This is a genomic window from Candidatus Saganbacteria bacterium, assembly GCA_026387835.1.
Lineage (GTDB): Bacteria > Margulisbacteria > WOR-1 > JAKLHX01 > JAKLHX01 > JAPLKZ01.
Map to the genome: position 1 here is coordinate 115,207 of JAPLKZ010000013.1, position 50,667 is coordinate 165,873.

A 50,667-nucleotide genomic window follows, 5' to 3' on the forward strand; every position below is an offset into this window, starting at 1 on the left:
TAAGAACAGCGGATATCCGGCCTGCAGATAAAACGGGGACTTCGGATATTTCAAAAAAGATCTCCGGTTCCGTGGAGATCGAAGCCCGGATAATCGAAAAAACATGGATAATGGTCCTGTCAGACGGGAAAATGGTATTCAAGGATGTCGTCTTAAAAGGGCAGTCATTTTCGTGGAAAGCCAAGGATAGACTGCTGATAAAAATAGGCAATGCCGCAGGTGTTCACTTGTCGTCAAAAGGGAAAGTCGTCTTAGCGCCCGGGCCGAGGGGAAGCGTCATCACAAAAGAGTTCTCAAGATGAGTATTTCAAGCGGTTATATTTCTTCGATATTCCAGAGCATACAGGGAGAAGGCGTCTATATCGGTGAAAGGCAGGTCTTTGTAAGGTTCTTAGGATGCAATCTATCATGCGCGTATTGCGATGAACAGGAAGCCCGGATCATAAATGACAAGGACGGCCGGCCGCGGAAATGCCAGATCAAAGCGGATAAAAAAACGGAACAAGCCGATAATCCCGTAACAGCGGACGCAGCGCTGCAGTTCATTGAAAATTTTCTTTCAAAAAAAAATCTCTTCCATTCGGTATGTCTTACCGGAGGAGAACCCCTGCTGCAGGTTGATTTTCTAAAAGATCTTCTGCCTAAAATAAAGCACAAAAAATATCTTGAGACGAACGGCGTCCTTTTTGAGAACCTCAGAGAGATGATCGGTCTTACGGACATTATAGCGATGGATTTCAAGCTGCCTTCCGCAACCAGGGCGGGGTCATATTTCGAGGACCACAGGCGGTTCATCAGAGTAGCCAGGGCAAAGGAACTGTTCATCAAGGCGGTTTTTTCAAAAGAGACCACGGCCAAGGAGATCGACGATATCTCGCGCGTGATCTCAGAAGAAGGCAGTGATATTCCTCTCGTGCTGCAGCCTGTAACACCGAGCAGGGATTACAGGTCCCCGGCCTCAGCTGAACAGTGCCTGGCGTTCCAGGCCATAGCAAAAAGGAATTTGGACAAAGTACTCGTCATCCCGCAGACGCACAAGATCCTTGGACTTGATTAGCGGGCAGTCCTTCTGCTCAGAGACGCGGTTATCGCCGAAAGGTGCTGAATGTCACGGTTCCTGTTGGGATCAAAGCTGATCTTCTGGAGAGATCTCAGCAGTTCAAGCTTGTATATCGCGGTATCAAGAGCCAGTTTCTCAAGCCCCGTCTCGATCCATTTTATCCCTTCTTTAGGTATATCGTAGCCCAGCGTGTTGGATTTTTTAGTTAGTCTTGATATTTCTTTTGAGGCGACATCGAATTCGCGGGACGAGGTCGTAAGGATCCTGTTAAGATGGGACTGTTTGAGCATCGATATTATCTTAAGCCAGGCTATGCGGCGCGACTGCGTCCTGATGTTGTCGATATTTTCTTTTTCCATTCCCCTGTCCTTCAGGGTGTTTTCGAGCCTCCGGACCGTTACTCTTTCAGGAACCGCTTTAAAAATGTTGTCTTCGAGGAAAAGTTTTGTATGAGAAGTGCGGAGGTCGCCGACAACTACTGAGATGTCTTTCATCTGCGGCAGGTCGAAAAGATGAAAATACATATCGGCATTTTCCAGCCGGTTGATATGCACATTATCGCCCAGGAACATTTTCATCATCGAATCGATGTCAAGATTGAGATGTTCCGCGAGCTGGGCGAGGTCCGAGATATCAAGATTGTTCAGGATGACGGCCCTTTCGCTGAGCGAGATCGACTCTTTTTCGAGCGCGTTCAGGATATCGATGATAGATCTCGGATTTTTGGCATTGATTATCCAGTCTGACATGTGCAGGGTGCCGCTTGCGGAGCTGAAAAATTTATCTTTGATCAGTTTAAGGAATCTTTCTTTGATCATATCGAGGGTCTTTTGGTCGAGGTATTCCAGGTCGATCCCGATCAATCCGCCTTTCATAAGCGCTTCTTTCACGGCTGCCAGGCGGATCGTAACATTGTCCAGCTCGTCCTTAGGCCGCTGCATTACCATCTTTGCGGTAAGCGCCACATAATCTTTAAGAAGGGTCTCCTCGATGATCTTCGCTTTTTCCGTAAAGCTGATGTATTCCGCCGCGGCGGAAAGGCCTCCCGTTTCTCCGGGTGCTTTCGTTTCGCTCTCCTCCTCTTTTTTCTCCCCTTCCTTTTTCGGCCTTTTTTTCTCGGCCTTCTTGACCACGGAATCAAGCCTGCGCTCCGAGATCTTTGCTAATTCCTGTTGGTAAAACATTTCTTCTTCATGGGGTTTTCTCTGGCGTTTTGAGTTCACCTCGGAGACGCCGTCCGAAGAGATCATCTCTATCAGCAGGTCTTTGAATTTGGCCTTCGGATCGTTGTCCGGAGGCACCGCGTTCGGTTCGGTCCTCGCTTTCCTGTCAAATCCCGTGGAAAGTATACCGCCTGTCCCCGCGGCCGCGGCCTGCTGGTTGGAAGAAGGAAGCCCCTCTATTGGCATAAAAGATCCCCGTTTCGAAAATTATACACCATCAGGTGGAAATAGGGTATAGGGCGAAGAAATGACTAATTAATGGATTATATAAGCAGCAAGCAGTCAGCCCGCCTGCAACGCTTTGCGTAGCAATGCGGGCAGGCAGAACGCGGTACGTGCCGAGAGCATGTCAAGCATCCAAACATTATACCCCCCCCTCCCCACATAATAAAATTCAGTGAAATTCCCAATATTTCCATTCGATACATATATAGATGAAAATACCGAAAGGAGAAAAGTGATGAATAATATTAGAGGGATCATGCGTGGATGGACAAACGAAGGAAGACCGGCAACATGGGCGAATGTAAGAAATGCAATAGCGAATCAGACCGCGTGTTCTGTGGTTGTATCATCAGGATTGGGGCCGATCTTATCGCTTACAAGGCGGAGGGTGGAAGAAGGCCCCGTACAAAAACTTGCGCGGACTGCAACCCCTGCTTTTGATGTGGCAAAGTTCATGGAAGCCCACAATTTTATCGATGTTCCCGAAAGACCTTTTAGAATAATGGCAGACGAGCTTTCGGTAGGGCTATTCAACCGATTTGTTAAAAGCACACAATACGAAATTATAGGCCATAATGCGGATTCTTTAAAAGGAGTTCTTGCCGGAACAGATCGACGCAGTATAGCAACATATTTAAGCTGGAATGACGGCACGGCTTATGCTAAATGGCTGAGCGCAGTAACTGGCAAAAGCATTATGCTTCCAACAGAGAAGAAATGGTTAGACGCCGTTGACAAAGTCCGAGATCAACTATCTGGGAACAATTGGGAATGGACGAAAACCCCATATTCCAGCAACGCCTTTGTTCTCCATCACCTGAACAATTCGCTCCGTTTCAACTGCATCCCTGGGAATCGTTTTAACTTCAATGCGGTCCGTCTTGTTGAGGACAAATAAATTATCCTTTGCTCTTTTATTCTTTTACTCTTTGAGTGGGATGGGGTGGCCAGGAGTTTGAGGGAAATAAATGGAAGGTCCAAAAGTTATAACCTTGGCCTATGATTTCATAAAATGGGCCATTCCTCATATTGTGAAGTTTCCAAGAAATCAAAGATACACGCTTGGGGAACGGGTTGAAAACAAACTATTCTTCCTTCTGGAACTTCTCATTGAAGCTCAGTATTCTAAAGACAAAGCTAATGTGCTTAAGAAAGCGAACATGGAAATTGAGCAGACACGATATTTATTCCGTTTATGCCATGACTTGCGGCTGATCAATTTAAAAACCTACGAATTGTCTTCAAGGCAGTTGATGGGAATTGGGGCGCAGGTCGGGGGATGGATCAAGCAGCAAAATACCAAATGAAGCGCCACGGTTATTTATTCGATAAGATCACTTCTTTTGAAAATCTCTTAAAAGCCTCACGAAAAGCTCAGAGGGGTAAACGCTTCAAGAATTCCACGGCCGAATTTAACTTAAAAATAGAGTCCGAACTGCTGGAACTGCAAAGAGAACTGCAAGAGGCAACTTATCGAATAGGCAGCTATAAACAATTCTACATTTATGACCCAAAGAAACGGTTAATCAACGCCTTGTCTTACAGAGACAGGGTTGCTCAGCATGCTTTATGCAATGTTATCGAGCCGATATTCGATAACGGATTAATTTATGATAGTTACGCCTGCAGGAAAGATAAAGGCAGCCATAGGGCTGTCAGCCGGTTTGCGATGTATTGCCGCAAGAATAAATATGCCTTGAAGTGCGACATTAAAAGCTATTTTGCCTCAATAGATCACGGCCTCTTGTTTGACATGATCATGAAAAAAATTAAAGACCCGGATGTAATACAGCTGATTAACTTGATCCTTGATTCAACCCCTTCTCCCGGAATTCCAATCGGGAATTTGGCCAGCCAAATATTCGCCAATCTTTATCTTAACGGACTTGACCATTATTTAAAGCAACCTTCGAGATTGAAATCGACCCCCGCTTAGCAGTCCGCAGCAAGCAGTCTGCAAGCTGCGGTCCAACTCCCTCAAACAAACCCAAACTTCCCCTTCGGTTTGCTTTCGTCTTTCAATATCTTGTTGATCGCGCTGAAGAGACTGATGATGTCCTGGTCGTGCCGCCCGATCTTGTGCTCTATCTCTGACAGCTTCTGGATCAACTCTTTGTTGAATGTAAGCAACTGCCTAATTTTTACGAATGCTCTCATTATGGCTATATTGACCTGGATGGCCCGTTTGCTTGTAAGTACAGAGGAAAGCATGGCTATTCCTTGTCCTGTAAATGCGTATGGAAGGTATTTGATATGTCGTCCGCGCATGGAATTTGGGTCATGCTTGTGGTCGAATTTCTTTAAGGTTGCAAAATGCAACCTTAAACAATCCAATTCTTCCCATGTGAGTTGGAACATAAAATCTTTGGGAAATCTTGAAATATTTCTATTTACTTGCTGTTTTAATCTTTTGATGCTTTCCTCATATAATGGAGCCAGGTCGGCATCCAACATGACTTTCTGGCCTCTTAAAAGGAAGATACTGGACTCTATTGATTCGGCGGAAATAATCATACTGTTGGATTTTTCAACATCTTGGTCTACGGATGCCTTTTTGTTACGCACACTTTTTGGCATAAATATCCTCTCTTTCCCGGATCAAGGCTTAAAGCCAGCAGCTTACAAATGGTCAATGAGCAATTTATCCGCCACGACAAAGGCTCTATCGCTAGGGTTCTATTAGCAGCAAGCAGTCCGCAGACTGCGGAACTTGTTTCATCATAATTATTTTTTTCACCGTGATATAATTAGTTGAAATGCCGAAAAGAAACGACATAAAAAAAATAATGCTCATCGGTTCCGGGCCGATCGTCATCGGCCAGGCGTGCGAGTTCGATTATTCGGGAACGCAGGCGTGCAAGGCCTTAAAAGAAGAAGGATACAAGATCATCCTTGTGAACAGCAACCCGGCGACAATAATGACGGACCCGGAGTTCGCTGACAGGACCTATATCGAACCGATAACACCGGAGATAGTTGAAAAAATAATAGCGATAGAAAGACCGGATGCTCTGCTTCCGACGATCGGGGGACAGACGGCCTTGAACACGACCGTGGCTTTAGGTGATTCAGGCGTCTTTAAAAAGTACGGAGTCGAACTTATAGGCGCCAGCCTCGACTCTATAAAAAAAGCGGAGGACAGGCATCTTTTCAAGGAGGCCATGAAAAACATCGGCCTTAACATGCCGAAAAGCTATTCTGTCTACAGTTCCGAAGAAGCGGTCAAGATTATCGGTGACATAGGGTTCCCGGCGATAATCAGGCCGGCTTTCACCCTGGGAGGCACGGGCGGGGGGATCGCGTACAATATCGAAGAATTGAAAGAAAAAGTAGCTCAGGGTGTATTTCTGAGCAGGATCGGACAGGTCCTGATCGAGGAATCGGTCATAGGATGGAAGGAATACGAGCTTGAGGTGATGCGCGACCTGAAGGATAATGTAGTCATAATCTGCTCGATAGAGAACTTCGATCCTATGGGCATCCACACGGGAGACAGCATCACGGTCGCGCCCGCCCAGACGCTGACCGACAAGGAGTACCAAAGATTAAGGAATTATTCCATAGCCGTGATGAGGGAGATCGGAGTTGATACCGGCGGTTCTAACATCCAGTTCGCCGTAAATCCGGAGAACGGCAGGGTAGTAATAATAGAGATGAACCCGCGCGTCTCCAGAAGTTCGGCGCTCGCTTCAAAAGCGACAGGATTCCCGATAGCAAAGATCGCCGCCAAGCTTGCCGTGGGGTACACTTTGGACGAGATCCCTAACGACATCACAAAAAAGACCCCAGCCTCGTTCGAACCGACGATAGATTATGTAGTCACCAAGATCCCGCGGTTCGCTTTCGAGAAATTTCCCGGAGCCGACCAGACGCTCAATATACAGATGAAATCAGTCGGAGAGGCAATGGCGATCGGAAGGACTTTTAAGGAATCGCTCCAGAAAGCTCTCAGATCGATCGAGACAGGCGCCTGCGGGCTTGATGATATCAAAGATGAAAAAGAAAAAAGCGTAAGCGGACACAGCGAAGATGAACAGTCGCTGCAATTATCGATCTATGACAGGCCTAAGACAGAGACCGGAGATATACCGCTTGAAAAAATAAAAGAAAAGATCAGTATCCCCAATCCGGAAAGGCTGTTCTATATCAAAAAAGCATTTCAATCCGGCATTTCACTGGAAGACGTCTGCAAATTATCAAAGATCGACAAATGGTTCCTGGACAATATTTTGCAGATCGTCTCGATGGAGGAAAAGATCAAGAACGGGAAGTCCTCTGTAAAGATGACCGGAGACAGGTACGATATTGATGCAAAATTATTACTGGAAGCGAAAAGATGCGGATTTTCTGACAAACAGATAGCAAGGATGTGGGATATGACCGAGCATGAGGTGGCAAGTGCCCGAAAGAATGCCGGCATCATTCCGGCGTATAAGACGGTCGATACTTGCGCGGCGGAGTTCGAGGCGTATACACCATATTACTATTCTACTTACGAAAAAGAGGACGAGGTCGCGCCGTGCAAAAAACCGAAGATCATGATCCTCGGGGGAGGGCCCAACCGGATCGGACAGGGCATCGAGTTCGATTATTGCTGCTGCCATGCCTCGTTCGCCCTGAAAGAGGACGGCTACGAGACTATAATGGTCAACTGCAATCCCGAAACTGTCTCGACAGATTACGATACTTCCGACAGGCTGTATTTTGAGCCTATGACTTTTGAGGACATAATGCACATAGCGGAGCGCGAAAAACCCATCGGCGCGATAGTCCAGTTCGGCGGCCAGACGCCCCTTAAACTGGCGGTCCCGCTTGAGAAAGCCGGGCTGAAGCTTCTGGGGACATCGTCCGAATCAATAGATATAGCAGAGGACAGGAAAAGGTTTGAACAGATGCTTGAAAAACTGGAAATACCCCGTCCCAACAACGGGATGGCCATGTCTTACGAAGAAGCAAATGTTGTCGCAAAAAGAATCGGTTATCCAGTGCTGGTGAGGCCGTCATATGTCCTTGGAGGAAGAGCGATGCAGATAGTATATGATGACGGGATGCTGCGCGATTATATGAAGAACGCGGTGAACGTGTCTCCCGACCATCCTGTCCTGATCGACCAGTTCCTGGAGGATGCGATCGAGATCGACGTGGATTGTGTTTCGGACGGCAGGGATGTCATCATCGCAGGGATAATGGAGCACATTGAAGAAGCGGGGATACACAGCGGTGACAGCGCATGCGTGCTTCCTCCGTTCTCCATCGGAGAAGAAATAATAAAAAAAATAAAAGAATACACCTATGCCATGGCTAAAAAGCTGAAGGTCTCGGGGCTCATGAACGTCCAGTACGCTATCAAAAGCGATAAAGTATATGTGCTTGAAGTGAACCCGCGCGCGTCGCGCACTGTCCCGTTCGTAAGCAAAGCGACCGGTGTCTCATGGGCGAAGATCGCGGCAAGGGTCATGGCAGGCAAGACTTTAAAAGAACTGAAAGTGAAGGAGGCAGTGCCTGATCATTTGTCTGTCAAAGAAGTGGTCCTCCCGTTCATAAAGTTTTCCAAACAGGATACCGTTCTTGGCCCGGAGATGAAATCCACCGGCGAGGTCATGGGGATCTCGAACAACCTCGGTGAAGCGTTCGCAAAAGCCCAGATCGGTGCCGGAGAAAATATCCCGGTCAAAGGCACCGTTTTTATTTCTGTCAGGGACAGGGACAAACGTCCGATCGTCCCGATCGCAAAGATGCTGTCCACCCTGGGCTTTGATATCATCGCGACCGAAGGGACGGCAAATGCCCTCGGCAGGTCGGGTATAGATGTGAGAAAAATAAAAAAAGTCAGCGAAGGCAGGCCGAACATAGCGGATGAGATAAAATCCGGGAAGATCGATCTTGTTATCAACACACCTCAGGGCAAAGGCCCGAGATCCGACGAATATTCGATCAGAAGAGAGGCGCTGCTCGGCAAAATACTGGTGGTAACGACCATCCCCGGCGCGCAGGCGATCACCGGGGCGATCGAATATTTGACAAAGTCACAGTTGACAGTGAAGGCGCTTCAGGAGTATTTTAGTAAATAACCTTGGTGAAGACGCCACGGAAATATTTTTTGAGGGAGGTGAAAAGATGGAAGCATACTGCGTGAAATGCAAAAGCAAGAAAGAGATGAAAGATGCAAAGGAAGTCAAGCTTAAAAACGGGAGACCGGCTACGACAGGGACCTGCGGGACCTGCGGAACTAAAATGTTCAGAATAGGAGCGTCAAAGTAAAATGTCCGGGGCCTCCGATTTTATCCACCTTCATGTCCACAGCGAATTCAGCCTTCTGGACGGAGCGTGCAGGATACGGGATATCATCAAGAAGGCCGGTAATCTGGGTATGGATGCGGTCGCGGTCACCGACCACGGTAACATGTATGCCGCGATCAGGTTCTACTTTGAAGCCAAAGCGGCCGGCATCCATCCCATAATCGGCTGCGAAGCGTATCTTGCGCCCAGGACGAGGTTTGATAAAGAGACAAAAGAAGACCGCTCGCCTTACCATATCACCTTGATAGCAAAGGATCTGATCGGTTACCACAATCTTTTGTCTCTTGTCACGCTGTCAAATACCGAAGGATTTTACTCAAAGCCCCGTATAGACAAGGACCTTTTGGCAAAATACGGCAAAGGACTTGTCGTGCTTTCGGGGTGTCTGGGGGGAGAGATACCTTCCCTTATTCTTTCGGGGAACCGGGACGAAGCGGAAAAGACCGCGTCCGATATGAAAGATATGTTCGGCGGCGATTTTTACCTCGAGGTCATGGACAACGACCTGCCGGAACAAAGACCGGTAAACAATGTTCTTTTTGAGATATCAAAAAAACTGGCCATCCCTTGTGTCGCCACCAATGACTGCCATTATATCGATAAAGACGATTCCCCCGCCCAGGACACGCTGCTGTGCATAGGCACGGGAAGATTTGTCGACGAAGAATCCCGGATGAGGTTCGGAAGCAGCGAGTTCTACATGAAATCCGGGGAGGAAATGGCGGCGTTGTTCACGGATATGCCGGAAGCCATCAGCAATACCCGAGAAATAAGAGAAAAATGCGGTTTCAAGATCGAGACAGGGAAGCTCCATTTTCCTGATTTTCCGGTACCAAAAGGAGAGACTTCTTTTTCATTCCTTCGCGATCTTGCAGGAGAAGGGATAAAAAAGAGATACGGCAGTTCTCCGCGCAAAGAGGTCACGGACAGGCTGGAGTATGAACTTTCCGTGATCGACAAGATGGGATACGCGCCATTCTTTCTGGTTGTCCAGGATTTTATCAATTACGCTAAAGATAAAGGAATTGAAGTAGGCCCCGGAAGAGGTTCGGCTGCCGGAAGCATAGTCTCCTACGCTGTCGGGATAACAGAGGTCGATCCCCTGAAATACAATCTGATCTTTGAAAGGTTCCTGAACATCGAGAGAGTCACCATGCCTGATATCGATACCGATTTCTGCTTCCAGCGGCGCCAGGAAGTCATCGATTATGTGATAAAAAAATACGGGGAGGACCATGTCGCGCAAATAATCACGTTCGGCACAATAAAAGCGCGCGCATCGATCAGGGATGTCGGCAGAGTCCAGAGAATGCCGCTTTCCGATGTGGACAGGATAGCAAAGCTTATCCCTGATTCTGTCGACGCGACCATAGATAAAGCCCTTTCATCGGTAAAGGAATTCAAGGACTTGTACGAAAGCGATACTGCGACAAAGGACCTGATAGATACCGCGAGGACGCTCGAGGGACTGACAAGGCACGCGTCGGTCCATGCGGCCGGAGTGGTTATCTCGCAGAGGCCGCTTGTGGAATATGTCCCGTTGCAGCTCATGAACGAGACTCAGATGGTGACGCAATACTCTATGAAGGACCTGGAAAAAATAGGCCTACTGAAGATGGATTTTCTCGGCCTCAGGAACCTGACGATGATTGCTGAAGCAGTAAAACTTATAGAAAAAAAGACGGGGGCCAGGCCCGACATAAAAAATATCCCGTTTGATGACCAGCAGACATTTGACCTGCTCTCCAAAGGCGAGACGATGGGGATATTTCAGCTTGAAAGCCGGGGGATGAGGGCCTTGATCAAAGAACTGAAACCTGACAGGTTCGAGGATATCATTGCGTTGAACGCCCTCTACCGGCCGGGCCCTCTTGAAAGCGGTATGGCTAAGGATTTTACGGACAGGAAAAAAGGGCTGACAAAAACAAAATATGAACTTGCCGAACTTGAGCCGATACTAAAGGAGACATACGGCGTCATACTTTATCAGGAGCAGGTAATGGAGATCGCCAGTTCGATCGCCGGATTTACGATGGGTGAAGCTGACGTTCTGCGTTATGCCATGGGCAAAAAAAATACCCGCGAAATGGCAAAACAAAGGGAAAAGTTCATCAAAGGCACATTAGAAAAAGGGTTTTCTCAGAAGAAAGCTAAAGAGCTTTTTGATCTTTGTGAGCATTTCTCGGGATATGGCTTCAATAAATCACATAGCACAGCGTACTCGATAATCTCTTACCAGACAGCATATCTCAAAGCTCATTATCCGAAAGAATTCATGGCGGCGCTGCTGACCTCGGTCATCGGGGACACCGACAAGATAACCTCCTATATCGTGGAATGCTTGAGGATGGGCATCAGCGTCCTTCCGCCGGACATAAATGAGAGCGGGAGGGATTTTTCCGTGAGCGAAAAGGGTGTCCGTTTCGCGCTTGCGGCTGTGAAGAACATAGGGTTCAATGCGATAGACGCTATCGTCGCACAAAGGGCAGAATCGGGGAGTTTCGTTTCTTTTGAGAAATTTTGCGAGAGGATGGACCAGAGAGCGGTAAATAAAAAAGTCATCGAAAGCCTGATAAAATGCGGAGCTTTTGATTCTACCGGAGAGGACAGGGGCGTGCTGTTGTCACGATATGAAAAAGTATTATCCCGGGTCAACAAAGTTTCCTCTGTGCATCACAAGCGACAGACCAACCTGTTCGGCGAGAGCGTCAACCTGTCCGCTGTCCAGGAAGAACCTGAAGCGGAAAATGCCGCGGTATTTTCAAAAGAGCAGATACTAAGGATGGAGAAAGAAATGCTAGGGGTGTATCTTTCCGGGCATCCCATGCAGGGCGTGAGCGAGCAGATGGAATTACTGTCAAATACCAAGATCTCCGACATAGCGCATGAAAAAGAGGGTGCAAATGTCAGGGTCGGAGGGGTATTCAGCGGGGTGCGAAAGGTCACCACGCGCAAAAAAGAAACGATGGCGGTAGCGCGTTTTGAAGACCTTACGGGATCGATACAGGTCGTTATTTTTCCAAGGACCTATGAAAGGTATTCTTCCATGATAGTCGAGGATGTCCCTGTTATACTGAAAGGGAGAGCTGATTTTAAGAACGATGAACTGCAGGTGATCTGCGAGGAGATAGAGATCCTTGACAGGGTGAAGACAAAAAGGGGTATGCATATAGAGATACCTCAAAGGCTTCTGCAGGAAGATATCTCAAGGCTCAAGACCGTATTTGCGGTATTCCCGGGAGCGGAGGCTACATTCCTGCATATCGGCGGCAAGGTGATATCGGCTTCAGAGAACTACAGGATATCGATCTCTCCGGCCCTCATCGACCAGGTGGAAAAGATCACGGGTAAAGGATCTACATGGATAACGTTCCACGAGACTTAATCTCTTCAAGGAGGTGTAAAGATGGAATTAAGATTTAACAAAGACGGGCTTGTCCCGGCCATCGCCCAGGATCATAAGACAGGGGATGTCCTGATGCTCGCCTACATGAACGCCGAGTCGCTTGAAAAGACCCTGAAAGACAAGAAGGCGTGGTACTGGAGCAGGAGCAGGAACAAACTATGGATGAAAGGGGAAACTTCCGGAAATGTCCAGCGGGTCAAGGAGGTCTTATATGACTGCGATGAGGACGCGATACTATTAAAGGTAGAGCAGACCGGACCTGCCTGCCATACCGGCAACCGCAGTTGTTTTTACAGGAAATTTGAATTATAATTAATATATGGACAAAGTCGAACTGGAAGTAAAATTAAGAAAAGACAAACCTAACCGCGTCAGAAACAGCGGGGCAGTGCCTGCGGTAATCTACGGTAAGGATTTTGAGACCCTTTCCGTGGAAGTGGACGCTAAAAAGATGTCGACGCTTTTCGGCGCGGGATCAAATAAAAACGTCCTGATAACACTGAAAGTCCATGACGGGAAAAAATTGTCGGACTTTCCGGTCCTGGCGCACGAAATACAAACTAATGCCTTGAACGACAATATCTCCCACATAGACTTCTTGAGAATAAACATGAAAGAAGAAATAAAGACAAAAGTATCCGTAATATCGATCGGTGAAGCCACAGGCGTGAAACTTGACGGCGGAATACTGGTACAGGCGCTCAGGCAGATAGAAGTAAAATGTCTGCCGGCAGACATACCCGGCAAGATCGAAATAGATGTAACGGCTTTGAAGATCGGCGATTCGATCCATGTCGGAGATATCACTCCTCCAAAAGGCGTGACGATCACGTCTACCAGGGACGATGTGGTCATCACGGTCACGATGCCGACCAAGGAAGAGGAAGTGGCCCCTGTTGCGGCCGCTGTCGTTGAAGGTGTGGTAACGGAGGAAGGCGCAGTGCCGGCAGAAGGTGCAGCGGCGGTTGAAGGCGCCGAACCGCAAAAAGACAAAGATAAAGACAAGGAAAAAGTTCCTGCAGAAGCAGCGGCAAAAGCAAAAGCTCCTCAAAAACCATCTAAATAAAACAGAAAAATCACCCGCAAGTTTAAGACCTTAGAAAGCGATATATTATATAGACAGCGGTGTTTTTGTCAGCCGCATTAGTTTCGTTGACTTTATTGCGGCGAGAAGGTATCATTTTGAAAAAGGAGGAGTAAGTCATGGGCGAGATGGCCACAAGCGGAGGAGGCATCCATCCGGGTGCGCCTATAATATGGCCCACATTAAAACCCACTTCTTCTTCGCAGTCTCAAAGCCAGCAAACGCAGACGACCCAGACAACGGAGCAATCTTCGACGACATCTACGGCGCAGAGCAGCAGCCAGGCTGCCGCAACATCGCAGTCATCTGCTGTCTCTCAGTCGGCGACCTCATCGGTCACAGTGACGAGCTCAGCTTCACCTCAGGTCAGGGAACTCACCGTAAATGACATAAAAACCCATCTATTGTCTTTGCAGCTCGTAGATTCCGAAACAAACGTAAAACTGGCCTCACTGATGCTCAGGTTCGGCATCGAACTAAGCAGGGAAAATTTTGTAAAAGCCCTGGGGATGCTGGAGGGGACCGATAAATCGCTGAGTACCCAGGAATCAGCCCTTGTCCTATTGTCAAAGGGCATCACTGGGTCAAAAGAGGCTTTGACGATGCTCTCATCGCACCTGGCAGAGACTCCTGCGATCAGCAGCCAGCTTTCCTCTATCAAGAGCGCGATGAACCAGCTTTCCGGAGTCCTGGCATCCAACCAGGCGCTTCTTTCACCGGTGATGGTATCCCAGCTGGCCGCCTTGCTGGCTCAATTCTCCGATGTGATCGAAGGGCTGCCAAAAAAATATAAATTCGGCAGTGAGAGCACGAATTCCATCGGAAGGGATGACCTGATAAATGATGTAAGAGCGTTAAAATCCCTGCTCGACGGTGTCCAGGAGAAAAACCTGTCGCAGGAAAACAAGACGACATCCGAAAACGAGGTTTTAAGATCAACAATGATGACGACTGCAAAAAAACTTGAAGGCCTTTTGGACAACCTTCTTTCGCAGGTCATTCTGAGCAAGAAATCCGCTGACGGTCAGCTGGGCAAGCAGGATTACCTTTATTATCAGATACCCAACAGCCTTGCGGACCCGGTAAAGACGATAGACCTTATCATCAAGCGCGATCCAAACAGCAAAAACGCGGTGAACCCGGAAGATACGCAGATGGTGATAGGTCTTGAGACAGAGAACCTGGGCAAGATGGTGATAGCTGTGACCCTGAAGGATAAATCAGTTAAGTTCCTTTTTAATACGGAGGTCGAAGCGACCAAAAAACTTGTCGATGAACAAAATATATTGATAAAAGAGACTCTCTCAGACAAAGGATATCATGTCGAGAATGTCTCTTCCCGCGTCAATACATCGATGTGCATAATCAAGCCTTACCTGATCCCGCTTCTGGGGCTTGACCATCTGTTCAGGATAGACAGTACTATTTAGATCGGAAACGGAAAATGGCCGAAAAAAAAGAAGCAGGGCCGGAACAAAAACCCGACATCGAATTGATCCCGGCGGAAAAAAAACGCACAGCCGTCGCATTGAGATATGATATCGAAAAAGACGCGGCCCCTCTTGTCCTGGCTTCGGGAAGAGGTCTCGTCGCCGATGAGATCCTCAGGATCGCTGAAGAGAACGAGATCCCCCTTTACGAAAATCCGCGGCTTGCAGATATACTTTCAAAGCTTGAGCTTGATACACAGATACCTCAGGAGATGTACATACTTGTGGCCGAGGTCCTCTACTTTGTCTATCAACTGGACAGGATGGCGGAGAAAAGACAAAATCTGGTAAAAAAGATAAAAGATGAGACAAAAAAGTAGAGGACAGACTTACTGATCAGCCGTTTTGACACCCCTCGCCCCCCCTAAAAATAACGCCCTTTAAAAACAAACAAAAAAGTTCTTGAAATTTTGCAACGCTTGTGTATAATATATAACAAATGATAGATACAGAAATGAGGGCGGAATAATTAATGCCTGACCGGATATTATCAATAGGGCAAAGTGCTCTCGAGAGCTCTGACGCAAAAGTCAAAGCGATGATGAATAATATCGTCAATGCCCAGACGCCGGGCTATAAAAAGTCAGATGTTTCTATAAAATCTTTCCCGCTGATGCTGGAGAACGAGACGCAGTCGCTTGAATCAGGCGGCCGTTCCGGAGCGATGATGCCCAAGGTGACCGGAGTATTCCGCGATCAGGCTCACGGTCCGATATTCAAGACCGGCGGAGCAACGGATGCGGCAATAGGAGGCGACGGATATTTTGTCCTCCAGGGAAACGAAGGCGAGGTCTTTACAAGGGACGGAAGGTTCACTCTTGACCAGGACGGGAAGCTTATCAGTATTTCCGGAAAATATCCGGTCCTCGGAAAGAGCGGCCCTATCGTGGTGATCCCGGGATCAAGTATCGCGATCTCACAGAACGGAAGTGTTCTTGTAGATGATGTACAGGTCGACATGCTCAGGGTCGTGGTATTTAACGACCCTAAAAAGCTCGAACCGATAAATAATTCGCTTTTTAAAGCATCTTCTATTGATGAAGCGACATACGAGGAAGATGATAACCCGCGGGTCATACAGGGCTATATCGAATCTTCGAACGTGAGCATCATGGACGAATACATGGAAATGATATTGTTAAGCAGGATGTATGATGGAAATACAAAGATCATTCAGTCTAGAGATGCAGCGTTGGCTAAGGCCATCGAGCTTGGAAAACCGGCACAATGATAAATAGCAGGATAACAAAGGGAGGATAATAAATATGTTCCAGCCATTATACGTGGCCGCGACCGGGCTTAACACTTTCGAGGATGAAATAACCGACATCACAAACAATCTCGCAAATTCCAAGACAGTCGGTTTCAAAAAGGGGCGGACTGAAAAAGAAAGCCTTTTTGTCATGGAAAAGAATTTCTCGTCGCATTTAAATGAAGCGATAAGAAGGCAGCAGGAGGAAGGGGTAGGGACAAGCGCGGTCGAGTTCGGTACCGGAGTCAGGGTCGTTTCCACCCCGAAGGACTTTACCCAGGGCACTATTGAGACGACGAACAATCCTACAGATATTGCCATATCGGGGGAAGGTTTTTTCCAGATAAGTATGCCTGACGGCAAGATAGCCTATAGCAGAGCAGGAGGCTTCCATGTTGACAGCGATGGTAACTTCGTAGACCCGAACGGCCATTTGTTGGACCCGCCGGTGATATTGCCGCAGAATACGACAAGCATTCTTATAAAGGAAAACGGCATGGTGTTTGTTTCGATAAACAACTCGATAGACCTCACGGAAGTAGGGCAGATAAATCTTGCAAAGTTCACAAGTCCCGCCGGACTGAAAAGCCTCGGACAAAACCTTTATGAAGAGACGACAGCGTCGGGGTCTCCGATGATCGGACTGCCTACTCAGGAAGGATACGGATCGTTGCAGCAGTCGGCGCTGGAACAGTCAAATGTGGACGTCATTTCGGAAATGATGAGAATGATAATGGTCCAAAGGGTTTTTGATACAGTTACAAAAGCCGTGCAAACCTATGATGCGATGCTAACATCCGTAGAAAGGATGAAGGCGTAGAAAGATGAAGGGCTAATCAACGGGATGCTTTTAAAAAAGTCATCAACGCTATTGGTTTTTGGTATACTTTTATTAGTATTGCCTTGTTTTGCTGCTATGTCCGTAGAAGAAAATATTTCGGAAGCGGTAAAAAATGAGATTGTCAGAAGAAACCAGGCGTTGGAAGACAGCAGGATCGATGTCGGGTTCAAAGATCCTGATGCGATCTTTGAGGGCCTGACAAGTAAAAAAGAAAAATTGACTTACAAAATAGGTATTCCGGAAAATAGAAGGCTTTCGGGAAATTTAGTGATACCTGTAAATGTCTATGCCGGCAGAAACTTTATTGAACAAGTAAACGTCAATTGTTCAATAAAAATATTCAAAAAGATATTGGTCAGTTCGGCGAAGATAAACAAAGGAGCAATATTGACTGGGAAAGAGATGTCTTTGATCGAGAAGGATATTTCTGTCCTGCCCTCGACAGTCATATTTGAGCAGGACAGCATACTGGGCAAAGAGGCTATGACTTTTATTCCTAAAGGGACAGTCCTTCTCGACTGGATGTTCAAGGAGGTCCCTGTCGTGAGGAAAGGCGATATCGTAGAACTTTATAAAGCGGTTTCGGGTGTCAATGTAAGCGTGAAAGCGGTCGTGCTTGAAGACAGCTATCTGGGTAAAAACGTCAGAGTGAGGAACCTGTCTTCGCAAAAGACGGTGGAGGGCATTGTCAGAAGTTCAAAAGAAGTAGAGGCATTATGATATTCAGGCAGATGTTAAAAGCAAAGATCCACCGCTTGACGGTCACGGAGTCAAGGCTTGATTATGAGGGAAGCATAACGATAGACAAAACCCTGCTGGAAACTTCAGGGATAGTCGAATCGGAAAAAGTACATGTCGTGAATGTCTCGACCGGAGACAGGTTTGAGACATATGTAATGACCGGAAAAAAGAATTCGGGGATCGTATGCCTGAACGGAGGAGCCGCAAGGATGGGAAGTCCGGGAGATCTCATCATCGTCATCTCGTATGCCGCAGTAGATGAAGATTCCCTTTTGAAGTATTGTTCCAGGAAAGTTCTGGTGGACGGTAAAAACAGGGTCAAAAGGATCATACAGGAGAAAAAATGAAAAGGATACTGTCTTTCATTTTGATCGCCGCAGTTTTTTCTCAGTTGGCCGTGCCGGCATTGTCGGATTCTTTGTGGAACGAAAACAGTTCTTCTTTATACGCGACGCAGAAACCGTTCAAACCGGGCGATATCATAATGGTTATTGTCGTGGAAAATACTTCTGCTGCCCAGAAAGCGGGCACGGATACGTCAAATCAGGACAATCTGAGTCTCAGCTTTACACACACGATCAACAAACTGACGCAGTATTTAGGTCCGCTGGGTACGCCTCAATCACTATCGGGTCAGGCGTCCTCAGCTTATAAAGGATCAGGCGACACTTCCAGGTCAAACAATGTTCTTGCCGTCGTGACCGCAACAGTCCAAAATGTTCTGCCGAACGGGAATGTTGTTATTTTTGGCACACACAAGGTGACTGTAAATGAAGAAATTCAGGAGGTATTGATCAAAGGAATCGTGAGGCCGGCGGATGTAACGAGCTGGAATACGGTATATTCATTTCAAGTTGCGGATTCGACCGTTTCAGTTAAAGGTACCGGTACTGTCGATGAAGCCTCGTCGCCGGGGGTTGTCAGGAGAGTGCTTAATTGGATATTCTAAGCAAAATGACAAGAAAAATATCTGTGGCAGTCCTTTTTACGGTGCTAGTCGTGACAGTCTCCTCATTTGCCGCGTCTCCGTCCGTAAGGATAAAAGACATCGCAACAATAGACCAGGCGCGCGAGAACCAACTTATAGGATTCGGGCTTGTAGCGGGGCTCCGGCAGTCAGGGGACAGCCAGCAGACCGAGTTTACAAAACAGGCGATAGCAAATCTTCTATCCCGCATGGGGATGTCTCCCCCGTCGCCCATAACAAGCTCAACGTCACGATCACTTACAAATCTATATAATTTTTCAACGATCCCTAAATCGCAGGAATACAGGTCAAAGAACGTCGCCGCAGTGATGGTGACTGCTACGCTCCCTCCGTTCATGAAACCGGGGCAGAAAATAGATGTAACCGTGGCAAGTATAGGGGACGCCGCTAGCCTTAAAGGCGGCAACCTTCTGGCAACGCAGCTGCTGGGGATGGACGGTCAGACATATGCGGTGGCGCAGGGGCCTGTCTCTCTGGGCGGGGTCAGCGATTCGAACTTTTTACCTTTCAGAACGGATATAGCTACAACGGGAAGAGTTCCCGGGGGAGGGCTGGTCGAAAAGGAGATCCCCGTCAGTATTGAAGAAGAGCTGGCTCAGACAGACACGGCTGAAGCCTCCAGTTCGATCACGGGGTTCAAAATACTTTTGAACGAACCTGATTTTACGACAGCTTCAAGAGTTGCATACACAATAGCGAAAGAAGGCATCGATGTCCAGGCCCTTGATGCAGCTTCGATAATGGTCAGGGTCACTCCGGGAGATGACGCGATATCACTTATCTCAAAGATCGAAACACTGAGGGTCATTCCTGACGTGAAAGCAAAAATTGTGATCAACGAAAGGACCGGCACGATAGTGATCGGCGAAAATATCAGGATCGCGCCGGTAGCCGTCACTTACGGGAATTTCACCGTGACAATAGGGCCGGCATCTCTTACGTCAGGATTGAGCGAGACAGGGGGCATTCCTTTATCTTCAACGAATGTAATGATAAAGGAAAGCAATAAAAAACTTGTCATCTTGAAGGAATCCGCGAATTTATCAGACCTTGTGAGATCGCTGAACTCGATAGGAGCCACTCCAAAAGACCTGATAGCTATCATTCAGGCTATAAAGCAATCCGGCGCATTGACCGCCGACCTGGAGATCATGTGATGGATAATTTTATCCCGCCGGTGATCTTTAATCGCAACAGCGCGTACACCGGCAGCGTCACGCAGCCCGGTCCGGTGCAGGGCGATGCCGTGACGGCGGTCTCTTCGCTGTTTTTGCAGACCATGCTGAAAGAGATCTATAAAAACCAGTTTAAAAACGAACTTTTTACGACGGAAAACAATCCATCATCCTCGGTTTTTTCCGATATGTTCGTAGAACAGATGATAAATGAGATGGCAAATGCCGATACTTTCGGACTTAACAAGATGATCTCTTCGGCGATTGAGCCGCGGGATGTAATAGAGGAAAGCAAATGCCCGTAAGACCGAAACAAGAATCGTTAAAACAGCAACAGCCTTACAGGCCTGCCATGGCCATGGAGGCGTACCTGCCGCTAGTCCATTCGATAGCGGCTATGATCTCAGGGAAAGGCCTCCCGCCGAACATAGATTATAACGATCTTGTAAGCGACGGCACTATAGGGCTGATGAAAGCGTGGGATAATTTCGATCCTAAAAGGGGGGTCAAGTTCGAGACTTATGCTTCTTACAGGGTCAGGGGCGAGATACTGGACGGGCTCAAATATTACAATCCCGTTCCTTACAGGATACAGGTGATGATAAGGGACCTTGCGAAAAAAGGATACGACACAATACTAAAACGCGGCGAAAAAGAGTCCGGCATCTCGACAAAGGATTCAAAGCTTCTCGAAAAAAAGAGCCTCAGCGAGTCGGAATTCAAAGCGGCTGTCACAAAGATCCAGAAGATAGTATCTGCTTCGGCTTTGATGTACCTTGTTTCACTGGAACAGGCTTCCGATTCTTCGGAGATCCAGGTATCCGGAGAAAGGACCCCTGTCGAGGAGCTTGAATCCAGCGATCTTAAATTAAGGCTTGATAACGAGATAAAAAGCCTTCCGAAGATGGAACGAACGGTGCTCGAACTTTTTTTCAAAAAAGGCCTTAGCCAGAAGGATATTGCAAAGGACCACAAACTGTCAAGAAGCAAGGTCAACAGGCTTATCGCGAGGGCAATAAACAGGCTGAAGGAAAAGTTGAAATAGGGCATAAATATGGAAATATTCGATCCTACGATGTCAAATATTGAAAGTGCGATGGCGAGGAGCATAAAGATCCAGGAAGTTACCGCGCACAATATCGCCAACGCGCAGACGCCCGGCTTTACGGCTAAAAAATTTGACGAGGTACTGAACAAAGCCGTCGAGCGCGAAGAAAATAAAACAGTGAATCTGGAAGAAGAAATGGCCGAAATGGCGAAGAACAACACCAGGTATTCGACATATGCAAAACTAATGTCGGCAAAGCTCGCCGTGCTGAGAAATGTGATATCGCAGGGGAGAAAATAAGACATGGGATTAAACAGCGCGTTGGATATCTCTGTTTCCGCGATAAACGCCGAACGGCTTCATATGGAGCTTATAGCAAGCAATATCGCAAATATCAATACTACGAAGACCGTTGACGGGGGCATCTACAGGAGAAAGGTGCTTTCCTATACGGAAAAACCGGTAACGTTTGAAGATGTCCTTGCCGGCGCGCAGAAAAAGGCCGAGATAAAAACAGGCGGGGGAGTAGATGTGTCCGTTACTGAAGATATGAGCGCCCCTATGCAGAAAATATTCAACCCCGGTCATCCGGATGCCGATGAGAAGGGATACGTGACGCTTCCGAACGTGTCGTTGTCTACGGAGATGACGGACCTTATATTTGCGGGAAGACTTTATGAGACGAATGTTACGGTCTTTAGCGCGACAAAAAAAATGCAAACTGAAGCTCTCCAGATACAGTAAAGGAGACCGATAAATGGCTGAAGGCATAAGCAGGATAGACCCGAATTTGCTGGCCCAGATCATGGGGCCCGAGACAACTCCTGCCGCCCCTGAAGTGGGCCAACCGTCAGCGGCATCCCCCGAGATAAAATCCTCCGGCATGACGTTCGACGATATCTTAGGTAAAGCCGTTAATGCGCTTGACGGGGTGAGCAATGTCGAGAACGATGCGAATTTAATGATGGAAAAATACATGAAAGGCCAGGTCGACGTATCGGACGTCATGATAGCCACGGCGAAGATGAACATTGCGGTCCAGCTTGCGGTGGCTACCGTCACTTCCGCCGTGAACACGTTCAAAGAAATAACTCAGATGCAGATCTGATAAAAAGGAGTGATCGATGGGAGAGGCCAGAGCCCCGGGAAGAATGTCGGACACTAACAGGAATCTTATTATTTCGACTTCTGTTGTAGTGGTCGTTTCGCTTATAGTCCTGCTGGTGTTCTTCAGGTCGTGCGGCTTGTACGACAGGAATGCAGGTTATAAAGTTATCTACTCCAATCTCGACTTGAAAGATGCCGCGAACGTCGTCACCGTCCTTAAGGTCATGAAGATACCTTACCAGATAAGGGATGACGGCCGTACTGTAGCGGTCCCGAAAGACAAGGCCGATGACGCGAAGCTGGGTCTCGCGGAAAAAAATCTGCCTACGGGCGGGTCGGTAGGATGGGAGATATTTGACCAGTCAAAGCTGGGGACCACCGATTTTGACCGAAGGGTACAGTTTGTAAGAGCGATTTCGGGAGAGCTTGCGAGGACGATAATGAGGATAGATGCGGTACTGGATGCAAGGGTGCAGATAGTCATTCCTCAAACCTCACTTTTTGAGGTGGCAAAAGCTCCTGTCACGGCTTCAGTCCTGCTGCAGCTTCGTACCGGAAGAAAGATTTCCCGCGAGCAGGTTAACGGGATAGTATACCTTGTCGCGAGCAGCGTGGAAAATCTAAGACCGGAAAACGTCATAATAGTCGATATCTACGGCAACATCTTAAGCGGCCCCGGTGTGGGTTCCGTGGAAGCCAATGTCGTCGCCTCGCCTGTCACAGAGCAGATGTATATCGCCCCGACACAAGAAGTTGCGGAAAAAGCTCCGGTAAAAGAGATCTTGATCTCAAAGACCGTGCCCACAGGAATAAAAGAGACGGCAGCCATAGCTCAGCTCGCCGCCACAAAAGAGACAGAGACCATTTCTTTGCCGCAGAAGAAACTGACCGTCGAAGAGAAAGTGGTCGTGAAGTTCAAGGCAAAGGAAGAATTCGAGAACATGCTCTCCAGCAAGGTCCAGAAAGTTGTGAATAATTTTTATCCGCCGAACAGCATCCTGGTGAAAGTAAATGTCGACCTGGCGGAATATAAAGAAAGCCCGAAAAAACACACTGCAACTGCGGTAAAAGCAAAAAAACATGTCATTTCCAGCATGGAGAACGGCAAAAAACCAGTCCCGTCAAAAATGTTGACGGAAGATAATATCAAGAAGATGACCGTCATAGTCCTTGTGGACAACAGGTTCAATCTTACAAAACAGCAAAAAAAGACTACTTATGAGATGATAGGCAACGCGATTTCATACCACCCCAGCAGGGGGGACAGGATCATTTTAAGGCAGGTCCCGTTCCATTATGCTACAGCCTTTCAGCCGGGAATGATGCAAAAAGGATCTGCATCTAAGATGGAAAGTAAGAGATCACTTCCGGAAAAAATGATCTCACTACTCGGCCAAAACACTGCGGTGTCAGTTTTGGCGGCGTTGTTTATCTTCCTTTTGGCGGTGCTGGCCGCGAGGACATTTTCGAGAAGAAGGTCTTTGGAACAGGAAGCCGAGGAGATGAGCGAACCGGATGAAAGAATGAGGACAGCTTCTTCGGCGATAGAGCAGATAAGGACAGTGGTCGCGCAGTCTCCAGACCGCGTGGCGGAGCTCATGAAAAACTGGCTGAGCGAAAAATAATGACGGAGTCAAAATGGTCTTAACTGGAAGAGAAAAAGCGACGATATTGTTATCGTTATTGGGCGCCGACCTGTCGGCGCAGATACTGAGAAGCCTGCCTCCCGATATGGCGGACCTTATTGCTTCGGGAATAAACAATCTTCCGAACCCGTCTTCGGATGTAATATCGTCCGTACTCGAAGAGTTCGCGTCTTTTATTGCTCTTCCGGATGCTTCTCAAAAGAGAGGGATCGAACAGCAGGCATCTGCCAGGAGCACTCAGGCACCGCCAAAAGCGAACAGAAGCCCGTACGACACCCTTTTTTATTCCAAACCGAAAAAAGTGGCCATGGCACTTTCAGCAGAAAGATCGTCCGTCACTGCGTTCGTAATGTCGATGCTCCCGGCCGTGCAGGCAAGGGATGTTTTGGCATTCATGCCGGACAGGAAAAATGAGATCGAAGATATCATGAGAGACCTAAGGCAGACCCCGATGTCAGAAAAGGTCAAGGAAGACGTAATCGCGATACTGGCTGAACGGATCGAAAGGATGTATTCGGAAGGTTAAATATTATGGCATTGATAAAAAGATCGCAAGTCATTGAAAGAGGTTGTATAGACCTGAAGACAGAGGTCCCTGCCATCAGGCAGCAGCCGTCGGCCGATTTTTCCGGGGAAGAAGCGCAGGCTTTTGAAGAGATAAAAGAAGAGATCGTTTCTCATACAGTGGATGAAGCTTATGAAAAAACAGGGGAGATAATCGCCCAGGCCCAGGCAGAGGCCAAAGAGCTATTAAAAAAGGCCAATCAAGAGGCGGAGACCCTGTTCTTAAGGACAAAGGAAGAAGCGGTGCAGGCGGGCAAGGCCGAAGGCGAAGCCAGCGTGAGCGAGAACATAACCGCTTCGCTTGAGACACTGAACAACGCGATAAAGGAAAGAAAAAGGATCATCAAGGATTCGGAAGGGGAGATCCTGCGGCTTTCACTGAAGATAGCGGAACAGGTGATAAGAAGCGAAGTGTCGCTGCACAAGGATGTGGTGATGAACATCGTGGCCGAGGCGGTGAACAAGGTCAGCGACAGGGAGAATGTAATAATAAAGGTCAACAGGGAAGATGCCGAGCATATAAAAAAATACAAGGACAGGCTGTCAGGGATAGTGGATGGCGTGAAAAACCTTTCTATAATAGAAGACAGCCAGGTAGAACCCGGAGGCTGTGTTATCGAGACGAATCTCGGGTTTGTCGACGCGCGCGTCAGCACAAAACTCTCGCTGATAGAGCAATCGCTTATGAAGGCGCAGGCAAGTGTCACAGAATAATTCTCTCCAGGAAAACACTTCTTTGATAGATTTTGAAAAATACCACAAAGCCGTAGAACGTTCCGAAGGAATAAGGGTCATCGGAAAGGTCATCCAGGTCGTCGGATTGATCCTTGAGGCGCAGGTGCAGGGGGTCTCAATAGGAGACCTCTGTATCATCAGGCTGAATAAGGGAAACGCCGATGACATCAGGTATGGGGAGGTCGTCGGATTCAAGGAAGGAAGGGTCCTTCTGATGCCGCTCGGCACGACCACGGGGATATCTCCGGGTTCCGAAGTCCTTGCCGCGGGACATCCTCTGATGGTAAAAGTAGGCCAAGGGCTTTTGGGCAGGGTGCTCGGAGGTCTGGGAGAGCCTATTGATGATAAAGGCCCTTTGATAACCGAAGAAGAAAGGCCTCTTGACGCCGATCCTCCGGACCCGGTGAAAAGACCGAGGGTGACGGAAATAATCAGGGCCGGGATCCGGGCGATAGACGGGCTGCTTACTTTGGGAAGAGGGCAAAGGATCGGGATCTTTGCCGGTTCAGGAGTGGGTAAATCGACGTTGATGGGCATGCTCGCGAGGAACGCGGAAGCGGATGTAAACGTCATAGCGCTCATCGGAGAGCGCGGAAGAGAAGTAAGGGATTTTATCGAGGAATCGCTGGGAGAAGAGGGCCTGAAAAAATCCGTCGTAGTGGTGGCGACATCGGACCAGCCGCCTCTGGTCAGGCTAAAAGCGTCTTTTGTGGCTACGGCTATAGCGGAATATTTCAGGGACCAGGACAAAAAGGTCATCTTCATGATGGATTCGGTGACGCGCTTTGCGTACGCGCAAAGGGACGTGGGGCTGGCGTCCGGAGAGCCTCCCACGACGAGAGGTTATACTCCGTCGGTCTTTGCGATGCTGCCGAGGCTTATGGAAAGGTCAGGCACGGCGGAGATAGGTTCCATCACCGGACTTTACACCATACTTGTCGAAGGAGATGATTTCAACGAACCTATAGCCGATCAGTCAAGGAGCATTCTTGACGGCCATATAATACTGTCCAGGGCGCTTGCGGCAAAGAACCATTATCCGGCGATAGATGTGCTTCCGAGCGTGAGCCGGTTGATGTCTAACCTTGTTTCGGATGAGCACAAAGAAGCGGCCGGAAAGCTCAGGGAGGTTCTGGCGCGCTACAGCGAAGCCGAAGACCTCATCAATATCGGTGCTTATGTAAAAGGGTCCAACCCGAAGATCGACGAGGCGATCGCAAAGATCGACGCGGTCAACGAATTCCTCAAACAGGGCACTTTTGAACAGGTAATGTTCGAGGACATGCTTGACCAGCTCCTTTCAATATTTTACTGATACAATATAATTATGGCAAAGACCAACTTTTTACTTGAGATAGGAGTGGAGGAAGTGCCGGCAAGGTTCCTTGACGGGGTGCTTCAAAGCCTCTGCGAAAACGTAAAAAAGGCGCTCGAAGAACGCCGCGTCGGCTTTGACGCGATACAAGTTTGCGGGACGATGAAAAGGCTGGTGCTTTTTGTCGAAGGCATTTTGGAAAAACAGCAGGACATGATGTCCGAAGTTAAAGGCCCGCCCAAGAAGATCGCGTTCAACCCGGACGGCACAGCCACAAAAGCCGCTTTGGGATTTGCCGCTTCGCAGGACCTAAAACCAAAAGACCTTATTGTCAGGCAGACAAATGAAGGAGAGTATGTTTATGCCGTCAGGAACGAAAAAGGCATCAGCACTAAGAAAGTGCTTACAGACGTTATCCCGAAGGCAATACTCTCCATCCACCTGCCGATATCGATGAAATGGCAGGACGGCGACATTTCTTTCATAAGGCCCATACATTATATTATGGCGTTCCTGGGCAAAGACCCGGTGAGATTTTCGGTAGGAAAAATATCCGCGTCAGACAAGACTTTGGGACACAGGTTTTTGTCGGACTCTGTGATGCACGCCTATAATGGCGGCGCCGATCTGCAAAAATTCGAAGAATTTCTTGAAAAACTCGGGGTCATGCTGGACCGGGAAAAAAGAAAAAGCCGGATAATCAAGGGCATAAAAAACCACGAGGAACGGACCAAGGAAAAAATATTCGCGGATGAAGACCTGATAAATGAAGTCTCAAATATCGTCGAATATCCGCAGGTGCTTGAAGGCAAGTTCGACAGGCAGTTCATAATGGTCCTGCCGCAGGACGTGATCTATACGGTCGTGAAGAATCAGCAAAAATGCTTCCCTGCGCAGCAGAGCGGGTCCTTTTTGATCGTTGCCGACGGCGTGAAAGAGAAAGAGATAATATCAGGTTACGAGCAGGTCGTGAACGCGAGGCTGCACGATGCCAAATTCTTTTATGACGAGGACGTGAAGATACCGCTCGACAAGAACATCGAGAAGATGAAGAAGATCGTCTACCACGAAAAGATAGGGAGCATGTGGGACAAGACACGTAGGATCGTAAAACTATCCTGCTGGCTTGCGGCTCAGCTCACCGATAACAAGGAGACGATCGCCCAGGTAGAGAGGGCCGCGGAGCTTTCAAAAGCCGACCTTGCAACGCATATGGTCGGCGAGTTCTCCAGCCTTGCCGGTGCGATGGGCAGGGAATACAGTCTTGTTGCCGGTGAGGATATTCGGATAAGCCGCGCGATATATGAACATTATCTTCCCAGGTTCGCGGGCGATGCGGTCCCTACGGAGGTCCAGGGAGCGGTAATAGGGATAGCCGACCGGATGGATTCGATCGCATCCTGTTTCGCGGCGGATATTATCCCGACCGGGTCGGTAGACCCGTACGGGTTGAGAAGGGCGGCATCAGGCATCGTCTCCATAATGATGAAAAAAAACATCGGGATACCGCTTTCAAAGCTGGCCGAAAAAAGCATGGAGATCCTGAATATATCGGATGCCGGCAAAAAAGGCAGGATCATTGATTTCATAAAACAAAGGTTAAAAGTCGTGCTTGAAGGGGAAGGTGTCAGATATGATGTCTGTGATAGTGTCCTTGCGATCTCGGACGATCTCATCCCCGCGTACTGCAAGGCGTTCGAAATAATGAAAGCACTTGAAGATGCCTGGTTAAAGGCAGTGATCCTTGCTGCGGACAGGATAAACAGGATCGTCGGGGACGCCAAGACTTCAAATATCGATACCGAAGCATTCACGCAGAGTGAGGAAAGGGAACTTTACAGGAACTATTGCCAGATAAAAGATATTGTAAAGGAACATCTTTCGGGAAAAGAATATGCCAAGGCCCTTTTTGACTATAAGGTCATGACAAGGCCGGTCGACGTGTTCTTTGAAAAAGTCCTTGTGATGCACCAGGATGATAAGGTCAGGGCTAACCGCCTGGCGCTTTTAAACGGTGTAAAAAGTCTCTATATGATGTTCGCTGATTTTTCAAAGATCGTTATTTAAATTGGGAGAACAAAAGTGAAGATGAAAAACCTGCTTATACCGACACTGCGGGAAGATCCTTCCGAAGCCGAGGTGATAAGCCACCGCCTGATGCTGAGGGCCGGTTATATCAGAAAGCTTGCGGCAGGCATCTATTCATACCTTCCCCTGATGAACAGGGTGCTAAAAAAGATAGAAAAGATCATCAGGCGCGAAATGGACGCGGCCGGAGCTCAGGAGCTGCTTTTGCCGGCGGTCCAGCCGGCGGAGCTCTGGCAGGAAACGGGAAGATGGGATATCTACGGCAAAGAACTTATGAGGATAAAGGACCGCCACGAGCGGGACTTCTGCCTGGGCCCGACGCATGAAGAAGTCATCACCGACCTTGTAAGGAACAACATCTCTTCTTACAAACAGCTTCCCGTCATGCTCTACCAGATACAGACCAAATTCCGCGACGAGATAAGGCCGAGGTTCGGGCTCATGCGAGGGAGAGAGTTCATAATGAAGGACTGCTACAGCTTTGACAGGGACCAGAAAGGGCTGGATGAGAGCTACAAAAAGATGAACAAAGCGTACTGCAACATATTTGACCGCTGCGGCCTGCGTTACCGTGTCGTTGAGGCGGATCCCGGAGCTATCGGAGGAGGATTTTCCCAGGAATTCATGGTGCTTGCAAATACCGGAGAGGACGAGATCGTTTATTGCAGCGACTGTTCTTTTGCGGTCTCCAAGGCTTTGTCAAATATCGAATCAGACAATTCCTGCCCAAGATGTTCAAAAGGCGTGCTTAAGATAGAAAGAGGCATCGAGGTCGGGCACATATTCCAGCTCGGCACAAAATATTCCGAAAAAATGCAGGCGCTCTATCTTGACGAGGACGGCCTCCGCAAGCCCTATATTATGGGATGCTACGGCATAGGCGTGGGAAGGACCGCCGCGGCAGCCATAGAACAAAACCATGACGATAACGGCATCATATGGCCGGTACAGATAGCTCCGTTCCATGTCGCTGTGATCCCGGTAAACACTTCTGACCCGAAACAGATCGAAGCAGCGGAAAAGATCTACGGCGTCCTGATAGCAATGGGCATCGAAGCTCTGCTTGATGACAGGGATGAAAGGGCGGGGGTCAAGTTTAAGGACATGGACCTGATCGGGATACCGGTCAAGGTGATCATCGGCAAGGCTCTTTCGGACGGGAATGTGGAAATAGTTCTGAGAGCAGGCGGAAAAAAAGAAATAGTCGCACTGGAGACCGCAGCGGAAGCGGTCAAAAAGGCAGTATCATGTCAGTCCTGATAGCGGGCACAGTAGCCCTTGACGACCTTAAGACCCCGTTCGGCGAAAGGAAGAACGTGCTCGGAGGCTCGGCGGTGCATGCAAGCGTTTCCGCCGGTTTTTTTTCACCGGTAAAGCTCCTCAGCATAGTAGGAAGGGATTTCCCGAAAAGACATCTGGACTTTTTAAGTTCAAGGCGCATAGACCTGAAAGGCCTTAAGATCTCGAAAGGAAAGACTTTCCACTGGGAAGGGTTCTATGAATATGACATGAACCAGGCCCATTCGGTCAGGACGGACCTTAATGTGTTGACGCTGTTCGATCACAAGCTCCCCCGGGGATATGAAAAATGCGAATATGTGTTCCTTGCCAATATCGATCCGGAAATACAGCTCAGGATAATATCACAATTAAAAAAGCCGAAGCTCATCGTCGCGGACACGATGAATTACTGGATATCGAACAAACGCAGAGCGCTTGAAAAAGTGATAAAAAAAGTAGATATCATGCTTTTAAACGATATGGAAGCAAGGCAGCTGACGGGTAGTCCCAACCTGATACGCGCCGCCTCGGACGTGCTTAAAGCCGGGGCAAAGTATGTTATAATAAAAAAAGGAGAGCACGGAGCCCTTCTTTTTTCAAAAAAATCACATTTTTCGGCACCATCATACCCGCAGGAAAAATTGACGGACCCGACAGGAGCAGGCGACAGTTTCGCGGGCGGCTTCATAGGTTATCTTGCAAAGAGCGGGGATCTGAGCGGCAGGAATATGAGGAAAGCCGTGATAGTGGGAACGGTAATGGCGTCCTTTAACGTCGAGGATTTTTCGCTCGACGCTTTAAGGAGATTAAAATACAGAGATATCATCGGAAGATTCAAAAAAATAAAGAAATATTCGCATTTTGACGGAATTTAATAGAACTGTTCTGCAAAGCATTAAACCGAAAGGAGCCTAAAAGTGTTCAAAAGATTTGAGTCCGCGGCGAAGATCCTTTTTCAGTCAGGGTTAAATGATTCTCACAGCGGCAACATCAGCTCAAAGGAAAGCGACGGCATATTCATCACATCAAGGTTCGCGATACCGGCGCTTTTAAAAGAGCAGGATATTATCCTGGTCGACAGCGAAAAAAGCGGCGATAACGATGCTTTAGCTTCGCGGGATCTTCCTATACACAGGGCGATCTATCAAAGCTCTACGGCTAAAGCGGTAATACACGCGCATCTGCCGAGCGCATTGGCGCTGTCAATAACCGAGAACAAGATACTGCCGCAGGATACGAAAGGCCAGGCACTATTTCCCCAGGGGCTTTCAATACTTAAACCAAGGCAGGGCGCGGAAAAAGAAGAGCTGATCAGGATGATAATTCCCGTTCTTGGTCCGGTCCCGGGAGCCGTGGTGATAAAAGGATACGGGGTATTTGCTTACGGCAATTCGATCGAAGAAGCTCTTGAGATAATCACAGCTCTTGAGATGTCGTCCAAAGTCTGGCTTTCCACAAAACTGATACCGCAAAAAATAAGCCAGGGCCAAAGCATGGGCCATAACCAGGGACAGCGCACGTTCGAACACCGCAAAAGGACCGCTATTCCTCCGGGCATCGGAGTTATGGACCGCAGGAGCGGGATAAGCAGCTACCGCCGAGACAAGAACAGATAAAGCCCATGCAGGACATCACGGAACTTTTAGAAAAAATAAAGTTTTACGCTCCTTCCGCTGATCTTGCGCTTGTCCAGAAAGCCGCGGATTTTTCCTCGAAAGTTCACGAGGGGCAAAAACGCCTTTCGGGAGACCCTTATATTTCGCATCCCATTGCCGTGGCAAAGATACTTGCCGAGCTGGAGCAGGACTCTACCACGATCGCAGCGGCCCTCCTTCACGATACCATTGAAGACGCTTCCGTAGACGAGAAGACCCTCACAAGAGAGTTCGGCGGCACAATCACAAAACTGGTCGCGGGAATTACAAAACTGCGGCAGCTTACGTTCGAGTCAAGGGAACAGCGGCAGGCGGAAAATTTCAGGAAGATGTTCTTCGCGATGGCAGAGGATATCCGAATAATAATCATCAAGCTTGCCGACCGGCTGCACAATATGAAGACCCTCGATTTTTTATCCGGCGACAGACAGCTCGACATTGCGGCTGAGACAAGAGAGATCTATGCTCCGCTTGCGCACAGGCTCGGCATGTGGCGCCTTAAGTGGGAGCTTGAAGACCTTTCATTTTATTATCTTGAACGGGATAAATATGACAGCATCAAGAACCTGGTCAACCAGAAGAGGGAAGAGCGGGAAAAGTTCGTGAACGAGTTCATCGCTCAGGTGACCCAGGCGGTATTAAAAGTGGAGATCAACGCTTCGATAGCGGGAAGGTCAAAACATTTTTACAGCATATACAACAAGATCGTGCAGAAGAACGTCGAGTTCGACGACATATACGATCTCATCGCGATACGCGTCATAGTAGATTCCGTTAAGGATTGTTACGCGGTGCTTGGCGTCATCCATTCTATATGGAAACCTATCCCCGGCAGGTTCCGTGATTTTATTGCGATCCCTAAATCCAACGGCTACCAGTCGCTGCACACTACGGTGATGGGTTCCTTCGGAAAACCAGTGGAGATACAGATCAGGACAAAAGAGATGCATAAAGTGGCAGAATACGGCGTTGCGGCGCACTGGCGGTATAAAGAAGGCGCGACCGACAGTGATTTTGACGCGAAACTCGCGTGGCTTAGGCAAATGCTCGAATACCAGAAAGAGGTGAAGGACGCAAAGGACTTTCTGGAGAACCTCAAAATAGACCTTTTCATTGACGAAGTCTTTGTATATTCGCCTAAAGGTGATGTGTATGACCTTCCTATAGACGCGACGCCGGTGGATTTCGCCTATCATGTCCACACCCAGGTCGGCCACAGGTGCGTAGGAGCTAAGGTGAACGGAAAGATCGTGCCGCTTGATCACAGGCTGAGCAACGGCGATATAGTTGAGATATTAACGAGCAATAAGGATAACCCCAAACTCAACTGGCTCAATTTTGTCAGGACCTCTGGAGGAAAGACAAAGATAAAACAGTGGTTCAAGAAGCAGAAAAGGGAAGAAAACATTGACAGGGGAAAAGCTTCTTTCGAGGAAGAGTTAAAAAGCATCGGAGTAAACGACCTCTCGGTGATCACCGACAGCATATTAAAGGATATTTATGAAAAGCATAATGCCGGAACAAAGGAAGACCTTTTTGCTCTTATCGGGAACGGCGAACTTTCCTCCGTCCAGCTTGCCAGGGAGTGCAGAAAATCGTTAGAAAAGAACAATATCATCGAAACGGCAGAAGAAGAGATCCCCAGGGTAAAAACCGCGCCGCAAAAAGAAAAAAAGACAAAGCAGGGTATAAATGTCCGCGGCATGGATAATATCCTGATACGGCTCGGGAAATGCTGTTTCCCGCTTCCGGGCGATGAAATAATCGGGTTCGTCACAAAGGGCCGCGGCATTACCGTCCACAGGCTTGACTGCAGTAACGTTGCCGAGGCAAAAGATATAAATAATAAAGTCGTGGAGGTGGAATGGGACAAACTCAGCGAGACCGCATATCCGGTCAATATTGAGATCGAGGCTTTTGACAGGGTAGGAGTATTAAAAGACATATTGTCCCAGATATCCGAGACAAAGACCAATATTGAATCGGCCGAGATCAGGACAAAGCGCGGCAGCAGCGCGATACTCAACCTTGTGGTCGACGTAAGGGATACAACGCACCTTAAGATCGTGACGGATGCCATACGCAAGATCTCGGACGTGTATGATGTCCATCGTTTTGCCGCGGTAAAATAAGCATTATTCCCCGCTTTTTTGATATAATCAAGATAATATGCCGTTCAATGATCTTAAGGGGGAAGACCGCGCAAAAAGGATGCTGCTTGGTGCATTCAACAGGCAGCGTATCGCGGGCGCCTACCTTTTTTGCGGCCAGGACATCGAAAAAATAATGCTCTTTACAAAAGAGTTTGCCAAGCTGTTGAATTGCGGGCAGTCCTGCGGCGGATGCCTGACCTGCAGGAAGATCGAGAACTCGGTCCATCCCGACTACATCGTGATAAGACCCGAAGGGAAAAAAGGCATCATAAAGATCGACCGTATCAGAGAGCTGAAAGACAGGATATCAATAGGGCCTTCCGAAGGAAAGCGGCTTGTTGCGGTCATAGAGGGAGCGGATAATATCGAAGCGGCCGCCGCCAACAGTGCTTTGAAGATACTGGAAGAGCCTCCGGAAAAAGTGGTCATCATCCTTGTCGTATCGAGGATCGAGAACCTGCCGAAAACGGTCGTTTCGAGGTGCCAGAGGATCATATTTTCAGGTCTTCCGCAGGAAAGTCCGGAGCATGTCGATATCCCGGAAAGCAGCGAGATACCGGACCTTCTGGATTATTCGGTCTCGATATCTTCCGGTTTCGGCGAAGGGGAAAGAAAGAATGTCGAGAATAAACTGGCGGCCCTTTTGATCAAATTCAGGGAGATGAAAAAAATCAAAGAAGCAAAAGCCGTTCTGAACGCCGTCAGGGACATAAAGAGAATGGCAAACATGAGAATAACGCTTGACAACATGTCTCTTGCTTTCAGAGGAGCGTCCCATGAATAAAGGTCTGGGAGTTAAATTCAGGAAGTTCAACAATATCTCTCCGCTCAAGGGCTACAAGCAGGAAAGCCTTAAGATCGGCGCGCCTGTGATCGTCGAGACCGATAGGGGCACCGAATACGGATGGATAGTGGTCATAAAAGGCGACAAAGGACGCCACGCCGGTACCGATATAAAATTGCGCAAGGTCCTGAGATACGCCGACGAAAAAGATACGGCCAAGGCCGACATGCTTGCTAAAAAGGAAAAAGAGCTTTTCTGCCAGGCCTGTTCCAGGATCACAACGAACCATATACCGATAAAGCTGCTTAATGCGGAAATAATGTTTGACGAAAGCAGGATGATACTTTACTATAAAATAACCGACGCGAAAAAGAACTTCCAGACAAAGGATGTTATAAAAGAACTCTCCGGGCTTTTCGGGATGAGGATCGAGATGCACATGATAAGCGCGAGGGACGAAGCGAGGATATTCTCGGGTTTCGGCATCTGCGGCCGTTCGCTATGCTGCAGCACTTTTCTTGAGGACTTTCCTCATGTGACGGTAAAGATATTGAAAGAGCAGGGAATAGCCATGAACCCGTCAAAAGTCTGCGGTATTTGCGGAAAACTGCTTTGTTGTCTAAAATATGAATATGAAGGGAAGGAGTAAGGATCCCGTCATGACCGAATGTGTTTTTTGCAAAATTGCCGGAGGGAAGATAAAATCTGATATCATATATCAGGATGATGATGTCGTTGCTTTTAACGATATGGATCCCCAGGCGCCGGTTCATATTCTTTTGGTACCTAAAGAGCATATTGAAAGGATCGAAAAGGTAAAGGATCATTCAGTAGTCCAAAAGATATTTAAGGCGGCAAATAAGATAGTCAGGGAAAAGGGCCTTGAAAAAGACGGGTTCAGGATCGTGGTAAATTCAGGGCGTCACGGGGGGCAGGCGGTATTTCACCTGCACTTCCATCTTTTAGGGGGCAGGCAGATGACCTGGCCTCCCGGATAGCGGGGTTTTTAGTTTAAGATTTATTTTGAGAAGGGGGGATTAAATTGGCCAAGATCGAGATAAGAAAAGAAGAATCGATCGACAAGGCTCTCAGGAAATTCAAAAGCAAGATAAGAAAAGAAGGCATACTCGAAGAGATGAAGAGAAGGGAATTCTACGAGAAACCGTCCCAAAGAAGAAGACGCGAAAAAGCCCAGGCCGTAAAGCGCGAAAGAAGAAGACAAAGAGAATCAGATCTTCAATGAAAATCGTCGACCGTTATTTGATAAGCGAGCTTGGGATCCCGTTCCTTATCGGGATAATAGGTTTTGTCCTGATAATGACCACAGACCTTCTGTTCACGTTCGTCGACATGATAATAAACAAGGGGGTCCCAGCGTGGGCGATCATCCGGCTGATCCTGTATAAACTTCCGTCCATAATGGTCCTGACTTTTCCCGTCTCCTTCCTTTTTGCCGCAGCGATCGTCCTCGGCCGCATGGCAAGAGAGAGCGAGCTCGCCGCGATGAGGACATCCGGCGTGAGTTTTTTCAGGATCGCAGCTCCGATACTCGCGGTATCGCTCGCGGTGAGCGCCGCGGCTTTCGTGACGAACGAGGCGGTAGTCCCGGTCGCGAACCGCATTTCAGACCGCATAATAAGGGAGATAGTATACAAACAGCCTCCGGCTGACGTTAAGGAGCAGGTATTCTTCAGGGATAACTTCAACAGGTTCATTTATGTCAGGAGATTTTATCCCAGGACGTCTACCATGGATGACGTGATGATATATGACATGTCGGGCGGAAAATTTCCGAAAGTCATCACGGCGAAGACCGGATCGATAACTCCTGACAGGTGGTTCTTGAAGGACGGCGCGATCCACAGCTATGATGACACGGGTAAAATAAATTACGCGGCCGGGTTTTCAGATATGGACATCACGGTAAAGGATGACTTCATGAATTTTTCGGACCAGAAGACCTCGGACGAGATGAGCAGCGGGGAGCTGTTCGGCACGATAAAGACCCTGAAGCAGGCGGGAGTGAACACCACGATGCTTGCGACGGATTTCCAGATGAAGTTTTCCATCCCGATGACGACACTAGTATTCGCGATGCTTTCTATCCCGCTCAGCATTCCCGCCCAGAGAGCAGGTAAGTCCTGGGGTTTTGCGCTCTCGATAATAGTCATTTTCACTTTTTACGTTTTCGCTTCGGTTTTCAGGTCTATGGGCAGGGGAGGCATGGTGTCCCCTATGATAGCTGCATGGCTTCCTCCTGTTTTAGTGTCTTTGATAGGCGGATCGCTTATTTTACGGGAAGGATCGAAATGACAAAAGATGCCGGTACGGACGAACTTAAAAAACGGCTCAGGAAAAATCCCAGGAACGTTCAGACAAACCTGTTGATAGGCAACAGTTATCTTAAAGCGGGTAATTTTAAAGAAGCCGTAAAACATTACAGGATCTCCTCGATGTTCGATCCGAGGTCATTTTCAAGGGTGATGATCGATTATGAAGAAGCCCTTCAGGATGATATCGGCAATGTGCAGGCAAGACTGAGCCTTGTCGACTTTCTCCTGTCGCAGGGCAGCCTTGACGCGGCGATAGTGGAACTCGAAGAGCTTGTCGAGATCGCGCCGGAGACGGCACAGATCTACAACCTGCTCGGGAGGATATACCTCAAGCTGGGCAGGCTTGACGGGGCTATCTCGCTCCTTGAAAAAGCGAAAGAATCCGGCAAAGTCGATGTCTCGCTGCTTGAAGCCCTGGCAAATGCCTATATTGAAAAAGAGAGATACAGCGACGCGGTCATGATCTATGAGGAACTTTTACGTTCTGACCCGTCGAGCAAGATAATACTGCGGACGCTGCGAGAGCTCTACAGCAAGCTCTCAAACTACGACAGCGCCGCGCAAAAATGCTCCCAGATGCTCAGCGATGATCCCGAAGTCCTTGCAGAGACGACGCTTAAGATGGAAGAACTGTCAAGGCTTTCGCCCAACAGCCCGTTCATCCTCGAGCAGCTGGCAAATGTATACATGCGTTCGCTAAAGCCGGCTCCGGCCGTGCTCCAGCTTCAAAGGATCATCGACCTTGACCCTGAAAAAACCGACACGGCGGTCTCGATGCTGAGAAAACTTTTGCAGACATATCCGGAAAACAGGGAATCCTTGTTCCTTCTGGCGGATTGCCTGGTGAAGAAGAACGTTTTTAGCGAGGCAGTCGAGATCTACGACAGATTGACCGGCAGCGATCCGGCCCTTATCGACAAGTGCATAGAAAAGCTGAAAAAGATAATCGTTCTTTATCCGGACCAGGCGCTTGCCCATAAAAGCCTGGCCGATGCCTATATATCCAAAGGGTCGTTTAAAGAAGCACTTATGGAGCTCAGGTGTTTGGTAAGGCTGAATCCCGCCGAGATAGAAAACATAGAAAGAAAATGCAAGGAGATCCTGAAAGCAAACCCGGAACTTTCTCAGGGCGCGCTTGTGCTTGCGGAATCGTTTTTGGCAAGCGGAGAAGCAAGGAAAGCGATAGCTATCGCCGAGGAGCTCGTCGAAAAAGACAAGAAGAACACGGAAGCATACGTAGTGCTCGGCGAGGCGTATCTTAAGATAGACGTCCTTAACAGGGCAAAAGAAGCTTTTATCAAAGCGATGCAGCTGTCCCCGCTCGACCCGGATATCCAGAAAAAATATCAGAATATCAGCGAAAAGGAACTTGACAGGGAAGTGACCGCTGTAAAGGCTAAGATAGAACAGGACCCGTGGCGGGCAGGGCTCAATCTCGATCTTGCCAGGCTGTTATACAAAAAAGGAAGTCTTGAGCAGGCATTGAAAGCTCTCCAGTCGGCAGTAAAGGACGCCGCGAAGGCAGTCGCTTCTCATACTCTTATGGGGACCGTTTTCAAAGAGCAGGGAAGGTTCGATCTTGCAAAGATGCAGTTCGAGAAAGTCCTGGAATTTAAGAATTCCGATGATCCCGATGCGGAAAGGTCCGCAAGGGCGGGGATAGGCAGCTGTCTCGAAGCTTTCGGTTCGGTGAATGAAGCGCTCCAGTCATACGAGTCGGTGACTTCTTCCGATATATCATTTGAAGGCGTCAAAGAAAGGATCAGCCGGCTGAACCAGACAGACCCTTACTCTGCGCGCAACAAAGCTCTTGCCTTGGTATTTGAATCGCTTTCCTCAAAGAACTTGAGGGCCGTGTGGGGCGGCGACGCCAGGAAATCAAAAAGCCGTGAAGAAGACGATCTTGCTTCCATGTCGTTCGGCCAGGAGCAGAACAACATGGGATTTGAGCAGTTCATGAAGAGCAGGAGAAAAGCTTCAGAGGAAGATTTTGTCCTGGCTACCCAGCTGGACGCGCAGCTATATCCCGCGTCTAATAATCTTGCCGCGGCTAACATGGCCGGAGGGAACCTGGAGCAGGCCGGCACATCGCTTTCCTATATATTATCCGAAGACGCGGCAAACCCGATATTCAGAAATAATCTGGGAGTCTGTCATGTCTTTAAAGACGACATGAAAAGCGCGGAGAAGGAGTTTAAGGCAAGCCTAAAGGCCGACAAGGACTTCAGCCCTGCGGCCCTCAACATGGGAGACATCGAGATGAAAAGAGGCAATATCAAGGAAGCGGTCTCTTATTACAAAAAAATTGGCAGGAATGATCCTCTGTATGAACTTATGCAGAGAAGGATAGTATACTGGATTGTATCTTAGAAAAACAGAAAGGAGCCTGGTATGAAAATCGCGATGCTGGTCCCGTATTTTTTTCCGCATTTCGGAGGGACTGAGAAATACGTGAAGGACCTTTCGGACGAGCTTGCGGACCGCGGCCATGACGTGACGATAATCTCGAACAACGTGCCGAAAGAAGCGGGAGCGCCAAAAGAAGAGATGATGGGTAAAGTGAAAGTGAAACGCCTTGACGCCAAGAATTACGTCTATCTTCCTGTCTCGTTCCAGTTCAACCTGAAGATGCTGAAAGGCTTTGACCTGGTCCACACGCACTGCCCGCCGTTCGGCTTCACAAGAGCGGTAAGAGGAAGACTGAAGATCCCTCATGTGGTCACTTATCACTGCGACACGACGATGTCCGAAAAATTTCTCGGGATAAAGATGCCTAAATGGGCGATAAAAAGTGTGGAGTGGATCACGAATGCTTACGCGAAAATGATACTCCCGAGCGCGGATGCCATAATATCGACTACCGAAAGCTACGCGTCCACTTCCCCCGTGATGAAAAACTTCGCGCATTTTGCCGTGCCCATCGGGATCCATTATGAGGTGTTCGATGAGTCAAGAAAAAAACAGGGCATCACCGAAGAAAAACGCGACAGGAAGAAAGTGCTTTTTCTCGGAAGGTTTGCCGCCAATAAAGGGATAGATTACCTTGTGAGGGCGATCCCTCTGGTCCTGAAGGAAGTCCCGGACGCGAAGTTCATACTTTGCGGAGAAGGCGAGGAAAAACCGCACATAGAAGATTTCATAGACAAAGTCGGTGTCAGGAACAGGATCGAGTTCCAGGGAAAAGTGAATCTCGACAAGATGGTGGAACTGTATTCGACATCAGCCATGTTCGTCTTCCCGTCGATAAACAGGCTCGAAGCGTTCGGCATAGTCCAGCTTGAATCGATGGCATGTTCGACGCCGGTAATAGCGTCCAATATCCCGGGCGTCAATAACGTCATGGATGTCGGCAGCAGCGGTCTTCTTGTGGAGCCGAGAGATATCGAAGGCCTCGCAAAAGCGATCATAGAGATACTGAAAGATCCTGAAAAGGCGAAAAAGATGGGCGAGCGGGGAAGGCAGCTTGTCGAGACCAAGTACAACTGGAAGACTATCGGTAACCAGATAGAGGACATCTACAGAATGGTCATCGAAAGGAAAAAAGCGTGAAGGTACTTGTCACCGGAGGAGCGGGATTCATCGGAGGCGTGACGGTAAGGGACCTTCTTGATGCCGGTTTTGACATAGATGTCTTAGACAACCTTGAATGCGGCCATAAATCTACCATTCCCGACAAGTGCAGGCTGATAAAGGCAGATCTCCGTTCATACCCAGATATTTTTGACGCGCTTTCAGCCTCAAAATACGACGCGGTGCTTCATTTCGCTGCTTACACCATAGTGCCGGAGTCCGTCGAGAACCCCGAGAAATATTTCAGGAACAATGTCGAAGCGAGCATCAATCTCCTGAACGCGATGAAAAATACAGGCGTTAAGAACATCATCTTTTCCTCTTCGGCCGCGGTATATGGCGAGCCTAAAGATATCCCGATCAAAGAAGACGCGCCGACGGCGCCGGCTAACACTTACGGCCAGACAAAACTGACAGTCGAGGAATATTTAAGATGGTATGACCTGGCTTACGGCATAAAGTCGGTCAGCCTTAGGTATTTCAACGCCGCGGGTGCGGACCTGGTCAACGATCTCGGTGAAGACAGGGAGACCGAGACACACCTGATACCGCTGGTGCTTCATTCGGCTTCGGGCAGGAACAAAGACGTAAAGATATTCGGCACGGATTATCCGACAAAGGACGGCACCTGTGTGAGGGATTACATACATGTCAAAGATCTCTCCTGCGCCCATGTGCTCGCGCTTAAAAAACTGCTTGAAACAGGGAAAACCTCGGTCTATAATCTCGGGAGCGAGAACGGGTTCACGGTAAAGGAGATCGTAAAGGCCGCGGAGAAAATTTGCGGCAAAAAGATCAGCGTCATCGAGACCGGCAGGAGAGCGGGAGACCCGCCGGCTCTTATCGCAAGTTCCAAAAAGATCAGGTCCGAACTCGGCTGGCAGCAAAAGCACTCAGATGTTGAGAAGATCATCTCCGATACCTGGAAATGGATGGAAAGACATCCCCACGGATACTGAAAATGCAAAAAAAGAAGATATTATACCTGTTTTCCGATACCGGCGGCGGTCACAGGAGCTCGGCTTCGGCTATTATGAAGGCCGTAGAGGAGCTCAAGAAGAAAGACGCTCCGCTGCAGGAGATGGTGGATGTGTTCACGGAATGCAGCGCGTTCCTCGGCATGCTCGCGAAATTATACGGCCCGGTCATAAAATATTCGCCAAAGATGTGGGGAGTGCTGTATCACTGGCTGAACGACATGAAAAAGATGCAGCAGATGGAAAAACTGGCAAGGCCGTTCATACAAAAAGAACTAGGGCGCCTCATTCTCGACAGGAAACCTGACATCATCGTATCTGTGCATCCCCTGTTGAACCACCTGACGGTAGCGGCCATGGAAGATGTTAAGTACATTGTTCCGTTGATAACGGTAGTTACCGATCCCGTGAGCCTTCACAGGGCCTGGGTCTGCCCGGATGCCGACATGATCATAGTGGCGACGCAAGACGCAAAAAGACATGCGCTGGAATACGGCGGCGACAAGAATAAGATCAGGGTCATAGGCCTTCCCATTGACCCTAGGTTCGCAAAACCGGCGGCTTCAAAAGCTATGAAAAAGCGCGAGCTCGGGCTTGACCCCGGCAGATTCACGGTGCTTCTGATGGGCGGCGGGGAGGGCGGCGGAAACATGCTTAAGATAGTGCGGTCTATAGACAAGGCGGGGCTGAATATTCAGCTGATAGTGATAGCCGGCAGGAACGAGAAACTGAAAAAACAACTTGAGATTATGTCGGAAAGACTTTCATACAGGATGAAGGTCTACGGATTCACGAACGAAGTGCCTGAGATAATGAGCGCTTCCGACCTCATAATAACTAAAGCAGGTCCGGGGTCGATCGCGGAAGCCCTGGCAAAGGAACTTCCGATAGTGATCACGAGCTGGCTTCCCGGCCAGGAAGAAGGCAATGTCAATTACGTCCTTGATAAACGTCTCGGGGTGATATGCCGGGACTTCAGGCAGATCGCAAAAACGATAAAAGAAATGCAGGCGCCTAAAAACCTCAACAGGATCAGGGCGAACATCAAAAAAGTAAATAATCCCCGCGCGGTGTTCGAGATAGCGCATATCATACTTGAGAAAATCCCGCTCAGATGATATTCTGAATTAAGCAGATAATATTTTGGGAGGAAAAAAGTGAAAAAACTATTTTTGGTCATTTTACTGGTCTGTTTCGTGGTATCACCCGTCCATGCCGCCAAGAAAAAAACACCTAAGGGATTGCTTTCAAGTACCAAGGAGATAAAGTTCAGGGACGTTCCGGATTCGCACTGGGCGGCAAAATCGGTCTACAAGCTTGTAAAGCTCGGGGTGACCCAGGGTTATCCGGACGGAACTTTCCGCGGAACAAAGACGATAACGAGGTTCGAGACCGCCGTTTTCCTCTCAAAACTGGCCGACAGCGTGGGGTCAGCAGGGATGGAGAAACTTACCGAAGAGCTGAAATCCGAACTGAAAGCGATGAAGGATGAAATGGCGGAAAAAGGCTTCATGAGTTCAAAGGGAAGCTTCGAGCTGGATTATTATCTGGGCAACATTTTTTACAACACGGCTGACTACTCGGGACAGAGAGCGCCGCAGGGCCCTGTCATGGATTACCGCCTGATTGCGGATTTTTCTTCAAATCTAGGGCAGAACCAGTCCGTAAAAGCGACTTTGGACACAATGGACGGCGGTTTTTACGGGGGAGGACAGGACCTTCTGACAAGATTGATCGATATCCAGGGCACGATCAAGACAAAGCTCTGGTCTCCCGCGACCATAACCGTAAGCGCTGGACCGGGACCCCAGAGGCATCTTTTCGGCGGCAATATCATGCCGTCGGAGTACGGCAGGACTTATGTCAGGCCATACACCGGCGTCAGTCTTTCTACGGCACTTTACGGCGCGGGATTTAACGCTTCATATTACGCGCACAACATAAAAGCGACCGACCCGTCCACCCCGGGCGAGGTTGGAGTGAACCAGATAAGCGGCAGTCTTTCATGGGCATACAGTAAATGGTCATTGCTGAACAGCGGCACCGTGACTTTGAGCGCCGATTATTTTTCCAGGAACACAGGGACAGGTTCAAGCGCGCTCACAAATTTCAGGCCGTCGATAAGCATCTCCGCTAATCCGAAAAAAAATCTTCTTGTTTCCGGACAGATAAAAGCAGGCTCTTCAAAAGATATCGGGACTCACAGGCTTGCATTGATCGGAGAATTGGCCGCGACCGAACTTCTGGCAGGCAGGACGGACCTGGACGTAAAGGTAGTTCTTGCAGGCGGCGATTATATAGTTGAACCGGATAATCTTGACGAATGGACGCTGCTCGGGTATGACCCTTTTGACAGGCCTCTCGTGAATGGCGTCAAATCGATCCAGGCACAGCTGAAGCATTCTTTCACTGACAGCATCACCCTTGTCGGCAAGGGGATGTACAATATGTCGTCGGGATTTATGTTCGGCACCGGACATTCAGGTTCAAGGGCCACTGTCGAGGGAGGTCTGAACTTCACCCTTTCAGATACCGGATCGTTTTATGCGGGTTACAGGATAGATAAAGATCCCAACGCGTCGATCCAAACGACCGACCTGTTCATAATGAAGCTTATCTGCGCTTTCTGATAAGGTCCTTATGGAAACGGACAAAAACCGGGCAGACAAAGAACATCTTGCCGGAACAAGACTTATAGGCCGAAATATTTACAGATATGACCGCGTATCCTCCACCAATGATGTCTGCCGCATGCTTGGGGAAAAGTCTGACACAGAAGGCCTTGTCATAATAGCGGATGTACAGGATAAAGGCCGCGGAAGATTCGACAGAAAATGGTATTCCCGCGACCCAGGCGGCCTCTATTTCTCCATATTATTAAGGCCCTCTTTTGATCAAAAGTATTTCCCGCTGATCGGCCTTTCCGCTGCTTCCTGCATTGCAAGAGCGATATTTTCCCTGGCGCGGGTCAAAGCGTCGGTAAAATGGCCGAATGATGTTCTTATCAACGGCAAGAAAGCTGCCGGTATACTTATCGAACAAAAGAACACCGATGTAATAGCCGGCATCGGAATAAATCTAAGTAATGAAACAGGCTCATTCCCGCCGGAGATAAGAGACATTGCGACCTCGGTGCTCATAGAGTCCGGTATCGGGATCGAAAAAGAGCTTTTCTTCTGCGGCCTTTTGCGGGATATTGATGACGATTATTTTTTGCTCTCTCAGAAAAAGTTCGGGCGGATAATAGAAGGTGCAAAAAAGCATTCCTGCCTGCTTGGCAGAGAAGTCCTGATAGAGAAGGACGGGCAAAACATCAGCGGTATCGCAGCCGATATCGACGGGACCGGCGCATTGATAATAGAGTCTCAAAATGATAAAATCAAGATAACTTCGGGAGAAATAATCAAATGGCGACAAGAGGCATAAGAGGAGCGATAACGGTAGCCAAGAACGAAAAGGATGCCATCGTGGTGGCGACTGAGATGCTGCTTGAAAAGATGGTCTCGGTGAACAAGTTAAAAGTGGACGATATCGCTTCCGTTTTATTTTCGGTCACGCACGACCTGACAAAAGAATTTCCCGCGATAGCCGCGAGAGAAATGGGCTGGCTTTACACGCCCCTGATGTGCACGAATGAGATCGCCATTGAAGGGAGCCTGAAAAAGTGCATAAGGGTGCTGATGACGGTTAATTCAGAAAAAAAACAGAGCGAGATAAAACATGTCTATCTTAACGAAGCGCAGAAACTCCGGCCGGACCTTTCAAGTGAAAAGATCGACGAATACTACGTCAGTTAAAGGGAAACGATCATGATCATTGTAATGAAGCCGGGAGCATCGGACACTGAAATAAACCATGTTATCGATAAATTAAAAGGTTATGGGTTCGGCACTCATGTTTCTAAAGGCGTTGAGCAGACGATAATAGGCGCGATAGGCGATAAGACAACGCTCCAGATAGAGACGGTCACCGTCCTGCCAGGCGTCTCAAAGATCATCCCTGTAAGAAAGCCTTATAAACTGGTGAGCAGGGAATTCCACCCGGCCGATACTCTTGTGAAGATAGGAAGAAAGTTCGAAGTGGGAGAGGGGTGTCCTGTTGCCGTGATGGCGGGGCCGTGTTCGGTGGAGAACAGGGACCAGATAATCGAGACCGCCCGTGCCGTAAAAAGTGCAGGCGCGGTCGCACTCCGCGGCGGCGCGTTCAAGCCCAGGACATCGCCGTACAGCTTCCAGGGACTCGGAGAAGAAGGCTTGAAACTCCTTATGGAAGCCAAAAAGGACACCGGACTTCCTATTATCACGGAAGCAATGGATACAAGGGACGTGGACCTTATCGCAAAATATGCCGACGTGATACAGATCGGCGCGAGGAACATGCAGAATTTCAATCTGTTAAAAGAAGTCGGAAAGACTTCAAAGCCCGTCCTGCTTAAACGCGGGCTGTCGGCCACGATCGAAGACCTTCTCATGTCAGCTGAATACATAATGAAGGAAGGCAACAATGCGGTGATGCTTTGCGAAAGAGGGATAAGGACCTTTGAGACATACACAAGGAACACTTTGGACCTGAGCGCCGTTGCCGCGATAAAAGAATTAAGCCACCTTCCTGTGATCGTAGATCCCAGCCATGCCGTGGGCAAGTGGAGCCTGGTAGCTGCGATGAGCAAAGCCGCGGTCGCAGCCGGAGCGGACGGTCTTATCATCGAGGTCTGCCCGAGGCCGGAAGAGGCTTTATCCGACGGGGCTCAGTCTCTTACTCCTGAAAATTTTTCCAAGCTGATGAAAGAGTTGAAGACAATCGCGTCAGCTGTCGGAAGAAGCGTCTAGCCGGCGGTTACTTCCCCCGACATCTTTTTGAGCGCGGACCTCAGACTTTCGAACCCTTCTTTTTTCAAGGCGGATATTTTTACATAAGGAGCATATTTTTTCAATAAACTTTCAGGCGGGCCCTCTTTGACGAGATCCGATTTATTGAAAACGGTCAGAATGGGCTTGCCGATGGCGCCGATGTCTTCAAGCACTTTAAAGACAGAAGCTATCTGTTCCTCCAGGACCGCGCTGCTCAGGTCTACTACATGTATCAGAAAATCAGAGCCGGCGACTTCCTCAAGCGTCGCGCGGAACGCGTCGACAAGCTGGTGCGGCAATTTCTGAATAAAACCGACGGTATCAGATAAAAGAACCGAATTATTTTCATCAAGGTATAATTTCCTTGTCGTAGTGTCGAGAGTTGCGAACAATTTATCCTCCACAAGGACACCAGCCTTTGTCAGGCTGTTGAGGAGCGTGGATTTCCCTGCGTTGGTATAACCGATGATCGATGCCATTAGGATACCGGATCCCTGCCTGTTCTTGCGCCTCATCTGCCTGGACTCCCGTATCTTTTCGATCTCCTTCTTCAGCTCGGATATCTTTTTCCTGATCTTACGCCTGTCCTCCTCGAGTTTTGTCTCTCCTGGGCCTCTCGTGCCGATGCCGCCGCCGAGACGCGACATCGCGATGCCTTTTCCGGTCAGCCTGGTCATCATGTACTGCGACTGGGCAAGTTCGACCTGCAGCCTTCCTTCGTGGCTGTGGGCGTGCTGGGAGAAGATATCAAGTATCAGTTCGGTCCGGTCAATGACCTTTACCCCGAGGGCTTTTTCCAGTTCCCTGACCTGCGAAGGTTTTAGTTCGTTGTCGAAAATGACAAGGTTGGAACCGGTATCGTTTATTAAAAGAAGAAGGTCATCGAGCTTGCCTTTCCCGATGAAATATTTGATATCCGGGCTCTCCCTTGGCTGCGTGACAGATCCCGTGACGCGGGCGCCGGCTGTCTCGGCAAGGTTGGAAAGCTCAAGAATAGAATCTTCTATCGGAAGTCGGTCGTTCCTGAACCGGACCCCGGCAAGGACGGCTGTTTCTTTTTTATCCACTGTATAAAGTCTAATTCAATTCAGAGGTATATTCAAGCTAAGATTAAGACAGTGAAATTATGGTGAGCGGTATCTATTGACCGGCTGAGCGTCTCAAAGCCTCTATAAAAAAATCTTTGAAGACTGGCGGCTGCTGCAGACCGGACCAGCGTTCTCTCATATGCTTCAGTATGAACTGCATCGTATAGGCCCTGACCTCCTGGGAAGTCGGGATATTGACAAGTTCCTTTACAAGCTGCCGGCAATCATCATATCTCAGGTTCCTGGCAATGTGTTTTACCTCGATCACCGATATGCTTGGGACGTCTACGGAATTCATTCCCATGCCGATGAGTATAGGCAGCGAGATCCATTCGGTAGGCAGGTCACCGCACACACCGGTAATTTTATTATGTGCCATGCCCGCATCAAAAACCCTCGTGTAATTTGACAGCACATCCGGATGAAGCTCATCCCACCTTGCCAAAGCAGCAGGATCTCTGGTCTCTCTCTGGATGCCGAGAGTATACGCTGTCATATCATTACTTCCGATTTTCATGAAATCTGCGGCCTGGGCTATTTCACCGGCGTTCCTTGCGCCCTCGGGATTCTCTATGGTGGCTCCAACGAGGATTTTAGAGTTGAACGGTTTTTTCCCTATAGCCTGCATCATCTGCCTTATCACGCTTTTGCCCCATTCGAACTCTTCAAGCGTTCTGACGAACGGGAACAATATGGCAAGGGACGGATGTTCTCCGCTGGCGATCAAAATGTGTCTTATCTGCTCTTCGAACAGGTTGTTGAGCGTGGGCACTTTCCTGCAAAGGCCTATACCTCTCTCAGGGAGATTTTCGTCAAAAGGTCTGAACTTCAGATATTTGCCTCCGCCAAGGTCTAAAGTTCTTATAACGGTTGCAGTCTTGACATCATCAGGAGATAATTTCATTTGTTTGGCGGTTACAAGTTTATGTTCTTCGACCTTTGTTGCCAGAGTGATGTAAAAATTGACTGCTTCTTGTTCTGTCGGACCGCTGGATTCACGGATATTTCCTGTCTTCGGGTCGCACATATAAAATTCTTCCGAGCGGATCAACCCCGGCCCGTGAACTGCTCCTGTTCCCAGCAGTTCGTCAAGTTCAGCGGATGTCCCTATGCATCCTCCTATATGGATCACTCTGCCGTCCAAGGTTAGCGTGTTTGAAAACCGTTCAAGCCCGCCCATGGCCGTAGCATAATGCCCCATCTTTCTCCGCAGCTTTCTTGCCGTATTCAGCTCATGGGGAGAAGGGTTTACGATAACAGAACCGTCCCATCCGTTCGCGATGAGCGGTGTTCCGGTCGTGATCTTCGATACGGGTATCTTGGTAATACATAAGATGCCCCTGGTCTTCCCGAGCAGTGTAGGATGGTCGTTCTTAGACCCGTTTTCGGTAAGAATGGTCGTTACATTCGGCGGAAAAGTCGCAACTTCATCCGTAGTGACGTGTTCGGACACAACGGCAACGCTCCCTTTACCGATAGAGGTAGCAACATCGCATTGCTGTCCATACCTTGTCTTGACGACGAAATCGGCGAAATCCCTAATTTCCGAAAGACATTCCTTCGTCTTCATGTTGGAAAGCATGGCAGTTATTGCAGTTTCAACTATCTTGACGATCTCAGCCATAGCACCTTTAGTGTTCAACCGTTGATTCTTGATAAGGACTGTCCCTTTGCTTGTGACCATGGGATCGTCACAGATAGAGATAAGGACATCGAGGAATGAAGCAGCTTGTTGCAGATTAGCATCTTTTTTCATGGCATCATATGATGCGTTAAGCTTTGCTTTGCCCCTCTGCAAAGCATCTATGAAAAACTTCAGTTCCTGGTCCGCATCTTCATCCGGTCCGAGCTTGTTTTCCTTTGGTATCAATGCGCTTATTTCTCTCTGTATTACAAAAGCAGGCACTATATCCAGTCTTGCCAGTCCTGAAGTGCTTCCCCTAAAAATGGCGGACTGTGTTTTCAATCCCACGGTTGTAGACACAAAAGCCAGGGCATTCTCTAAATTCCGGTCCACGTTATCAGGGAGCTTTATCCTGCCGAGGACATCCTCGCCCGCATTTTTCGCGAACAGTTTTGGGTCAAAATATCTGCTTGTCAGGCCGATCTCGTGCAATCTCCTGACGCCTAAACGGTGCAGCCCTAAAACTTTTGAGGCTTGCCTTAAAGTACCAAAACTCAAAGGGACCCGTTTTTGAGATACTTGCAAGCTTATATCAATTGGCAATTTAAGTCTCCTTTCGTCATTGGTAAAAGTGTTCAATACCCATCTGTGTATATATCGTTAATATTATTGGACGATTTCAGTGATTTTGGGGTTGAATTAAAAATGGATAAGGTCAAGTTCAGGAAATAGTCAGGTAAGATTATGATTTGTAGGTAAGGGGTTGATCAATCCTCATCTTTTAATTGGCGGTTCATAAGGTCGAGTATGGCCTGTTTGGGGTCTTTGCCTTCAAAGAGGACGTTTTTTACCTCGCTTGCTATCGGCATCTCGATCTTGAGTCTCTTGGCAAGCTCTATGGAAGAGATGACCGTTTCCACACCTTCAGGGACACCACTCATCAAACTCAATATCTCATTAAGCTTTTTTCCCTTTGCGATCTCTACTCCTACGTGATGGTTCCTCGACAGGTCGCTCTGGCATGTAGTTATAAGATCACCGATCCCTGAAAGGCCGGAAAAAGTTTCTTTTTTTGCCCCGGCGGCAATGCCAAGCCTGGTAATCTCTGCCATCCCGCGTATGATCAGAGCTGATTTAGCGTTATTGCCCAGGGAAAGGCCGTCGCAGATACCGGCAGCTATCGCTATGACATTTTTCAGCGCACCGCCGAGCTCGACACCTATCAGATCGTTGCTGGTATAGACCCTGAAAGAAGGGCTTGACAATACTTGCTGAAAATAGGCGGAGAGTTTTTTATCCCTGCTTGCCACAACAGACGCAGCGGGCAGTCCGGTGGCGATCTCTTTTGAAAGGTTCGGACCCGAAATGACCGCAACGACTTTTATCCCGAGTTCTTTTTCTATTATCTGCGACGGCCGGTCAAGCGTCTTTTTCTCAATGCCTTTCGCGGCGCTGAGAAATTTCATATTTTTCGGGACGATCCTCTGTTCGGCCGCCGCTATAAGCACATTCCTCAGATATTTTGTCGGTATCGCGCAGATGACGTATCCGTCTTTGATCAGGACATCCTCAAGATCATCGGACGCCGAAATATTTTTGTTGAGCTTTACTCCCGGGAGGAATATCTTGTTCTCGTTATTGTTGTTAATGTCATCAGCGGTCCCTTTTTCAAAAGTCCAGATCTTAACGCTAAGACCGTTCTTTGCGAGCATGTTCGCAAGAGTCGTTCCCCAGGCGCCGGCGCCGAGCACAGCAATATATTTCATATCTTTCATCCAAAAAGCTTTATTTTGTTCTCTGTTCCGTTCAGCAGTCTTTTTATATTAGGAATATGTTTATAGATGATGAAAATCGTGAGTATCAGTATCCCCCATGCATAGGGGGCTGGTCTGCCGGTAGTGAACATCATAATAGAAAGCAATATAGAACCGGTGATCGAAGCAACAGACACATAACCGGAAGCAGCAATAATGCCGATCCCCAGAATGAAAGATAATATGAAAAGGTATGGCGATATAGCGAAGACGGCGCCGAGCCCGGTCGCGACACCTTTCCCGCCTTTGA

The 50,667-nt window shown here is 48.4% G+C and carries 51 protein-coding genes (1 of these 51 only partly in view); 45 read left to right on the plus strand and 6 right to left on the minus strand.

What is annotated here, in order from left to right; genetic code table 11:
* A protein-coding gene (locus tag NTZ10_07205) for a helix-turn-helix domain-containing protein (GenBank protein MCX5750002.1) crosses the window boundary here: on the plus strand, positions 1-302 show its end. 391 nt of this gene lie to the left of the window's left edge; 302 of the gene's 693 nt are visible here — the last part of the coding sequence; the start codon falls outside the window, past its left edge; it ends in the stop codon at positions 300-302.
* A complete protein-coding gene (locus NTZ10_07210; GenBank protein ID MCX5750003.1) occupies positions 299-1,057 on the plus strand; it encodes a 7-carboxy-7-deazaguanine synthase QueE in 759 nt (252 codons plus the stop codon). The genes NTZ10_07205 and NTZ10_07210 overlap by 4 nt, the downstream gene beginning before the upstream one ends.
* Here the strand turns inward: NTZ10_07210 and NTZ10_07215 are convergent.
* Entirely contained in the window at positions 1,054-2,469 is a 1,416-nt protein-coding gene (locus NTZ10_07215; GenBank protein MCX5750004.1) for a hypothetical protein, read from the minus strand. The genes NTZ10_07210 and NTZ10_07215 overlap by 4 nt on opposite strands.
* Before the next feature lie 274 nt (positions 2,470-2,743).
* On the opposite strand from NTZ10_07215, the gene NTZ10_07220 reads away from it, so the two are divergent.
* From NTZ10_07220 to NTZ10_07230, 3 genes are all read left to right on the plus strand, one after another.
* Positions 2,744-3,406: an SUMF1/EgtB/PvdO family nonheme iron enzyme gene (locus NTZ10_07220; protein MCX5750005.1), complete on the plus strand. Its 663-nt coding sequence runs from the start codon at positions 2,744-2,746 to the stop codon at positions 3,404-3,406.
* A gap of 70 nt (positions 3,407-3,476) precedes the next feature.
* Positions 3,477-3,815: a diversity-generating retroelement protein Avd gene (gene avd / locus NTZ10_07225; GenBank protein MCX5750006.1), complete on the plus strand. Its 339-nt coding sequence runs from the start codon at positions 3,477-3,479 to the stop codon at positions 3,813-3,815.
* Entirely contained in the window at positions 3,788-4,444 is a 657-nt protein-coding gene (locus tag NTZ10_07230; protein MCX5750007.1) for a reverse transcriptase domain-containing protein, read from the plus strand. The genes avd and NTZ10_07230 overlap by 28 nt, the downstream gene beginning before the upstream one ends.
* 41 nt (positions 4,445-4,485) lie before the next feature.
* On the opposite strand, the gene NTZ10_07235 is transcribed toward NTZ10_07230, so the two are convergent.
* Positions 4,486-5,085: an ORF6N domain-containing protein gene (locus NTZ10_07235; protein ID MCX5750008.1), complete on the minus strand. Its 600-nt coding sequence runs from the start codon at positions 5,083-5,085 to the stop codon at positions 4,486-4,488.
* A 179-nt stretch (positions 5,086-5,264) separates the two neighbouring features.
* Between NTZ10_07235 and carB the strand changes: the two genes are divergently transcribed.
* From carB to aroF, 40 genes are all read left to right on the plus strand, one after another.
* Complete coding sequence (gene carB / locus NTZ10_07240; protein MCX5750009.1) at positions 5,265-8,579, plus strand: carbamoyl-phosphate synthase large subunit; 3,315 nt, start codon at positions 5,265-5,267, stop codon at positions 8,577-8,579.
* Positions 8,580-8,625: 46 nt separating this feature from the next.
* Entirely contained in the window at positions 8,626-8,769 is a 144-nt protein-coding gene (locus NTZ10_07245; protein MCX5750010.1) for a DUF5679 domain-containing protein, read from the plus strand.
* Between the two features lies 1 nt (position 8,770).
* Positions 8,771-12,193: a DNA polymerase III subunit alpha gene (locus NTZ10_07250; protein MCX5750011.1), complete on the plus strand. Its 3,423-nt coding sequence runs from the start codon at positions 8,771-8,773 to the stop codon at positions 12,191-12,193.
* A gap of 21 nt (positions 12,194-12,214) precedes the next feature.
* Positions 12,215-12,526: a phosphoribosyl-AMP cyclohydrolase gene (gene hisI, locus NTZ10_07255; GenBank protein ID MCX5750012.1), complete on the plus strand. Its 312-nt coding sequence runs from the start codon at positions 12,215-12,217 to the stop codon at positions 12,524-12,526.
* Between the two features lie 7 nt (positions 12,527-12,533).
* Complete coding sequence (locus tag NTZ10_07260) at positions 12,534-13,280, plus strand: 50S ribosomal protein L25 (GenBank protein MCX5750013.1); 747 nt, start codon at positions 12,534-12,536, stop codon at positions 13,278-13,280.
* Between the two features lie 137 nt (positions 13,281-13,417).
* On the plus strand, positions 13,418-14,728 hold the full coding sequence (locus NTZ10_07265) for a flagellar hook-length control protein FliK (protein MCX5750014.1): 1,311 nt from the start codon (positions 13,418-13,420) through the stop codon (positions 14,726-14,728).
* A 14-nt stretch (positions 14,729-14,742) separates the two neighbouring features.
* On the plus strand, positions 14,743-15,108 hold the full coding sequence (locus tag NTZ10_07270; protein MCX5750015.1) for an EscU/YscU/HrcU family type III secretion system export apparatus switch protein: 366 nt from the start codon (positions 14,743-14,745) through the stop codon (positions 15,106-15,108).
* A gap of 152 nt (positions 15,109-15,260) precedes the next feature.
* Positions 15,261-16,019 (plus strand): flagellar hook-basal body protein, encoded by a 759-nt coding sequence (locus NTZ10_07275; GenBank protein MCX5750016.1) that lies wholly within the window; start codon positions 15,261-15,263, stop codon positions 16,017-16,019.
* Between the two features lie 34 nt (positions 16,020-16,053).
* On the plus strand, positions 16,054-16,860 hold the full coding sequence (gene flgG / locus NTZ10_07280; protein ID MCX5750017.1) for a flagellar basal-body rod protein FlgG: 807 nt from the start codon (positions 16,054-16,056) through the stop codon (positions 16,858-16,860).
* A gap of 96 nt (positions 16,861-16,956) precedes the next feature.
* Positions 16,957-17,601 (plus strand): flagellar basal body P-ring formation chaperone FlgA, encoded by a 645-nt coding sequence (gene flgA, locus NTZ10_07285; protein MCX5750018.1) that lies wholly within the window; start codon positions 16,957-16,959, stop codon positions 17,599-17,601.
* On the plus strand, positions 17,601-17,969 hold the full coding sequence (locus NTZ10_07290) for an aspartate 1-decarboxylase (protein ID MCX5750019.1): 369 nt from the start codon (positions 17,601-17,603) through the stop codon (positions 17,967-17,969). Before flgA ends, NTZ10_07290 begins: the two co-directional genes overlap by 1 nt.
* Positions 17,966-18,571, plus strand: a complete 606-nt coding sequence (locus NTZ10_07295; GenBank protein ID MCX5750020.1) for a flagellar basal body L-ring protein FlgH — start codon at positions 17,966-17,968, stop codon at positions 18,569-18,571. The genes NTZ10_07290 and NTZ10_07295 overlap by 4 nt, the downstream gene beginning before the upstream one ends.
* 5 nt (positions 18,572-18,576) lie before the next feature.
* A complete protein-coding gene (locus NTZ10_07300; protein MCX5750021.1) occupies positions 18,577-19,767 on the plus strand; it encodes a flagellar basal body P-ring protein FlgI in 1,191 nt (396 codons plus the stop codon).
* Complete coding sequence (locus tag NTZ10_07305; protein ID MCX5750022.1) at positions 19,767-20,090, plus strand: hypothetical protein; 324 nt, start codon at positions 19,767-19,769, stop codon at positions 20,088-20,090. Before NTZ10_07300 ends, NTZ10_07305 begins: the two co-directional genes overlap by 1 nt.
* The gene (locus NTZ10_07310) at positions 20,081-20,830 is read left to right on the plus strand and encodes a sigma-70 family RNA polymerase sigma factor (protein MCX5750023.1); all 750 of its coding nucleotides are present in this window, start codon (positions 20,081-20,083) and stop codon (positions 20,828-20,830) included. The genes NTZ10_07305 and NTZ10_07310 overlap by 10 nt, the downstream gene beginning before the upstream one ends.
* Positions 20,831-20,839: 9 nt before the next feature.
* Positions 20,840-21,133, plus strand: a complete 294-nt coding sequence (locus NTZ10_07315) for a flagellar basal body protein (protein MCX5750024.1) — start codon at positions 20,840-20,842, stop codon at positions 21,131-21,133.
* A 3-nt stretch (positions 21,134-21,136) separates the two neighbouring features.
* A complete protein-coding gene (gene flgC, locus NTZ10_07320; protein MCX5750025.1) occupies positions 21,137-21,577 on the plus strand; it encodes a flagellar basal body rod protein FlgC in 441 nt (146 codons plus the stop codon).
* Between the two features lie 13 nt (positions 21,578-21,590).
* A complete protein-coding gene (locus NTZ10_07325; GenBank protein ID MCX5750026.1) occupies positions 21,591-21,941 on the plus strand; it encodes a flagellar hook-basal body complex protein FliE in 351 nt (116 codons plus the stop codon).
* 16 nt (positions 21,942-21,957) lie between these two features.
* Positions 21,958-23,565, plus strand: coding sequence for a flagellar basal-body MS-ring/collar protein FliF (gene fliF / locus NTZ10_07330; GenBank protein MCX5750027.1), 1,608 nt, complete (start codon positions 21,958-21,960; stop codon positions 23,563-23,565).
* Between the two features lie 13 nt (positions 23,566-23,578).
* The gene (locus NTZ10_07335) at positions 23,579-24,112 is read left to right on the plus strand and encodes a hypothetical protein (protein ID MCX5750028.1); all 534 of its coding nucleotides are present in this window, start codon (positions 23,579-23,581) and stop codon (positions 24,110-24,112) included.
* A gap of 5 nt (positions 24,113-24,117) precedes the next feature.
* Positions 24,118-24,864, plus strand: coding sequence for a FliH/SctL family protein (locus NTZ10_07340; GenBank protein MCX5750029.1), 747 nt, complete (start codon positions 24,118-24,120; stop codon positions 24,862-24,864).
* Between the two features lie 22 nt (positions 24,865-24,886).
* Complete coding sequence (gene fliI, locus NTZ10_07345) at positions 24,887-26,200, plus strand: flagellar protein export ATPase FliI (protein ID MCX5750030.1); 1,314 nt, start codon at positions 24,887-24,889, stop codon at positions 26,198-26,200.
* A gap of 12 nt (positions 26,201-26,212) precedes the next feature.
* Complete coding sequence (gene glyS / locus NTZ10_07350; GenBank protein ID MCX5750031.1) at positions 26,213-28,267, plus strand: glycine--tRNA ligase subunit beta; 2,055 nt, start codon at positions 26,213-26,215, stop codon at positions 28,265-28,267.
* Between the two features lie 21 nt (positions 28,268-28,288).
* Positions 28,289-29,548 carry a proline--tRNA ligase gene (gene proS / locus NTZ10_07355; protein MCX5750032.1) on the plus strand — a complete coding sequence of 420 codons (1,260 nt, stop codon included), beginning with the start codon at positions 28,289-28,291 and terminating at the stop codon, positions 29,546-29,548.
* Positions 29,536-30,444: a PfkB family carbohydrate kinase gene (locus NTZ10_07360; GenBank protein MCX5750033.1), complete on the plus strand. Its 909-nt coding sequence runs from the start codon at positions 29,536-29,538 to the stop codon at positions 30,442-30,444. The genes proS and NTZ10_07360 overlap by 13 nt, the downstream gene beginning before the upstream one ends.
* 42 nt (positions 30,445-30,486) lie before the next feature.
* Positions 30,487-31,185: a class II aldolase/adducin family protein gene (locus tag NTZ10_07365; protein ID MCX5750034.1), complete on the plus strand. Its 699-nt coding sequence runs from the start codon at positions 30,487-30,489 to the stop codon at positions 31,183-31,185.
* 5 nt (positions 31,186-31,190) lie between these two features.
* Positions 31,191-33,356 (plus strand): bifunctional (p)ppGpp synthetase/guanosine-3',5'-bis(diphosphate) 3'-pyrophosphohydrolase, encoded by a 2,166-nt coding sequence (locus NTZ10_07370; protein ID MCX5750035.1) that lies wholly within the window; start codon positions 31,191-31,193, stop codon positions 33,354-33,356.
* 37 nt (positions 33,357-33,393) lie between these two features.
* The gene (locus NTZ10_07375; protein MCX5750036.1) at positions 33,394-34,161 is read left to right on the plus strand and encodes a hypothetical protein; all 768 of its coding nucleotides are present in this window, start codon (positions 33,394-33,396) and stop codon (positions 34,159-34,161) included.
* Positions 34,154-34,810 (plus strand): regulatory iron-sulfur-containing complex subunit RicT, encoded by a 657-nt coding sequence (gene ricT / locus NTZ10_07380; GenBank protein MCX5750037.1) that lies wholly within the window; start codon positions 34,154-34,156, stop codon positions 34,808-34,810. The genes NTZ10_07375 and ricT overlap by 8 nt, the downstream gene beginning before the upstream one ends.
* A 10-nt stretch (positions 34,811-34,820) precedes the next feature.
* Positions 34,821-35,159 (plus strand): histidine triad nucleotide-binding protein, encoded by a 339-nt coding sequence (locus NTZ10_07385; GenBank protein MCX5750038.1) that lies wholly within the window; start codon positions 34,821-34,823, stop codon positions 35,157-35,159.
* 38 nt (positions 35,160-35,197) lie between these two features.
* Complete coding sequence (gene rpsU, locus NTZ10_07390) at positions 35,198-35,404, plus strand: 30S ribosomal protein S21 (protein MCX5750039.1); 207 nt, start codon at positions 35,198-35,200, stop codon at positions 35,402-35,404.
* Entirely contained in the window at positions 35,401-36,474 is a 1,074-nt protein-coding gene (locus tag NTZ10_07395) for an LptF/LptG family permease (GenBank protein MCX5750040.1), read from the plus strand. The genes rpsU and NTZ10_07395 overlap by 4 nt, the downstream gene beginning before the upstream one ends.
* Positions 36,408-38,864, plus strand: coding sequence for a tetratricopeptide repeat protein (locus tag NTZ10_07400; protein MCX5750041.1), 2,457 nt, complete (start codon positions 36,408-36,410; stop codon positions 38,862-38,864). The genes NTZ10_07395 and NTZ10_07400 overlap by 67 nt, the downstream gene beginning before the upstream one ends.
* 21 nt (positions 38,865-38,885) lie before the next feature.
* Positions 38,886-40,043 carry a glycosyltransferase family 4 protein gene (locus tag NTZ10_07405; protein ID MCX5750042.1) on the plus strand — a complete coding sequence of 386 codons (1,158 nt, stop codon included), beginning with the start codon at positions 38,886-38,888 and terminating at the stop codon, positions 40,041-40,043.
* A complete protein-coding gene (gene galE, locus NTZ10_07410; protein ID MCX5750043.1) occupies positions 40,040-41,023 on the plus strand; it encodes a UDP-glucose 4-epimerase GalE in 984 nt (327 codons plus the stop codon). Before NTZ10_07405 ends, galE begins: the two co-directional genes overlap by 4 nt.
* 2 nt (positions 41,024-41,025) lie before the next feature.
* Positions 41,026-42,159: a glycosyltransferase gene (locus NTZ10_07415; protein ID MCX5750044.1), complete on the plus strand. Its 1,134-nt coding sequence runs from the start codon at positions 41,026-41,028 to the stop codon at positions 42,157-42,159.
* Between the two features lie 39 nt (positions 42,160-42,198).
* On the plus strand, positions 42,199-43,671 hold the full coding sequence (locus tag NTZ10_07420; GenBank protein MCX5750045.1) for an S-layer homology domain-containing protein: 1,473 nt from the start codon (positions 42,199-42,201) through the stop codon (positions 43,669-43,671).
* A 10-nt stretch (positions 43,672-43,681) separates the two neighbouring features.
* A complete protein-coding gene (locus tag NTZ10_07425; protein ID MCX5750046.1) occupies positions 43,682-44,467 on the plus strand; it encodes a biotin--[acetyl-CoA-carboxylase] ligase in 786 nt (261 codons plus the stop codon).
* Entirely contained in the window at positions 44,449-44,838 is a 390-nt protein-coding gene (gene aroH, locus NTZ10_07430) for a chorismate mutase (GenBank protein ID MCX5750047.1), read from the plus strand. The genes NTZ10_07425 and aroH overlap by 19 nt, the downstream gene beginning before the upstream one ends.
* Before the next feature lie 12 nt (positions 44,839-44,850).
* The gene (gene aroF / locus NTZ10_07435; GenBank protein MCX5750048.1) at positions 44,851-45,870 is read left to right on the plus strand and encodes a 3-deoxy-7-phosphoheptulonate synthase; all 1,020 of its coding nucleotides are present in this window, start codon (positions 44,851-44,853) and stop codon (positions 45,868-45,870) included.
* Here aroF and hflX read toward each other — a convergent pair.
* From hflX to NTZ10_07455, 4 genes are all read right to left on the minus strand, one after another.
* Positions 45,867-46,958 (minus strand): GTPase HflX, encoded by a 1,092-nt coding sequence (gene hflX, locus NTZ10_07440; protein ID MCX5750049.1) that lies wholly within the window; start codon positions 46,956-46,958, stop codon positions 45,867-45,869. The two genes, aroF and hflX, sit on opposite strands and share 4 nt — an antisense overlap.
* A 73-nt stretch (positions 46,959-47,031) precedes the next feature.
* On the minus strand, positions 47,032-49,206 hold the full coding sequence (locus NTZ10_07445) for a hypothetical protein (protein ID MCX5750050.1): 2,175 nt from the start codon (positions 49,204-49,206) through the stop codon (positions 47,032-47,034).
* Positions 49,207-49,370: 164 nt separating this feature from the next.
* A complete protein-coding gene (locus tag NTZ10_07450) occupies positions 49,371-50,369 on the minus strand; it encodes an NAD(P)-dependent glycerol-3-phosphate dehydrogenase (GenBank protein MCX5750051.1) in 999 nt (332 codons plus the stop codon).
* A gap of 5 nt (positions 50,370-50,374) precedes the next feature.
* Positions 50,375-50,667: glycerol-3-phosphate acyltransferase (locus NTZ10_07455; protein MCX5750052.1), on the minus strand; the 293-nt coding region annotated here is incomplete at its 5' end.

Bases quoted from the DNA above. Each gene is read 5' to 3' on its own strand.
- NTZ10_07370 (MCX5750035.1), top strand. From the start codon at position 31,191: ATGCAGGACATCACGGAACTTTTAGAAAAAATAAAGTTTTACGCTCCT.
- flgA (MCX5750018.1), top strand. From the start codon at position 16,957: ATGTCCGTAGAAGAAAATATTTCGGAAGCGGTAAAAAATGAGATTGTC.
- NTZ10_07250 (MCX5750011.1), top strand. From the start codon at position 8,771: ATGTCCGGGGCCTCCGATTTTATCCACCTTCATGTCCACAGCGAATTC.
- ricT (MCX5750037.1), top strand. From the start codon at position 34,154: ATGAATAAAGGTCTGGGAGTTAAATTCAGGAAGTTCAACAATATCTCT.
- avd (MCX5750006.1), top strand. From the start codon at position 3,477: ATGGAAGGTCCAAAAGTTATAACCTTGGCCTATGATTTCATAAAATGG.
- NTZ10_07385 (MCX5750038.1), top strand. From the start codon at position 34,821: ATGACCGAATGTGTTTTTTGCAAAATTGCCGGAGGGAAGATAAAATCT.
- proS (MCX5750032.1), top strand. From the start codon at position 28,289: ATGAAAAACCTGCTTATACCGACACTGCGGGAAGATCCTTCCGAAGCC.
- NTZ10_07325 (MCX5750026.1), top strand. From the start codon at position 21,591: ATGGCTGAAGGCATAAGCAGGATAGACCCGAATTTGCTGGCCCAGATC.
- NTZ10_07360 (MCX5750033.1), top strand. From the start codon at position 29,536: ATGTCAGTCCTGATAGCGGGCACAGTAGCCCTTGACGACCTTAAGACC.
- NTZ10_07450 (MCX5750051.1), bottom strand. From the start codon at position 50,369: ATGAAATATATTGCTGTGCTCGGCGCCGGCGCCTGGGGAACGACTCTT.
- aroH (MCX5750047.1), top strand. From the start codon at position 44,449: ATGGCGACAAGAGGCATAAGAGGAGCGATAACGGTAGCCAAGAACGAA.
- NTZ10_07400 (MCX5750041.1), top strand. From the start codon at position 36,408: ATGGCTTCCTCCTGTTTTAGTGTCTTTGATAGGCGGATCGCTTATTTT.
- NTZ10_07395 (MCX5750040.1), top strand. From the start codon at position 35,401: ATGAAAATCGTCGACCGTTATTTGATAAGCGAGCTTGGGATCCCGTTC.
- NTZ10_07375 (MCX5750036.1), top strand. From the start codon at position 33,394: ATGCCGTTCAATGATCTTAAGGGGGAAGACCGCGCAAAAAGGATGCTG.
- NTZ10_07305 (MCX5750022.1), top strand. From the start codon at position 19,767: ATGGATAATTTTATCCCGCCGGTGATCTTTAATCGCAACAGCGCGTAC.
- NTZ10_07270 (MCX5750015.1), top strand. From the start codon at position 14,743: ATGGCCGAAAAAAAAGAAGCAGGGCCGGAACAAAAACCCGACATCGAA.
- flgG (MCX5750017.1), top strand. From the start codon at position 16,054: ATGTTCCAGCCATTATACGTGGCCGCGACCGGGCTTAACACTTTCGAG.
- NTZ10_07300 (MCX5750021.1), top strand. From the start codon at position 18,577: ATGACAAGAAAAATATCTGTGGCAGTCCTTTTTACGGTGCTAGTCGTG.
- NTZ10_07340 (MCX5750029.1), top strand. From the start codon at position 24,118: ATGGCATTGATAAAAAGATCGCAAGTCATTGAAAGAGGTTGTATAGAC.
- NTZ10_07335 (MCX5750028.1), top strand. From the start codon at position 23,579: ATGGTCTTAACTGGAAGAGAAAAAGCGACGATATTGTTATCGTTATTG.
- NTZ10_07295 (MCX5750020.1), top strand. From the start codon at position 17,966: ATGAAAAGGATACTGTCTTTCATTTTGATCGCCGCAGTTTTTTCTCAG.
- aroF (MCX5750048.1), top strand. From the start codon at position 44,851: ATGATCATTGTAATGAAGCCGGGAGCATCGGACACTGAAATAAACCAT.
- NTZ10_07275 (MCX5750016.1), top strand. From the start codon at position 15,261: ATGCCTGACCGGATATTATCAATAGGGCAAAGTGCTCTCGAGAGCTCT.
- NTZ10_07260 (MCX5750013.1), top strand. From the start codon at position 12,534: ATGGACAAAGTCGAACTGGAAGTAAAATTAAGAAAAGACAAACCTAAC.
- NTZ10_07230 (MCX5750007.1), top strand. From the start codon at position 3,788: ATGGATCAAGCAGCAAAATACCAAATGAAGCGCCACGGTTATTTATTC.
- NTZ10_07235 (MCX5750008.1), bottom strand. From the start codon at position 5,085: ATGCCAAAAAGTGTGCGTAACAAAAAGGCATCCGTAGACCAAGATGTT.
- flgC (MCX5750025.1), top strand. From the start codon at position 21,137: ATGGGATTAAACAGCGCGTTGGATATCTCTGTTTCCGCGATAAACGCC.
- NTZ10_07245 (MCX5750010.1), top strand. From the start codon at position 8,626: ATGGAAGCATACTGCGTGAAATGCAAAAGCAAGAAAGAGATGAAAGAT.
- NTZ10_07215 (MCX5750004.1), bottom strand. From the start codon at position 2,469: ATGCCAATAGAGGGGCTTCCTTCTTCCAACCAGCAGGCCGCGGCCGCG.
- NTZ10_07265 (MCX5750014.1), top strand. From the start codon at position 13,418: ATGGGCGAGATGGCCACAAGCGGAGGAGGCATCCATCCGGGTGCGCCT.
- NTZ10_07415 (MCX5750044.1), top strand. From the start codon at position 41,026: ATGCAAAAAAAGAAGATATTATACCTGTTTTCCGATACCGGCGGCGGT.
- NTZ10_07220 (MCX5750005.1), top strand. From the start codon at position 2,744: ATGAATAATATTAGAGGGATCATGCGTGGATGGACAAACGAAGGAAGA.
- glyS (MCX5750031.1), top strand. From the start codon at position 26,213: ATGGCAAAGACCAACTTTTTACTTGAGATAGGAGTGGAGGAAGTGCCG.
- NTZ10_07425 (MCX5750046.1), top strand. From the start codon at position 43,682: ATGGAAACGGACAAAAACCGGGCAGACAAAGAACATCTTGCCGGAACA.
- NTZ10_07315 (MCX5750024.1), top strand. From the start codon at position 20,840: ATGGAAATATTCGATCCTACGATGTCAAATATTGAAAGTGCGATGGCG.
- fliF (MCX5750027.1), top strand. From the start codon at position 21,958: ATGGGAGAGGCCAGAGCCCCGGGAAGAATGTCGGACACTAACAGGAAT.
- NTZ10_07310 (MCX5750023.1), top strand. From the start codon at position 20,081: ATGCCCGTAAGACCGAAACAAGAATCGTTAAAACAGCAACAGCCTTAC.
- NTZ10_07405 (MCX5750042.1), top strand. From the start codon at position 38,886: ATGAAAATCGCGATGCTGGTCCCGTATTTTTTTCCGCATTTCGGAGGG.
- NTZ10_07210 (MCX5750003.1), top strand. From the start codon at position 299: ATGAGTATTTCAAGCGGTTATATTTCTTCGATATTCCAGAGCATACAG.
- carB (MCX5750009.1), top strand. From the start codon at position 5,265: ATGCCGAAAAGAAACGACATAAAAAAAATAATGCTCATCGGTTCCGGG.
- hisI (MCX5750012.1), top strand. From the start codon at position 12,215: ATGGAATTAAGATTTAACAAAGACGGGCTTGTCCCGGCCATCGCCCAG.